The organism is Pseudomonas sp. B23(2017), from assembly GCF_002113725.1.
GTDB lineage: Bacteria > Pseudomonadota > Gammaproteobacteria > Pseudomonadales > Pseudomonadaceae > Aquipseudomonas > Aquipseudomonas putida_Z.
The window spans coordinates 57,672-113,791 of record NZ_NEJM01000002.1 but is presented as its reverse complement, the minus strand read 5'-3'; the positions used below and the strand labels follow the sequence as shown (position 1 = coordinate 113,791).

Genomic DNA, 56,120 nt, shown 5'->3' with positions numbered 1-56,120 from the left:
TCGTTGGCCGGCAGCGTGGTCAGCCCGGTGGTACCGGTGCTGCGTGCCAATTCGATCAACGCAGGCAAATCGCTGCTGCGTACAGGACGAACGATCATGCTATCTCCTTTTGCGGCGGCGGCGGCCGGCGCGAAACTCTTCTAACGCATCAATCCCGAAACGTCTGTTGCCAGACCTCAGACCGCAACCAGACGCACGCTGGCACCCTCGCCCACCCCCAGCGCCTCGGCGGCGGCCGGGCTCAGGCTGACCGGTTTGCCCGGCACCCAGTCCAGGTCCAGCAATACCGCGCGGTAGTCCTGCAACTGGCCGTTGCACACCAGGTACGGGCGCCCGCCCTTGACCGGGGTGTCCTCGAGCTTCACCGGCACCACCCGGCTCTGGGCGATCGAGCGGATACCCGAAGTACGCGCATGCAGGGTCGGGCCGCCATCGAAGATGTCGATGTAGTGCTCGGTCTCGAAGCCTTCGCGCATGAGGATGTCGAAGGTAATCTGCGCCCGCGGGTGCACCTGGCCCATGGCTTCCTGCGCCAGGTCAGGCAGCAGCGGCACGTAGATCGGGTAGTGCGGCATCAGTTCGGCGAGGAAGGTGCGGCTCTTCAGGCCGCACAGGCGCTCGGCGTGGGCATAGTTGAGGTCGAAGAAGTTGCGGCCGATGGCATCCCAGAACGGCGATTCACCCTGCTCGTCGCTGTAGCCGACGATCTCGGTCACCACCGAGTCGGCGAACCGCTCCGGGTGAGCGGCCATGAACAGCAGGCGACCACGCGAATTGAGCTCGGCCCAGCCACTGTTCACCAGTTCCGGCAGCACATAGAAGCTGGTCAGCAGGCTGTTGCCGGTCAGATCATGGCACAGCGACAGCACGTGGATCTTGTTATGGATCTTCAGCTCGCGCGAGGCGTGCACGAAGGTCTCGTTACGAAAACTGTAGAACGGCTCGGAGTAGCCGGCCGAAGCGACGATGGCCGAGCAACCGGCCAGCTTGCCGGTTTCGCTGTCCTCGAGCACGAAGAAGTAGCTTTCTTCACCGTTGAAGCTGACCTCGGCGGCGAAGGAAGTCTCGGATGCGGCGATCTTGTCGCCCAGGCGAGCGGTGTCGTCCGGCAGCGAGGTGACACCAATGGGGCTGTCTGCAGCCATGCGCTGCACTTCGTTCAGATCAGCCATTTGCGCGGGGCGCATCACCAGCATGGTGTCACTCCTTTGGAATACGGGCCGCTCACGGCGGCACGGAAAAACGGCAGGTGCACTGGCACCTGCACTGGAATCGGGTATCACCGGCGCGGTGCAGACTCGGGTTGAGCCTGCACCGGGCGCCGGCGAAGGAACCGCAGGCGGATCAGCCCTTGGTCAGGGTGGCCACGGCGCGCTCGAAGCGGTCCAGGCCTTCGTCGATGTCGGCGTCTTCAACTACCAGGCTTGGCGCGAAGCGGACCACGTCCGGGCCCGCCTGCAGCACCATCACGCCTTCTTTCTCGGCGGCGTTGAGCACGTCCTTGGCCTTGCCTTTCCAGGCCTCGGTCAACACACAGCCCAGCAGCAGGCCAACGCCACGCACCTGGCTGAACAGGTTGTACTTCTGGCCGATCTGCTCCAGGCGGACCTTGAAGCGCTCGTGCTTGGCCTTGATGCCGGCCAGGGTTTCCGGGGTGTTGACCACATCCAGCACCGCGCAGGCGACGGCGCAGCCCAGCGGGTTGCCGCCGTAGGTGGTGCCGTGGGTGCCGACGGCCAGGTGCTTGGCCAGCTCGGTGGTGGTCAGCATGGCACCGATCGGGAAACCGCCGCCCAGGCTCTTGGCGCTGGTCAGGATGTCCGGGGTAACGCCGTAGTGCTGGTAGGCATACAGCGAACCGGTACGGCCAACGCCGGTCTGCACTTCGTCGAAGATCAGCAGGGCGTTGTGTTCGTCACACAGTTTGCGCGCGCCTTCCAGGTAGGCCTTGTCGGCCGGCACCACGCCGCTCTCGCCCTGGATCGGCTCGATCACCACGGCGCAGGTCTTGTCGGAAATCTGTGCTTTCAGCGCTTCCAGGTCGTTGTACGGCACATGGCTGATGCCGGTGATCTTCGGGCCGAAGCCATCGGAGTACTTAGGCTGGCCACCGACGCTTACGGTGAACAGGGTACGGCCGTGGAAGCTGTTCACGGTGGCGATGATTTCGTGCTTTTCCGGGCCGAAGCGGTCGTGGGCAACGCGACGGGCCAGCTTGAAGGCGGCCTCGTTGGACTCGGCGCCGGAGTTGCAGAAGAACGCACGGTCGGCAAAGGTGGCGTCCACCAGCTTGTGGGCCAGGCGCAGGGCCGGCTCGTTGGTGAACACATTGGATACGTGCCAGAGGGTGTTGGCCTGCTCGGTCAGGGCCTTGACCAGTGCCGGGTGGCAGTGGCCCAGGGCGTTGACCGCGATGCCACCGGCAAAGTCGATCAATTCGCGACCCGACTGGTCCCAGACGCGGGAACCCTCGCCTCGCACAGGAATGAAGGCCGCCGGAGAATAGTTGGGGACCATGACCTGGTCGAAATCGGCACGTTGCACCGGGGCTTGCTCAACGGACATCTGAGTCTCCTGAAGAGGAACGCTGGCCTGGAAGTGGCGAGCGATGGGGGGATTGTAAGGACTGATCCGCGCCTGTCCTTGCGGCCAAGCGACAACTTGTTACAGCGCAAAACCCAGTTTTGACAAGGCTTTCGGCAATGCGACAAACACTGTCGCAATCGCGCAGTGTACGGGAGAGAGGGGGCTGGGTGAACGGGTGTACACATATAGAAGCGTGGTTGCCTGTACCGGCCGATTTGCGGGCTCGCCCGCTCCCACAAGTGCCCCGTAACCATCAAGGCCTGTGGTGATTCTGTGGGAGCTGGCTTGCCGGCGATAGGGCCAGTACAGACTACAGGGCAATCAGCCTTTTTCGGCAGGCGCCGAGCTCAGTTCGAACGGGCTGCTGCTACGCCGCTGGTTGCGATCCTCCCGCGGCGTTGCGCCAAAGAAGTTGCGGTAGGCACTGGAAAAATGCGGCCCCGACGAGAAGCCGCAGGACAGCCCGATCTGGATGATCGACTTGCTGGTCTGCATCAGCATCTGCCGCGCCTTGTTCAGCCGCAGCTCCAGATAGTACTGGCTCGGCACGCGGTTCAGGTACTGCTTGAAGATACGCTCCAGCTGCCGGCGCGAAACGCACACGTGCTGGGCAATTTCGTCGGTGGTCAGCGGCTCTTCGATGTTGGCCTCCATCAGCAGCACCGCCTGGGTCAGCTTGGGGTGGCTGGAGCCCAGGCGGTTCTGCAGCGGAATGCGCTGGCGCTCGCCACCCTCGCGGATGCGCTCGACCACCAGCTCCTCCGACACTGCCCCGGCCAGCTCCGCCCCGTGGTCACGGGCCAGCACCGCCAGCAGCAGGTCGGTCACGGCCATGCCACCACAAGCGGTCAGGCGATCGCGGTCCCAGTCGAACAGGTGGCTGGTGGCGATGACCTTGGGGAAGCGCTCGGCAAAATCATCCTGCCAGCGCCAGTGCACCGCAGCCCGGTAACCGTCGAGCAGGCCCAGCATCGCCAAGGGGTAGACCCCAGCCGACAGGCCGCCGATCATGCAGCCACTGCGCGCCAGTTGCTTGAGCGCCGCCGACAACGCAGCCCCCACCGCCGGCGGCTGCTCGTCAGCCAACAGGAACAGCTTTTGGCAGCCCTCAAGGCGGCCGTTCCACGGCTCGCCCGGCAGGCGCCAGCTGCCCTCTTGCGCCGGCTCCGCCTGCAGGAAGACCAGCTCGTAGGCCACCTCCGGGTGCACCCGTTGCGCCACCTGCAACACTTCCTCGGCCAGCGCCAGGGTCAAGGGCCGGGTGCTGGGCCAGATGAGAAAACCGATTCGCTGGGTGGTCATAGGGTGCGGTCCGAAACCTGAGGTCGTTCGAGTCTGTGCGCCGGGTCAGGCTGCGCTCGCCGCGCAGCATGCCCTATTCTGGTGCAAAATTGCAGTTTTTACTTCAGGCTGCCGGAGAGGAACTGCTTCAGGCGCTCCGACTGCGGGTTGGCCAGCACTTCACGCGGGCAGCCGGTTTCTTCCACCAGGCCCTTGTGCAGGAACACCAGCTGGTTGGACACCTCACGGGCAAAGCCCATTTCGTGGGTCACCACCACCATGGTGCGGCCTTCCTGGGCTAGCGCCTGCATAACCTTGAGCACATCGCCCACCAGTTCCGGGTCCAGCGCCGAGGTCGGCTCGTCGAACAGCATGACCTCCGGCTCCATGGCCAGCGCCCGGGCAATTGCCACACGCTGCTGCTCGCCGCCGGACATGTGCCCCGGGAAGGCGTCCTTGCGATGAGCGACACCCACCTTGGCCAGGTAGTGCTCGGCCTTTTCCAGGGCTTCCTTGCGGTTCACGCCCAGCACGTGCACCGGCGCTTCGATGATGTTTTCCAGCGCGGTCATGTGCGACCACAGGTTGAAGTGCTGGAAAACCATCGACAGGCGCGAGCGCATGCGCTGCAGCTGACGCGGGTCGGCGGCCTTGAGCGCACCGTCCTTGCCCGGTACCAGCTTCAACTCTTCGTTGTTGAGCAGGATCTTGCCGGCGTGCGGCTGCTCCAGCAGGTTGATGCAGCGCAGGAAGGTCGACTTGCCCGAACCGCTGGAGCCGATGATGCTGATGACATCGCCTGCCTTGGCCGACAGGGACACGCCCTTGAGCACTTCATGGCTGCCGTAGCGCTTGTGCAGGTCTTGGACTTCGAGTTTGTACATGCTGTCGATTCTCACAAAGCGGTCAGTGCTTGCGCGGCGCCAGGTAGCCGAGCCAGCGGCGTTCGGCCATCTTGAACAGGCGCACCAGGATGAAGGTCAGGCACAGATAGAACACGCCCGCCGTGATATAGGCCTCGAAAGGCAGGTAGTACTGGGCATTGACCGTGCGCGCAGCGCCAGTGATGTCGATCAGGGTGACGATCGACGCCAGGCTGGTGGTCTGCAGCATCATGATCACTTCGTTGCTGTACTGCGGCAGCGCCCGGCGCAGGGCCGACGGCAGCAGGATGCGCCGGTACATCTTCATGCGCGACATGCCCATGGCCTTGGCCGCCTCGATTTCGCCGTGGGGCGTAGCCTTGAGGCTGCCGGCGATGATTTCGGCGGTGTAGGCACTGGTGTTGATGCCGAACGCCAGGCAGGCGCAGAAGGTAGCGCTGGACAGCAGCGGCCACAGGAAGCTTTCGCGCACCGCCTCGAACTGCGCCAGGCCGTAGTAGATCAGGAACAGCTGCACCAGCATCGGCGTGCCGCGGATCACGTAGGTGTACAGCCACGCCACGAGATTGACCGCTGGCTGCTTGGACACCCGCATCAGGCCCAGCGGAATGGCCGCCAGCAGCCCGAAGAACAGCGAAATCGCCAGCAGCTTGAGGGTGGTCAGCAGGCCGCCGAAGTACATCGGCAGTGCCTCCCAGACGACGTTGTAGTCGAAGATCATAGTTCAGCCACCTTGACGCCAACCGAGTAGCGGCGCTCGAGATACTTCAGGGCCAGCAGCGAGATGCTGGTCAGCACCAGGTACAGGGCCGCCACCGCCAGGAAGAAGGTGAAAGGCTCGCGGGTGGCGTCGGCCGCCTGCTTGGCCTTGAACATCATGTCCTGCAGGCCCACTACCGAAATCAGCGCGGTGGCCTTGGTCAGCACCAGCCAGTTGTTGGTGAAGCCCGGGATCGCCAGGCGAATCATTTGCGGCACCTGGATGCGGAAGAACACCTGGCGGTTGCTCATGCCATACGCCACGCCCGCTTCGGCCTGGCCTTTCGGAATACCGAGGAACGCACCGCGGAAGGTTTCCGACAGGTAGGCACCAAAGATGAAGCCCAGGGTACCGATACCCGCGATCAGCGGATTCAGGTCGATGTAGTCTTCATAACCGAGCAGCGGCGCAACCCGGTTGATGATGTCCTGCCCGCCGTAGAAGATCAGCAGGATCAGGACCAGGTCCGGAATACCACGAATCACCGTGGAATACAGATCGCCCAGCCAGGCCAGCCAGCGCACCGGCGACAAGCGCAGCGCCACACCGATCAGGCCGAGCACGATGGCCAGGGCCATCGACGACAGGGCGAGCTGAAGCGTCAGCCACGCCCCGTCGAGGATGACTGCCCCGTAGCCTTTCAACATGATGAGGTCCTCGACCTAGAGAATGAAAAATGGTGCAAACCTCAGAGCCTCTGCTGTTTGCACCATTGCACAGGTGAAACCCGACGTCTTAGTTCGAGTCTGGACCGTAGATGTCGAAGTTGAAGTACTTCTTCTCGATTTCTTTGTACTTGCCGTTGGCACGAATGGCGTCGATGGCAGCGTTGATGCGGTCGACGTTGGCCTTGTCACCCTTGCGCACGGCAATACCGATGCCGTCACCGAAGTACTTGGCGTCGGTGAAGGACGGGCCTACGAAGGCGAAGCCCTTGCCGGCGTCGGTCTTGAGGAAGCCGTCTTCCAGCAGGGTGGCGTCAGCCACGGTGCCATCGAGGCGGCCAGCTGCCACGTCCAGGTAGATTTCGTTCTGGGTGCCGTAAGGAACCACGGTGGCACCTTTGGCGCCCAGTACTTCCTTGGCGAAGCGGTCGTGGATCGAGCCGCGCTGCACACCAATCTTCTTGCCCTTGAGCTCATCCAGGCTGTCGCTGACGGCGGTACCTTCCTTCATCACCAGGCGCGCCGGGGTCAGGTAGTAGCGCTTGGTGAAGTCGACCGATTTCTTGCGGTCTTCGGTGATCGACATGGACGACAGGATGGCGTCGATCTTGCGCACTTTCAGCGCCGGGATCAGGCCGTCGAACTCCTGCTCGACCCAGGTGCACTTGGCTTTCATCTCTTCGCACAGGGCGTTGCCGATGTCGTAGTCAAAACCGGCAATGCTGCCGTCTGGCTGCTTGAAGGCGAAGGGTGGGTAGGCGGCTTCGATGCCGATTTTCAGCGGTTTTTCATCGGCCTGCGACACCAGGGAAAACACGGACAGCGCCAGGGCGCCAAGCAGTGCGAGCTTCTTCATCAGGTAACTCCATCGGTACGGAGCAATACAAGGCAGGTAACGGCTGCCCGATATGCGAATGGGTACAACGCGAGCCGCGCAGGGTTCGACCAAGGTCGCAGACCACGAGCGAGTGATTGGCATTTTAACGACAGCCCGGTAGTCGATATTTCTTCAAAGCGACAACTACTTACAGAAGCGCTTGAAACGGCAGCGGGCGATGTTGACAGCCATTGCAAAATATGCAAGAGCGCAAGAAATAGAACCTATAGTACTAGCAATTCCCGGGCCTATTATTGGCAAAGCCTTGTATTACGGCAAGTGCAGCGTGCCGTGTCGCAAAAAAGGCTGCGAAAACGCACTGAAACAGGCCGGATTTGTTTCCTGGCGCCCCGATATTGTGCGGCGCCGGTGACAGAACAGTTACCGATGAATGTCGGGTAACAGTAAAGCAAAAAACCCCGCCGGTTGCCCGGACGGGGTTTTTATTGGCTGATCTCACAGGTACAGCACACGCCTTACCCTGTGGGAGCGGCTTCAGCCGCGAACACCGGCAACGCCGGTGCCATCCACCGCGCTGGGTTCTTCGCGGCTAAAGCCGCTCCCACAGGGATCGCATAAAGCCGTCAGCATGCGCCCTGCGTCGCTATCAGGCCGAAGCCAGGCTCATGGCCTTGTGGGTATCGATCAGGTGCTGCACCACACCCGGGTCGGCCAGGGTCGAGATATCGCCCAGGGCATCGTACTCACCCGTGGCAATCTTGCGCAGGATGCGGCGCATGATCTTGCCCGACCGGGTCTTCGGCAGCCCCGGCGCCCACTGGATCACATCCGGCGAGGCGATCGGGCCGATTTCCTTGCGCACCCAGTTCTTCAGCTCCAGGCGCAGCTGCTCGCTGGCCTCGATACCGGCGTTGAGGGTGACATACACATAGATGCCCTGCCCCTTGATGTCGTGCGGCACACCCACCACCGCGGCCTCGGCCACTTTCGCATGCGCCACCATGGCACTTTCGATCTCGGCAGTACCCATGCGGTGACCGGACACGTTCAGCACGTCATCCACGCGGCCGGTGATCCAGTAGTAGCCATCCTCGTCGCGGCGCGCACCGTCACCGGTGAAGTACATGCCACGGAAGGTCTTGAAGTAGGTATCGACGAAACGGTCGTGGTCGCCGTACAGCGAACGCGACTGGCCCGGCCAGGAATCGAGGATCACCAGGTTGCCTTCGGCAGCACCCTCGATCAGGTTGCCCAGGTTGTCCACCAGCGCCGGCACCACGCCGAAGAACGGGCGGGTTGCCGAGCCCGGCTTGAGGCCGGTAGCGCCCGGCAGCGGGCTGATCAGGATGCCGCCGGTCTCGGTCTGCCACCAGGTGTCGACGATCGGGCAACGCTCCTTGCCCACGGTCTTGTAGTACCAGTTCCAGGCTTCGGGGTTGATCGGCTCACCCACCGAGCCCAGCAGGCGCAGGCTGGAGCCATCGGCACCTTCAACAGCAGCCTGCCCTTCGGCCATCATCGCGCGGATGGCGGTTGGCGCGGTGTACAGGATGTTGACCTTGTGCTTGTCGACGATCTTCGACACGCGGGTGATGTCGGGGTAGTTCGGCACGCCTTCGAACAGCAGGGTGGTGGCGCCGTTGGCCAGCGGGCCGTAGACGATGTAGCTGTGGCCGGTGACCCAACCCACGTCGGCGGTGCACCAGTACACCTCGCCCGGGCGATAGTCGAACACGCGCTCATGGGTCAGCGCGGCGTATACCAGGTAGCCGCCAGTGGTGTGCAGCACGCCCTTCGGCTTGCCGGTGGAGCCGGAGGTATAAAGGATGAACAGCGCTTCCTCGGCACCCATCTCTTTTGGCGCGCAGTGGCTGGAGGCGACTTTCATCAGGTCTTCGTACCAGATGTCGCGGTGCTGGTGCCAGGCAATGTCGCCACCGGTGCGCTTGCACACGATGATCTTCTGCACGCTGTTGGTTTCAGGGTTGGTCAGCGCCAGGTCGACGTTGGCCTTGAGCGGGGTACGCCGGCCACCGCGCACGCCTTCGTCGGCGGTAATCACGACCTTGGACTTGCAGTCGATGATACGGCCGGCCAGCGCCTCCGGCGAGAAGCCGCCGAACACCACCGAATGGATCGCACCGATACGGGCACAGGCCAGCATGGCGACCACGGCCTCGGGGATCATCGGCATATAGATGGTGACCACGTCACCCCGGTGCACATCCTGGCCACGCAGGGCGTTGGCGAACTTGCAGACCTGCTCGTGCAGTTCGCGGTAGGTGATGTTGCGGTGTTCGGAAGGGTCGTCGCCTTCCCAGATGATGGCCAGCTGGTCGCCGCGCTCTTCGAGGTGGCGGTCCAGGCAGTTGGAGGAAACGTTCAGAGTGCCGTCGGCGAACCATTTGATATCGACGTGGTGGTCGTCGAAGGAGGTCTGCTTGACCTTGGTGAACGGCTTGATCCAGTCGATGCGCTGGGCCTGCTCGCGCCAGAAGCCGTCCGGGTTGATCACCGACTGCTGGTACATGGCCTTGTAGGTGGCCTCGTCGGTCAGGGTGGTGGCCGCAACCTCGGGACGAACGGGATACAGTGGAGCCGCACTCATCTGTGTTACCTCGGTGTAATAGTTGTTTTTGTATGGAACCGTTTGTAACTGTACCAGAGCGACAAAAGCCATTCGACGTTGGTAGTAATTTGGTACGCCCGTCCCGACAAAGCGCTCTGGCACGCACCTTACAGCCCTGGTGAGGAAAAAATGGGGCCGTTTAACAGCGGATTGTTACAGATTCTGTCAAAACACTTTATCAAAAGACCCACTGTTTCGGCCTTGGCCCCAGCCATAAAATTCACCTCGCCAGCAACGGCAAGGCGATTAACAACTGGTAACAGCCCCCACGAAGGCAAACGTTAATCCCCATCCAAACCCGATAGTTAAAACTAGCAATACTCGCGGCGCCATAAGCGCCGCGTGCCCCCTCACGACCTTAGACAGGTAAATTGAAAATGAAAGCTTTACTGGTATTGGTACTTGGCAGTCTTTGCGGCGCGGCGATGGCCGGCGAAGCCAAAGATGCCGAGCAGATTCCGGTTGAACAGTACAGTTACTCGCAGCACCTGGACATTGCCCGCGTCATTTCCATGAGCGAAGTGCCCAATGTGTGCGAAGTCGTGCCAGCCCGCATGACCTACGAGGACTCCAAGGGCCAGAAGCACATTCTCGAATACCGCGTGATGGGGAACGGCTGCTCGAACGGCTGATACCTTGTGAATTGGGGGCCCTGCGGGCCCCTTTCGCGACACAAGGCCGCTCCTGCATTGATAGGCGTACGCAGGCCTTTGTAGGAGCGGCCTTGTGTCGCGAAAGGACTGCGCAGCAGTCCCGCCTCTTATAAATCCTGATTAATCTGCAGACTTGCCAAGTGAATAATCCCTCAACTTGTTGGCAATAGTCGTATGCGAAACACCCAGTCGTTTACCTAAAGCCCGACTACTCGGGAATTCCCCCATCAAACTTTCCAGCACCGCTTTTTCAAAGCGCCCGACAATCTGCGAAAGATCCCCGTCCAGCGAAAACTCACCCAGCGGTTGGCGCACGCCGTAATCCGGCAAACGTATATGTTCACTTTTGACCACGCCGCCTTCGCATAACGAAACCGCCTGGAACAACACGTTTTCCAACTGCCTTACATTACCCGGCCAATGATACTGGCCAAGTTTGTCCATCGCCGCCGGCGCCAGGCGCGGCATGGCGCAGCCAATCTGTCGGCTGGCCTGGTCGAGAAAGTGCTGAACCAGCCCTTCCAGGCCATCCATGCATTCGCGCAATGGCGGAATGTGCAGCGACAACACATTGAGCCGGTGATACAGGTCCTGACGAAACTCGCCACGGGCACACAATTCGGACAAATCCACCTGGGTCGCGCAGATCACCCGCACATCCAGGTACACCTCTTCATCGCTGCCGACACGACGGAAACAGCCATCCTGCAGAAAACGCAGCAGCTTCACTTGCAGGCGCGGGCTCATCTCCCCTACCCCGTCAAGGAACAGCGTGCCACCGGCGGTCAGCTCCAGCAGCCCCAGCTTGCCCTCGGCCCGCGCCCCTTCGAATGCCCCGGGCCCGTAACCGAACAGCTCGGTCTCGGCCATCGACTCGGGCAACCCGGCGCAGTTGAGCGCCATCAGCGGTGACTGGCCGCGCGGGCTAGCCAAGTGGCAGGCACGCGCCAGCAACTCCTTGCCGGTGCCGGTTTCGCCCTCGATCAGCAATGGTGCGTCCAGCGGCGCCATGCGCCGCGCCTCGCGTACCACCGCAGCCATCACCCGCGAGCTCTGGAAGATACTGTCGAAACCGCGCAGTTCCTGCTTGCGCACGTTGTAGATGCGCTCACCGATACGGTCGGCGCGGTGCAGGGTCAACACCGCGCCAGCCAGCGCCTCGCTGTCGTCGTGCTCGGACTGCAGCGGCGCGATATCGGCCAGGAACACATCGCCCTTGACCTTGATGCGCAGGCCATTGATGCGCGACTTGTTGGCCCGCACCAGCTCTGGCAGGTCGAAATCCTCCACATAGCGCGCCAGCGGCATGCCCGGCACTTCGTCCACCCGTACCCCCAGCAGCTGTGCAGCAGCCCGGTTGGCGGCGACGATGCTGCCACCCATGTCGATCGACAGCACCGGGAAGTCCAGCGCCCCCAGCAGCGCATTCAGCTCCATGTGCCGGCGCTCGCTGGGCATCAGCCCCACGCGCTTGACACCGAATACCCCGGCAATCGCTTCGAACTTCGGCCGCAGCGCCTGGAACTGCAGATTGATCAGGTTCGGGCAATGCAGGTAGATGGCGTTGCCATGGTCACCGCCCACCTCGCCACGCAGCACGTTGATGCCGTACTCCACCAGCAGGTTGAGGATGTCGCGCAGGATGCCAATACGGTTCTGGCAATGCACTTTGATACGCATGAGGGCTCTCGAAGCGCCAATGTTTTTCAACACCGCGCGGAAAAGTCGTAAAGATAAGCTGACAAAAACAGCCGAAGCTTCAGCCAGATGCCTCGGATTTTCCGACACCTGCGTCTTTTTGTAAAATTATCGTTACGAAAACGTCGCCCCAAGCCAACCCGCCCACTGGCCCACCCCGTGCAAAGCGGCCAGCGAAGGGATATTCCTAAGGCATGTCCTGCACATAACAAGAAAAGCCCTCACCAGGAGAGCCACATGAAACAGACGCAATACGTGGCACGCGAGCCCGATGCGCATGGTTTTATCGATTACCCGCAGCAAGAGCATGCGGTATGGAACACCCTGATCACCCGTCAGCTGAAAGTGATCGAAGGCCGCGCGTGCCAGGAATACCTGGACGGCATCGACCAGCTCAAGCTGCCCCATGACCGTATTCCGCAACTGGGCGAGATCAACAAGGTGCTGGGCGCCACCACCGGTTGGCAGGTTGCCCGGGTCCCGGCGCTGATCCCCTTCCAGACCTTCTTCGAACTGCTGGCCAGCAAGCGCTTCCCGGTGGCCACTTTCATCCGCACCCCGGAAGAGCTGGACTACCTGCAAGAGCCCGATATCTTCCACGAGATCTTCGGCCACTGCCCGCTGCTGACCAACCCCTGGTTCGCCGAATTCACCCATACCTACGGCAAGCTCGGCCTGGCCGCGACCAAGGAACAACGCGTCTACCTGGCGCGCCTGTACTGGATGACCATCGAGTTCGGCCTGATGGAAACCGCGCAGGGCCGCAAGATCTATGGCGGCGGCATCCTCTCGTCGCCAAAGGAGACCGTCTACAGTCTGTCTGGCGAGCCCGAGCACCAGGCCTTCGATCCGATCGAGGCCATGCGCACACCGTATCGCATCGACATCCTGCAGCCACTGTATTTCGTGCTGCCGAACATGAAGTGCCTGTTCGACCTGGCCCACGAAGACATCATGGGCATGGTTCACAAAGCCATGCAGCTGGGCCTGCACGCACCGAAGTTTCCACCCAAGGTCGCTGCCTGAGCGACCTTGCCGATAACAACTCGAACCGGAAAACACCACATGAATGCCTTGAACCAAGCCCATTGCGAAGCCTGCCGCGCCGACGCACCAAAGGTCACCGACGAAGAGCTGGCCGAGCTGATTCGCGAAATCCCGGACTGGAACATCGAAGTACGTGACGGCCACATGGAGCTGGAGCGCGTGTTCCTGTTCAAGAACTTCAAGCACGCCCTGGCGTTCACCAATGCCGTGGGCGAGATCGCCGAGGCCGAAGGCCACCACCCGGGCCTGCTGACCGAGTGGGGCAAGGTCACCGTGACCTGGTGGAGCCACTCGATCAAAGGCCTGCACCGCAATGACTTCATCATGTGCGCACGCACCGACAAGGTGGCGGAGACGGCTGAAGGCCGCAAGTAAGCACTGAGAAACTGGGGCCTGTGGGAGCGGGTTCACCCGCGAAGCAGACAACGCGGTGCATGGCACCGGCTTCGCCGGTGTTCGCGGGTAAACCCGCTCCCACAGGGGCCCCAGTTTTTTGCAGGAATAATGTCCGCTGTTCGCCCGCAAAACCGACAAGCGACCGCTAAAAAATCCAAACTGTCATCCAGACTTGTGTATCCTGCCCCAGCTTTGCGAAGCTTCAAACGCGCCTGGCGCAGACTTTTCACTCACACTTGCGAGGAACGACGAGATGCATGAAATCCCGAATCTTCCCTTCCCAAGCCTGAACCCAGAAGAGCCAACCGTGACCGTTCACGCCGAACCGGCAGCTGCCGTCGAGCAGGATGGTGACGATCAATCCAGCGCTGACCAGGAATAACCGCGCATCCCCGACTGTGTGAAAACGGCTGACCTGCGGGCTACCCCCGTCATCACGTTTTCACACCGTCCAGAACCCACGTAGGCCCTCATGCCCCACTCACCGCGCCCCCTTGCGGTCACCCTGCAAGTCGTCTCCATCGTCCTCTTCACCTTCATCGGCTACCTGAACATCGGCATCCCGCTGGCCGTATTGCCCGGCTATGTGCACAACGATCTGGGCTTCAGTGCCGTGGTCGCGGGCCTGGTGATCAGCGTGCAGTACCTGGCCACCCTGCTCAGCCGGCCCACCGCCAGCCGCATCATCGACAACCACGGCAGCAAGAAGGCAGTCATGTATGGCCTGGTCGGCTGCGGGCTCAGCGGGGTGTTCATGCTGGCCTGCGCCTTCCTCACCCACCTGCCCTGGCTGAGCCTGGCCTGCCTGCTGGTCGGCCGCCTGGTGCTCGGCAGTGCGGAAAGCCTGGTGGGCTCCGGTGCGATTGGCTGGGGCATCGGCCGCGTAGGTGCCGAAAACACGGCCAAGGTCATTTCCTGGAACGGCATCGCCAGCTATGGCGCGCTGGCCATCGGCGCTCCGCTGGGCGTGCTGATGGTCAAGAGCCTGGGCCTGTGGAGCATGGGCGTGAGCATCATCCTGCTGTGTGCGCTCGGGTTGCTGCTGGCCTGGCCCAAACAGGCCGCACCGATCGTCAGTGGCGTGCGCCTGCCGTTCCTGCGGGTGCTGGGCAAGGTGTTCCCGCACGGCTCGGGGCTTGCCTTGGGCTCGATCGGCTTTGGCACCATCGCCACCTTCATCACCTTGTATTACGCCAGCCGTGGCTGGGCCAATGCGGCACTGACGCTGAGCCTGTTCGGCGCCAGCTTCATCAGTGCGCGACTGCTGTTCGGCAACCTGATCAACCGGCTTGGCGGGTTCCGGGTGGCGATCGCCTGCCTGTCAGTGGAAACGCTCGGGCTGCTGATGCTGTGGCTGGCGCCCAGCGCCGAACTGGCGTTGGCGGGGGCCGCGCTGAGCGGGTTCGGCTTCTCACTGGTGTTCCCGGCACTGGGGGTGGAGGCGGTGAACCAGGTGTCGGCGGCCAACCGCGGGGCGGCGGTGGGGGCTTATTCGCTGTTCATCGATTTGTCGCTGGGGGTGACCGGGCCGCTGGTTGGCGCGGTGGCGGCAGGGTTCGGGTTTGCTTCGATGTTTCTGTTTGCGGCAGCGGCGGCGGCTTGCGGGCTGGTGTTGAGCCTGTATCTGTACAGGCAGGTGCGGCGTCAGCGGGGTCTTTAAAAACAGGGGGGGGCGCGTTGCGCCCCTTTCGCGACACAAGGCCGCTCCTACAAGAAAAACGCGATCTCTTGTAGGAGCGGCCTTGTGTCGCGATGGGCTGCAAGGCAGCCCCCGGGGCCGTGAAGGTCAGCGCTGAGCGTACTGCAGCACCACTTCCAGCGGGTGGCGCATCTGCCGCTCGGTCATGCGCTTGACCTGGCTGCGGCACGAGTAACCGGTCGCCAGCGGCTCGCCTTCCTTGTCCAGCTTGGTCGCCCACGACTGCTCGAAGATGGTCCGCGAAGTGTCCTGGTTACGCGCCTCGTGCCCATAGGTACCGGACATACCGCAGCAGCCAGTCGCCTCGGTCACCAGCTTCAGGCCAAGGCGGGCGAACACCTGCTCCCACTGCCTGGTGCTGGCCGGCACGTTGGTCTTCTCGGTGCAGTGCGCCATCAGGCGGAAATTGCCCGGCGCGGTCGGTGCCTGCTCCGGCAGCACATCCATCAACCACTCCTGCGGCAACAGCACCTGCGGGCAGCCATCCAGGCCCGGCACCTTCTGGTATTCCTGGCGATACACCAGGGTCATCGCCGGGTCCAGGCCCACCAGCGGCACGCCGCACTCGGCCAGGGCCTTGAGCTGGGTGGCATTGCGGATCGCCGCCTTGGCGAACGCACCAAGGAAGCCCTGAACGTGCAGTGGCTTGCCGTTGGCACTGTACGGCGCCAGGAACACCCGGTGGCCCAGGCGGTGCGCCAGATCGATGAAGGCCGACAGCAGCGGCGTCTCGAAGTAACGGGTAAAGGCATCCTGCACCAGCACGATGCTGCGCTCGCGCTGGGCCGGGGTCAGTTCACGCAGGGCCGGCACGCTGGCCACGCCGACGCGGCAGCGGGTCAGGGTGGCCTGGAAGTTGAAGCGACTGATCAGCGGGCTGTCGACCATGCCGACCTTGTCGGCCAGCAGCTTGCTCACCCACTTCGAGCCCATCACCGCGTTGTACAGCCCTGGCGCGTGAGCCAGGTACGGGATGGTGAACTCGAGCGAACCGATCAGGTAGTCACGCAGCGGGCGCTGGTAGCGGCCGTGGTACAGCTCGAGGAAGCGCGAGCGGAAGTCCGGCACATTGACCTTGATCGGGCACTGCCCGGCGCACGACTTGCACGCCAGGCAGCCGGCCATGGCGTCATACACCTCATGGGAGAAGTCCTCCTGGCCCTGGCTGCGCGCACGGTTGTTGCGCAGGCGTGCCGGCAGGCCCTTGAGCCACGACACCTTGTTGCGCGCCGCCGCCAGCACGTCGATGTTGGCCTCGCCCTGCAGGCGCAGCCATTCGCGCATCAGCGAGGCGCGGCCCTTGGGCGAATGCTGGCGTTCACGGGTGGCCTTCCACGACGGGCACATGGCGTCGTTGGGGTCGTAGTTGTAGCAGGCGCCGTTGCCGTTGCAGTGCACGGCGCTAGGGAAGTCCTGCCATACGCGTTCGTCGATGGTGCGGTCGAGGTCGCCGCGCAGGGTCACGCCATCGACCTTGGTCAGGCCCTCGGCGCTGCCTGGCGGGGTGCAGATCTTGCCGGGGTTGAGCTGGTTGTGCGGGTCGAAAGCGCCCTTCAGGCGCTGCAGCGCCGGGTACAGCTCGCCGAAGTACTCCGGCACGTATTCCGAACGCAGGCCCTTGCCGTGCTCGCCCCACAGCAAGCCGCCATAGCTTTTGGTCAGCGCCGCCACGGCGTCGGAAATCGGCTTGACCAGTGCGGCCTGGGCCGGGTCCTTCATGTCCAGTGCCGGGCGCACGTGCAGCACCCCGGCATCGACGTGGCCGAACATGCCGTAGGCCAGGCCGTAGCCATCGAGCAGTGCACGGAAGTCGGCGATGTAGTCGGCCAGTTGCTCCGGCGGTACCGCGGTGTCTTCCACGAACGGTTGCGGGCGTACTTCGCCCTCGACGTTGCCCAGCAGGCCCACCGAACGTTTACGCATGGTGTAAACGCGGGTCACCGCCTCGGCGCCCTCGGCCAGGGTGTGGCCCAGCCGCTCGACGCTGGTGTCGCTCTGCAGGTGCTGGATGAACGCTTGCACCTTGGCATTGACCTCGGCCGGCTCGTCGCCGCAGAACTCCACCAGGTTGATGCCCAGGGTCGGGCGCTCGGGGTCGGCCGGGAAGTATTCGGCAACGCTGTGCCAGACGATGTCCTTCATCGCCAGCATCAGCACCTTGGAGTCGACGGTCTCGATCGACAGCGGCTTGTGCGCCATCAGCGCGTTGGCGTCACGCAGGGCATCCATGAAGCTGGTGTAGCGCACGTTGACCAGCACGGCGTACTTGGGGATCGGCAGCACATTGAGCTTGGCTTCGACCACATAGCCCAGCGAGCCCTCGGCACCGCACAGCACGCTGTTGAGGTTGAAGCGGCCCTGCTCGTCGCGCAGGTGCGCCAGGTCGTAGCCGGTCAGGCAACGGTTGAGCTTGGGGAAGGTGGTTTCGATGAGGTCGGCCTGGGTTTCCTGGATTTCCCGCGCCATGCGGTACACCTCGCCGACCCGGCCGGGCGCGGCACAGGCCTGTTCCAGCGCGGCATCGTCGATCGGCAGGCTGTGCAGGCGCTCGCCACCGAGCAGCACGCTGTGCAGCTCCAGTACGTGGTCGCGGGTCTTGCCATAGGTGCAGCTGCCCTGGCCACTGGCATCAGTGTTGATCATGCCGCCGACAGTGGCGCGGTTGGAGGTGGATAGCTCGGGGGCGAAGAACAGCCCGTGCGGCTTGAGCGCGGCGTTGAGCTGGTCCTTGACGGTACCGGCCTGCACCCGCACCCAGCGTTCCTCGACGTTGATTTCGAGGATCTTGTTCATGTGCCGCGACAGGTCGACGACGATACCGTCGGTCAGCGACTGCCCGTTGGTGCCGGTACCACCGCCGCGCGGGGTCAGCTTGACCTGCTGGAAGCGCTCCTCGGCCATCAGCGTGGCGACCCGCGCCACATCGTCGGCGTCCAGCGGGAACACCGCCGCCTGTGGCAAGCGCTGGTAGATCGAGTTGTCGGTGGCCAGCACCGTGCGGGTACCGTAGTCGGCACTGATCTGGCCACGGAAGCCGCTGTTGCGCAGGGCTTCGAGGAATTCGGGGTAGTTGGCGCTCGGGGCAACGGTCGACAGCTGGGCGATCATCGAAGGATGGCCTCTTGATATTGGCTAATTCACGGGATTCCTGTCGTTCCGGCATGGGTGATGGCATGCGGAGGTGACGTGCAGGCCAATGTTCCTGTAGTTTCGCTTTCGGGGCAAACGGATAATCCTGCCGCTATTAATGACTTTCATGAATGAATTACCGCCATCTGACCCCATCCATGTCGCTGCTACTGGCTTTCGAGGCTGCCGCCCGGCATGAAAGCTACACCCGCGCCGCCGCCGAGCTGTCGCTGACCCAGAGCGCGGTCAGCCGCCAGGTGCAGGCGCTGGAGCAGCAACTGGGCCTGACCCTGTTCCGCCGCGAGGGGCGCCAGGTGCAGCTGACCGATGTCGGCCGCCTGTACCAGCGCGAGCTCAGCGAGGCACTGGGGCGCATCCGCAGCGCCACCTTGCAGGCACTGGCCTACCAGTCGGGGGTGGGCACCTTGCGCCTGGCCACCTTGCCCACCTTCGGCTCGAAATGGCTGCTACCACGGCTGCACGCCTTCTACAGCGCCCACCCGGGCATGCTGGTGCACATACATTCACGCATCGAAGCCATCAACTTCGACACCAGCGAGATCGATGCCGCCATCGGCGTGGCCAGCCACGACCTGCCGGGGTTGATCTGCCATCGCCTGCATGCCGAGGAACTGGTGGTGATATTGCCGCCGGAGGCTGGCGCGGACAGCCAGGGCTGGAGCCCGGCCCGCATCAGTGAAGAGGTGCTGCTGAATGTGGCCAACAACCCGCATGCCTGGGGCGAGTGGTTTTCGCACCATGGCCTGGCGCACCGGGCGATGCGCCTGGGGCCGAGCTTCGAGCTGACCTCGCACCTGATCCAGGCGGTACGCGCCGGGATCGGCATCGGCCTGGTGCCGCGCATACTGGTGGAGGAAGAACTGGCCAAGGGTGAGCTATACAGCCCCGGGGTGGCATTTGCCAGTCAGCGCAGTTATTACCTGATCTACCCACCGCGCAATGAGGCGTTGCCGTCGCTGCGGGCGTTTCGCAGCTGGTTGCTGGAGCAGATCTGATTTTTGCCTGTACCGGCCTCTTCGCGGGTAAACCCGCTCCCACAGGTATAGCGCTGCTTTCAGGTCAGGTGATGTCCCTGTGGGAGCGGGTTTACCCGCGAAAAGGCCGGTACAGGCAATAAAAAACCCGAAGCCAGTTCCTGACTTCGGGTTATTTGTACGCTACCTGCAGCGCCTTACTTGGCCACGCTACCAGCAGCCCCAAGGGCCTGCGCCCTGCGACGCGGCTTGACCATGTAGACCACGAACATGGCGAACAGCCACACCGGGATCGCATACACGGAAACCTGGATACCCGGGATCATCGCCATGATGCCCAGAATCAGCACCACGAACGCCAGGCAGATGTAGTTGCCATAGGGGTACCACAGCGCCTTGAACAGCGGCTTCTGGCCAGTGCGGTCCAGGTGCTGGCGGAACTTCAGGTGCGAGTAGCTGATCATCGCCCAGTTGATCACCAGGGTGGCCACCACCAGCGACATCAGCAGCTCCAGCGCGTTTTGCGGCATCAGGTAGTTGAGCAGCACCGCGATCAGCGTCACGCCTGCCGACACCAAGATCGAGCGCACCGGTACACCGCGGCTGTCGACCTTGGCCAGCGACGCCGGGGCGTCACCTTGTTCGGCCATGCCCAGCAGCATGCGGGCGTTGCAGTAGGTGCCGCTGTTGTACACCGACAGCGCTGCAGTCAGGACCACGAAGTTCAGCAGGTGCGCAGCCACGTCACTGCCCAGCAGCGAGAACACCTGCACGAACGGGCTGCTGCCATAGCTGCCGCCGGACGCATCGATGCTGGCGACCAGGTTGTCCCATGGGGTCAGCGACAGCAGCACCACCAGGGCACCGACATAGAAGATCAGGATACGGTAGATGACCTGGTTGATCGCCTTGGGGATCACGGTCTTCGGCTTGTCGGCCTCGGCAGCGGTGAAGCCGAGCATTTCCAGGCCACCGAAGGAGAACATGATGAAGGCCAGGGCCATCACCAGCCCGCTGACACCGTTCGGGAAGAAGCCGCCGTGCGACCACAGGTTGGCCACGGTGGCTTCAGGGCCGCCGCTGCCGCTGGTCAGCAGGTAGGCACCCAGGCCGATCATGCTGACGATGGCCACCACCTTGATGATGGCAAACCAGAATTCTGCCTCACCGAAGAACTTCACGTTCATCAGGTTGATGGCGTTGATCAGCACGAAGAACGCTGCCGCCGTGACCCAAGTGGGGATCTCCGGCCACCAGTAGTGGACATACTTGCCGACCGCCGAAAGCTCCGACATGCCCACCAGGATGTACAGCACCCAGCAGTTCCAGCCCGACAGGAAGCCGGCGAAACCACCCCAGTAGGTGTGGGCGAAATGGCTGAACGAGCCGGCCACCGGCTCTTCGACGATCATTTCGCCGAGCTGGCGCATGATCATGAAGGCGATGAAGCCGCAGATGGCGTAGCCAAGGATCATCGACGGGCCAGCGGATTTCATCACGCCTGCCGAGCCGAGGAACAGGCCGGTACCAATCGCACCGCCGAGGGCGATCAACTGGATATGGCGGTTCTTCAGGCCCCGCTTGAGCTCGCCTGAATGCATGTTTTGTCCACTCATGAACGAAGTCACCTGCATTGTTTTTATCTGTGACGGAATCGGACCCACCGCGCTCGTGGCGCAGCGGAATGGGCAAGGTGGTTACCTTGGGTTTCCTGACCTCAGGTGCCGCCGGGGCGGGTCAACCAGGCGTGATCAAGAGTGCGCGGTACGCAAGGGAGTCACAGGTAAAACGCGGCGCACTGTATACCCCTGCAAACGCGCAGGCGTCAACGCGTTGCATCGTTTCCTCGGGAAAAAACGCAGCGATCCTGTGGTGTGGGCCTTGAAAGGCGAAGTGATCGGCGTACATGGCGCCTCCATTTGTTGTTTTGTCAGCCTGGCTCTGTGGACAGGCTTTTGCACACGGCAATGGCGGCTATAACACCGTGGGGCGGGGCTTGGCTGGCTGTTTTGACGGGGAGTCGGCGGCAAGGTTTGTTTACACGATTCGACCTAATCTGAAATCCGGGCTGAAACCGTCCACATTCGTACAGTTTTCTTTACAGGGTGGTTCGGGAACTTGCCAGTCGTCCGAAAATTCTTTTTGTTCAATGTCTTGGGGCCGCTTTGCGGCCCATCGCGACACAAGGCCGCTCCTACAGGGACCGCGTCAATTTCAGTAGGAGCGGCCTTGTGTCGCGATGGGCTGCGCAGCAGCCCCAAAATCTCACAGGCATAAAAAACCAGCCCGAAGGCTGGTTCTCTTTCAACGCAAAGGCCAATCAGCCACGCGGTTTGCCGCGGCCACGCCCTGCCGGCTTGTCACCTTCAGGCTTGGCCGGACGCTTGCGCATCTCGCTCGGGCGTTCGGCCACGGTGCTGCCACGGCCGGTCTTGCGCGGGGCCTCTTCACGCGGCTGGCGCGCCGGGCGTTCGCCGGCAGCAGCACCTTCGTGAGCCGGGCGCAGGTTGCGCACGCGCTCGCCACGGCCCAGCGGGCGGGTCGATTTGCGCTGCAGGCGCTCCATCTTGTCCTTGGCCTTGAGCTTCATGGCTGGCAGCGCCACCGGCTGCAGGCCCACTTCAGCAGCGAGGATGTCGATTTCGCCCTGGCTCATTTCACGCCAGCGGCCCATCGGCAGGTCGGAGTTGAGGAACACCGGGCCGAAACGCACGCGCTTCAGGCGGCTGACCACCATGCCCTGAGACTCCCACAGGCGACGCACTTCACGGTTGCGGCCTTCCATCACCACGCAGTGGTACCAGTGGTTGAAGCCTTCGCCACCGGGTGCCTTCTGGATGTCGGTGAACTTGGCCGGGCCATCTTCCAGCATCACGCCGGCCTTCAGGCGCTCGATCATCTCGTCGTCGACCTCACCACGCACACGTACCGCGTATTCACGGTCCATCTCGTAGGACGGGTGCATCAGGCGGTTGGCCAGTTCACCGTCGGTGGTGAACAGCAGCAGGCCGGTGGTGTTGATGTCGAGGCGGCCAATGTTGATCCAGCGGCCTTCTTTCGGCCGTGGCAGGCGGTCGAACACGGTCGGGCGGCCTTCCGGGTCGTCACGGGTGCAGATTTCGCCATCGGGCTTGTTGTACATGATCACCCGGCGGGTGGCCTCGGCGGCCTCTTCGCGCTTGATCAGCTTGCCATCCACGGCAATGGCGTCGTGCAGGTCGACGCGCTGGCCGAGGGTGGCCTCGACGCCGTTGACCTTGATGCGGCCCTGGCTGATCCAGGCCTCGACGTCACGGCGCGAGCCAACGCCAATGCGCGCCAGCACTTTCTGCAGCTTTTCGCCGGATGGAGGGGTGATTTCGGTATCTTGCAGGTCTTGCTCACTCATCTGGGCACCTCCCGGTGTAGGAATGAAATAAGGGTTCTGGCGACGAACGCGCCAAAAGGTCGCGCATCATACGCGGTTCGGCGGGGGAACGCACTGGAGGGTAGAGGGTTTTGTGGGCATTGCGAGGGGTTTCTGCCTAATGGTTATGTATTGGCAGTACCGGCCTCTTCGCGGGTAAACCCGCTCCCACAGGTACCGCATCACTCTCAGGACCTGTGATATCGCTGTGGGAGCGGGTTTACCCGCGAAAGGGCCAGCACAGACAACAGAAGACTCAGGGCTGCAACTTGCCGTCCTCTTCCACAGCAGCCTCAGCCTCTTCCTCGCGCAAATCATCGAAATCGGTCTTCAGCCCCTCTTCCATGGCATCCAGCTCCACCAGCAGGCTACGGAAGCTGGTCTCCTCCTTCGGCTCGGCAACCTCTTCCTCTTCCCCAAGGCTGGCATCCGCCAATGCCTGCAGGTGCGCCGGCACTGGCGCATCATCCGGGTCGAGCAGCGGCTCGGGCTCCATCTCCCGCAGCTCGGCCAAGGCTGGCAGCTCGTCCAGGCTCTTGAGGTTGAAATGGTCGAGAAACGCCTTGGTAGTGGCGAACATCGCCGGCCGCCCGGGCACTTCGCGGTAGCCGACCACGCGGATCCACTCGCGCTCCATCAGGGTCTTGATGATGTTGCTGTTCACCGCCACGCCACGCACATCCTCGATTTCGCCACGGGTGATGGGCTGGCGGTAGGCGATCAGGGCCAGGGTTTCCAGCAGCGCGCGCGAGTAGCGCTGCGGGCGTTCTTCCCACAGGCGCCCGACCCACGGCGCAAAGTCCTCGCGAATCTGCAGGCGGTAACCGCTGGCCACCTCCTTGAGCTCGAAGGCACGGCCATTGCACGACTTGCCCAGCAGCTCCAGAGCCTGCCTGAAGACCTTGGGCTCCGGTCGCTCGGCTTCCTCGAACAGTTCGTACAGGCGCTCCAGGGATTGCGGCTTGCCCGAAGCCAGCAGGAAGGCCTCGATCAGCGACGCCAGGTCGCGGGGTTCATTCAGGTTCATCAGGTTCTTCAACAAGCGCCGGGCGAAGCCGCACGTGGATGGCGGCGAAGGGTTCATTCTGCACCAGTTCGATCAGCGATTCCTTCACCAGCTCGAGAATCGCCATGAACGTCACCACCACACCCAGCTTGCCCTCCTCGGCGGCGAACAGCTCGACGAACGGCACGAAACCGCCGCCCTTCAGGCGTTCCAGCACCTGGCTCATGCGTTCGCGGGTGGACAAGGTCTCGCGGGTGATCTGATGGCTTTCGAACAGGTCGTTGCGGCGCATCACCTCGGCCATCGACACCAGCAGCTCTTCCAGGCTGACCTGGGGCAACAGCTTGCGCACCTTGGCCTGCGGCGCCTCCAGGCGCGGCACCACCACCTCGCGGCCAACCCGTGGAAATTCATCGATACCTTCGGCGGCGGCCTTGAAACGCTCGTACTCTTGCAGCCGGCGGATCAGTTCGGCGCGCGGGTCGCCCTCCTCCTCCTCGACGTCGGCCGAGCGCGGCAGCAACATGCGCGATTTGATCTCGGCGAGCATGGCAGCCATCACCAGGTATTCGGCGGCCAGCTCCAGGCGCACGCTCTTCATCAGCTCCACGTAGCCCATGTACTGGCGGGTGATTTCCGCCACCGGGATGTCGAGGATGTCGATGTTCTGCTTGCGGATCAGGTACAGCAACAGGTCCAGCGGCCCTTCGAAGGCTTCGAGGATGACTTCCAGGGCGTCCGGCGGGATGTACAGGTCCAGCGGCAGCTCGGTCAGGGCTTCGCCATAGACCAGGGCCAATTGCAGTTGGCGAGGCACCTCGGCCTGTTCGGCCGGCGCCTCGGGCGCTTCCACCTGGCTCACGCGTTGACCAGGAACGGCGTGGGGTCGCCGCAGCCTTCACGGACCAGTTCCGGCTCATCACCGGACAGGTCGATGATGGTCGATGCCTTGAGGTCACCGAAACCGCCGTCGATCACAAGGTCGACATGGTGCTCCAGGCGCTCACGGATCTCGTAAGGATCGGTCATTGGCTCGGTGTCGCCCGGCAGGATCAGGCTCACACTCATCAACGGCTCGCCCAGCTCAGCCAGCAAGGCCAGGGTGATGGCATGGGCCGGCACCCGTAGCCCGATGGTGCGGCGTTTATCGTGCAACAGCAGCCGCGGCACTTCGCGCGTGCCATTGAGGATGAACGTGTAAGGCCCCGGCACATGTGCCTTGAGCAGACGGAAGGTGCCGGTATCGACCTTGGCGTACAACCCCAGCTGCGACATGTCGCAGCACATCAGGGTGAAGTTGTGGGTCTTGTCCAGCCCGCGCAGGCGCCGCACCCGTTCGATGGCCGCCTTGTCCCCCATCTGGCAACCCAGCGCGTAGGCCGAATCCGTCGGGTACACCACCACACCGCCCTTGCGGATAATCTCGACGGCCTGCTTGATCAGGCGCTGCTGCGGGTTCTCCGGATGAATCTGGAAAAATTGGCTCACGTAGTCGTCCTGTTCATACCGCCAAAGGCTGTTCATGGTTGAATCGGCGCCACAGAGGTGGCAGGTCCTCGGGCAAAGGCCGGTAGGCACCGATCTCGCCCCAGGTGCCGGGGCCGTGGAAGTCACTGCCAGCGCTTGCCAGCAGGCCGAACTCACGGGTGAGGATGGACATGGTGCCCACCTGCTCGGCAGGCATCATCCCGTTGACCACTTCAAGCGCCTGCCCGCCTGCCTGAATATAGTCGGCAATCAGCCTTCTGCGCTTGCTGCGGGTCAGATCGTAGTGCATGGGATGCGCCAGGCTCACCCAAGCGTTGGACTGGCGCAGGGTGGCGACGGTTTCATCAAGGGTAGGCCAGTGCTGCTTGACGTCCCCCAGCTTGCCGGCGCCCAGCCATTTGCGAAACGCCTCGCCGCGGTCCTTTACGTGCCCGGCACGCACCAGGTACTCGGCAAAATGCGGGCGCGCCGGGGCGTTGCCGCTATCGCCCAGTTCGTGCTGCACGGCGCGTGCGCCGTCGAGGGTACCGGGCATGCCCTTGGCCGCCAGCCGTTTGTCGATTTCTTCGGCGCGCAGCCAGCGGCCACGGTGCAGCGCTTCGATCGCCGCCAGCAGGGGCGGTGCGTCGAGCGGGAAGTCATAGCCCAGCACATGGATGGTCGCGCCACCCCAGGTGCACGACAGCTCCACCCCGCTGACCCAATGCATGCCCTGGTCGCGGCACGCCTGGCGCGCCTCGGGCAGGCCTTCGATGGTGTCATGGTCGGTCAGTGCCAGCGTTTGCACCCCATGCTCATGGGCTCGGGCGACCAGTATCGAGGGCGACAGGGCGCCGTCGGAGGCCGTGCTGTGACAGTGCAGATCAACATTCATGGAGGAGCGCTTTCGCTGGAATCGATGTTTGTTATTATGCCGTCACATCCTGATTCTGGCTGCCATTGTGAAACAATTCATCGATTTCATCCCGCTGCTGCTGTTCTTCATCGTCTACAAGCTCGACCCGCGCCCCATTGAAGTCGCCGGCCACAGCTTCGAATTCGGCGGCATCTACAGCGCCACGGCCATGCTGATCATCAGCTCGCTGGTGGTCTACGGCGCGCTGTTCCTGCGCCAGCGCAAGCTGGAAAAGGGCCAGTGGCTGACCCTGGTGGCCTGCCTGGTGTTCGGCGGCCTGACCCTGACCTTCCACAGCGAAACCTTCCTGAAGTGGAAGGCGCCAGTGGTGAACTGGCTGTTCGCCCTGGGCTTCGCCGGCAGCCACTTCATCGGCGACCGGGTGCTGATCAAGCGCATCATGGGCCACGCCCTGAGCCTGCCCGATGCCATCTGGACCCGCCTGAACCTGGCCTGGATCGGCTTCTTCTTGTTCTGCGGCGCGGCCAACCTGTTCGTCGCCTTCACCTTCCAGGACTTCTGGGTCGACTTCAAGGTGTTCGGCAGCCTGGGCATGACCGTGATGTTCCTGGTAGCGCAGGGCGTGTACCTGTCGCGCCACCTGCACGACGACCCTTCCACCTCCAAACCCAAGGATTGACATGCTCTACGCCATCATCGCCAGCGACGTCGCAAACTCCCTGGAAAAGCGCCTGGCCGCCCGCCCGGCGCACATCGAACGCCTGCAGCAGCTGAAGGCCGAGGGCCGCGTGGTACTGGCCGGCCCGCACCCGGCCATCGACAGCAACGACCCGGGCGAAGCGGGTTTCAGCGGTAGCCTGATCGTTGCCGAGTTCGACTCCCTGTCTGCGGCGCAGGCCTGGGCCGATGCCGACCCTTACATTGCCGCGGGCGTGTACGACAAGGTGGTGGTCAAGCCGTTCAAGCAAGTGCTGCCTTGATCTGAGACCGCGTGGGCTTCTTCGCGGGCTTGCCCGCTCCCACAGGGACACCACAGGTCCTGAGGTTTGTGGGTTACCTGTGGGAGCGGGCAAGCCCGCGAAGAAGCCCACGCGGTACCGGCAGTTATACTGTTGCCATCAGTCTGCGGTATCTTTGCCACTGGCGGACCGAATAGCCGCCGTCAATGGTTGAATTGAGTGAGTCATGAGCGAGCTGTTACTGATAGATGATGACCAGGAGCTGTGCGAGCTGCTCGGCAGCTGGCTGACCCAGGAAGGGTTTACCGTGCGCGCCTGCCACGATGGCCAGAGTGCACGCCAGGCCCTGGCCACGCATGCCCCGGCGGCCGTGGTGCTGGACGTGATGCTGCCCGACGGCAGTGGCCTGGAACTGCTCAAGCAGTTGCGCAGCGAGCATGCCGAACTGCCGGTGCTGATGCTCTCGGCCCGCGGCGAGCCGCTGGACCGCATCCTCGGCCTGGAACTGGGCGCCGACGACTATCTGGCCAAACCCTGCGACCCGCGTGAACTCACCGCTCGCCTGCGTGCCGTGCTGCGCCGCAGCCACCCCACCGCCACCACCAGCCAGGTGGAACTGGGCGACCTGGTCTACAGCCCTGCCCGTGGCGTGGCCAGCATCGATGGCCGCGAAATGACCCTGACCCTGTCCGAAAGCCGCATTCTCGAAGCCCTGCTGCGCCAACCCGGCGAGCCGCTGGACAAGCAGGAACTGGCGCAGATCGGTCTGGGCCGCAAGCTGACCCTGTACGACCGCAGCCTGGACATGCACGTCAGCAACCTGCGCAAGAAGATCGGCCCCCACGCCGATGGCCGGCCGCGCATCGTCGCCCTGCGCAGCCGTGGTTATTACTACTGCCTCTGAACTTCTTTACCGAGCCTTTACCATCCACTGACCGCGCTTGACGGTGATCTCCCTAGACTGTGCTCATCCGGTAACCACCGGCCCATGAAAGGAGAGACACCATGCGCAAGACCCTTATCGCCCTGATGTTCGCCGCCGCCCTGCCGACCGTGGCCATGGCCATGCCTGAAGGCGGCCCGCGCCACGACGGCCCACATCATCGCGGTGATGCGCCTTTCCACCAACTGGACCTGAGCCGTGACCAGCGCCAGCAGATCGGCAAACTGATGGGCGAGCAGATGAAACAGCGCCGCGACATCACCGAGCGCTACCTGTCCAAACTGCCGGCCGCCGACCAGAAGGCGATGAAGGACGAACTGCAGGCCAACCGCGACAAGACCGACAGCGCGGTCCGTGCCCTGCTCAAGCCTGAGCAGCAGAAGAAGTTCGATGAACTGCAGAAGGAACGCGCCGCGCAGAAAGCCGAGTGGCAGGAGTTCCAGGCCTGGAAAGCTGAAAAAGGCAACAAGGCCCAGTAAGCTGTCCGCCCGATGCCCGGCCCGCCTATGTGCGAGCCGGGCTTTTCTTGTTTGCAGGAGGTGCACTTGCGTTCACTGTTCTGGCGCATCCTGGCCAGTTTCTGGCTGGCCATCACCCTGGTCGCGGGCCTGTCGATCCTGCTGGGCCATATGCTCAACCAGGACGCCTGGATCCTCAGCCGCCACCCGGGCCTGAATACCCTGGCCAGCAAGTGGGCCAAGCATTACGAACAGGAAGGCCTGGCTTCGGCACAGCACTTCCTGGAACGGCGCAAGGACCGCTACAAGATCGACGTGCAGGTGCTCGACGACAGTGGCGAAGCCGTGGTGCCCGGCACCTTCCCGCGCCGTGCGGCGGCCTTCGAGGCACGCCAGCACAATGACCAGCGGCGCCTGCCGTGGCGCCGGTTGACCGAGGAATACACCAGCCCCGACACCGGCGAGACGTACCTGCTGATCTACCGCATCCCCCACCCGGCGCTGGATGCCTGGCACCGCGAAAGCCTGTTGTGGCCGCTCAGTGCGCTGGGCATTGCCCTGGTGGTGCTGACCCTGTTCAGCCTGCTGGTGACCCTGTCCATCACCCGCCCGCTCAGCCGCCTGCGCAGCGCCGTGCATGACCTGGGCCAGACCACCTACCAGCAGAACAGCCTGGCGCAGCTGGCGGCGCGGCGTGACGAGTTCGGCGTGCTGGCCAAGGACTTCAACAAGATGGGCGCGCGCCTGCAAAGCACCATCGGCAGCCAGCGCCAGTTGCTGCGCGATGTGTCCCATGAACTGCGCTCACCGCTGGCCAGGCTGCGTATCGCCCTGGCCTTGGCCGAGCGCGCCGAGCCGGAGCAGCGCGAGGCGCTGTGGCCACGCCTGACCCGCGAATGCGACCGCCTGGAAGACCTGATCAGCGAAATTCTCGCCCTGGCGCGGGTCGATGCCGAACAGGCCCATGCCGAGCCGGTCGACCTTAACGCCCTGCTCGGCAGCGTGCGCAAGGACGCCCAGCTCAGCGCACCAGAGCAGGACGTGCGCCTGGAGGCACAGCCGGGGTTGACCTTGCAGGGTTGGCCAACGCTGATCGAGCGTGCCGTGGACAACCTGCTGCGCAACGCCCTGCGCTTCAACCCGCAGGGCCAGCCGATCGAAGTCAGCGCCGTGCGCGAGCAAGACCGTATCGTGATCAGCGTGCGTGACCATGGGCCGGGAGCGGCGGCGGAACACCTGGCGCAGCTGGGGGAACCGTTCTTCCGTGCGCCGGGGCAGGAAACGCCGGGGCATGGGCTGGGGCTGGCGATTGCACGCAAGGCGGCGGAGCGGCATGGTGGCAGCCTGGTGCTGGAGAACCATCCACAGGGGGGCTTTGTGGCGCGGCTGGAGTTGCCTGTGACTGAAGCGACAGGCAGTTGATTTGATGTAAATGCTCCCGGCCTCTTCGCGGGTAAACCCGCTCCCACAGGTACTGTGCAAGGCCTGAAGTTTGCGCCACACCTGTGGGAGCGGCGGGCGGTTGATGTGCTGTAAAGGCACCCGCCCTCCTCCACAGGTACTGTGCAAGGCCTGAAATTTGCGCAACACCTGTGGGAGCGGGTTTACCCGCGAAAGGGCCGGATGCCTTGATACTGCAATCAGCCCAAGACTACGTTACTCGCCCCAGGCACTGACGAAATCTGCAGTTTCCAGAATCGGCGCGGTGCGCGGCTCGGTCAACGGCGTACCCACATACAGATACCCGATCAGCTCCTCGTTCGCGGCCAGCCCCAGGCCCTTGTGCACATGGGCATCGAAAGCCATGTCCCCGGTGCGCCACACCGCACCGATACCTTGCGCATGCGCCGCAATCAGGATGCCGTGCGCGGCACAGCCTGCCGCCAGCCGCTGCTCGGACTTGGGCACCTTGAAGTGGTCCTGCAGCCTAGCAACCACCACGATCAGCAACGGCGCCCGCAGGGGCATGGCGCGGGCCTTGTCCAGGGCAGCCTGGCTGGCATCCCCCTTGTGCTGCAGCGCTTCGGCGAACAGCTCACCCAGCTTCTCGCGGCCCTGGCCTTCGATGGTGAGAAAGCGCCACGGCCGCAGCTGGCCGTGGTCCGGGGCGCGCAGGGCGGCCTGGAACAGCGCCTCGCGCTGGGCGGCATTGGGCGCCGGGTCGGTCAGGCGTGGCACGGAAACACGGTTGAGCAATGCGTCGAGAGCCTCCATCGGCTACCCTCCTGGCAGGTAAATGTGCCGCCATTCTAGCGTTTACATCACCAGACCCATAGGTAGAATGGCGCCCTTCCGTTTCGAGTCAGAGCAGATCACATGGCGTTGCCGACCTTAAGGATCATTGGTTTCATCATCGGCATCTTCCTGATTACCCTCGCCGTCAGCATGGCCGTGCCCATGGCGACCCTGGTGATCTTCGAACGCACCCGTGACATGCCGTCGTTCCTCTGGTCGAGCCTGATCACCTTCATCGCCGGCCTGGCCCTGGTGCTCCAGGGCCGCCCCGAGCATGTGCACCTGCGCCCGCGCGACATGTACCTGCTGACCGTCAGCAGCTGGCTGGTGGTGTGCGTGTTCGCCGCCCTGCCGTTCCTGCTGACCCAGCACATCAGCTATACCGACGCCTTCTTCGAAAGCATGTCGGGCATCACCGCCACCGGCGCCACGGTGCTCAGCGGGCTGGACAACATGTCACCGGGCATCCTGATGTGGCGCTCGATGCTGCACTGGCTCGGCGGCATCGGCTTCATCGGCATGGCGGTAGCGATCCTGCCGCTGCTGCGCATCGGTGGCATGCGCCTGTTCCAGACCGAATCGTCCGACCGCTCGGAGAAGGTCATGCCGCGCTCGCACATGGTCGCCAAGTCGATCGTGGGGGTATACGTCGGCTTCTCGATCCTGGGCGCGCTGGGCTTCTGGTGGGCCGGCATGAGCCCGTTCGATGCGATCAACCACGCCATGTCGGCGATTTCCACTGGCGGGTTTTCCACCTCCGACCAGTCGCTGGCCAAGTGGGATATCCCGGCCGTGCACTGGGTCGCGGTGGTGGTGATGATCCTCGGCAGCCTGCCCTTCACCCTTTACGTGGCGACCCTGCGCGGCAACCGCAAGGCACTGATCCGCGACCAGCAGGTGCAGGGTTTGCTGGGCATGCTGCTGGTCACCTGGCTGGTGCTTGGCACCTGGTACTGGGCCACCACCAACCTGCACTGGCTCGACGCCCTGCGCCACGTGGCGCTGAACGTGACTTCGGTGGTCACCACCACCGGCTTCGCCCTGGGTGACTATAGCCTGTGGGGCAACTTCTCGCTGATGCTGTTCTTCTACCTGGGCTTCGTCGGCGGCTGCTCCGGCTCGACGGCGGGTGGCATCAAGATCTTCCGCTTCCAGGTCGCCTACATCCTGCTCAAGGCCAGCCTCAACCAGCTGATCCACCCACGCGCGGTGATCAAGCAGAAGTACAACGGCCACCGCCTTGACGAAGAAATCGTGCGTTCGATCCTGACCTTCTCGTTCTTCTTCGCCATCACCATCTGCGTCATGGCGCTGCTGCTGTCGTTGCTTGGCGTGGACTGGATGACCGCCCTGACCGGCGCTGCCGGCACGGTCTCGGGTGTGGGCCCGGGCCTGGGGGAAGTGATCGGCCCGTCGGGCAACTACGCCACGCTGCCGGACGCTGCCAAGTGGATTCTCGCCAGCGGCATGCTGCTCGGCCGATTGGAAATCATCACCGTGCTAGTGTTGTGCATGCCGGCGTTCTGGCGTCACTGACCACCTCGGGCTCGGCGCCCAGGCGGGCGCGGTACTCACTGGGCGTGGCATGGAACCAGCGGCGGAACGCCCGGTAGAAGTTGCTGGGGTCGGCAAAACCCAGCAGATAGGCGGTTTCCAGCAGGGTCATGCCTGGCTGCGCCAGGTACTGTTCGGCCAGTTCGCGGCGGGTATCGTCGAGCAGGGTCTGGAAGCTGGTACCTTCTTCCTGCAGCCGCCGCTGCAAGGTGCGCTGCGACAGGTGCAGGGCCTGGGCCAGGGTTTCGCGCTTGGGCTCGCCCTGCGGCAGGATGCGGCACAGTACCTGGCGCACGCGGTGGGTGACCCGGCTTTCCGAGAAACGCGCCAGGTATTCGCCGGCAAAGCGGTCATGCAGGATGGCCATGGCTTCGTTGGCGGTGGGCAGCGGCGCCTCCATGTCGGCGCGCTCGAACACCAGCGCATCGTGCGGTGCCCCGAACACCAGCGGCGAATGGAACGCCACCTTGTACGGTTCGATATTCTTTGGCTGCGGCCCCTGCACCAGCACCCGGCGCGGTTGCACCGGCCGACCGCTGAGCCAGCTGCACAGCGCCAGCGCGCAGGCCAGCGATGCCTCGGCACTGTGCCGGGTCGGTGGCAGGTGGTCGCCGTGTACGGTCAGGATCAACGAATAGCCCTCGGGGCCGAGGACGAAGCTGAGGTCGGAGCTTTCGGCGATGATGCGCTGGTAACGCACCAGGCGCTCGAAGCCTTCGGCCAGGGTGCGGCTGGACATCAACGCATAGCCCACCACATGGAACGACGCCGGGCGCACCACCCGCGCCATGTTCAGGCCTATGGCCTCGTTGCCCGACAGTTCCACCGCCAGTTGCCACAGCCGGGTCATGGAGTCCTGGGGGAAGCGCGCGTCGGGGTCGTCGAGGGCAGCGAAATCCAGCCCCAGCTGCTTGAACATGGCCCGGCAGTCCAGCCCTTCCAGTTCGAGTGCCTTCACGATCCCTGATGCCCAGCTGGCTGACGTGGTTCTTTCGCTCATGAAAGGCATTTATGCTGACCGCTCCTGCGGTGAACCCCAAGGATATTCAATTGGCGCCTATTGTCACTGATAGGCTTCGCCAGTCACTCTAGACTCGATTCAGGCTCCACGCCGTGCATCTTGTCCAGAAGTATTAATCCCGGAGCACTGTCATGAACCGCACAGCGCAGTTTCGCAGTTTTGCCGAGTTCTACCCTTACTACCTGGGGGAGCACAGCAACCCCACCTGCCGCCGCCTGCACTTCGTCGGCACCAGCCTGGTGATAGCCCTGCTGGCCTATATCATCGGCAGTGGCAAATGGTTGTTGCTGCTGGCCTTGCCCGTGTTCGGCTACGGCTTTGCCTGGGTCGGGCATTTCTTTTTCGAAAAGAACCGGCCTGCGACCTTTACCCATCCGCTGTATAGCCTGATCGGGGATTTCGTGATGTTCAGGGATATCCTGCTGGGCAAGATCAGCCTGTAGATTTTTTGGGGCCGCTTTGCGGCCCATCGCGACACAAGGCCGCTCCTACAAGGTCCGCGTAAATTCCGAGCTTACGCGGTCGTTGTAGGAGCGGCCTTGTGTCGCGATGGGCTGCAAAGCAGCCCCCTTGGCCCTCAACCCCTACGCCGGTTCGCGCACCGCCGCCGCTGCCTGCGCTTCACGCGTCTGCGCCTCCGCCAGCCGATACAGCTCGATCGTGCCATCCCAATGCTCGATCAGCGCCGTGCACGACTCCACCCAATCCCCGCAATTGAGGTACTCCACCTCCCCCACCTGGCGAATCTCGGCATGGTGGATATGCCCACACACCACCCCATGAAAACCGCGGCGGGTGCACTCGTGGGCAATGGCATCCTCGAAGTCGCTGATGAAGTTCACCGCGCCTTTGACCTTGTGCTTCAGGTACGCCGAGAGTGACCAATAGCCGTATCCATAGCGGGCACGCCAGTGGTTGAGCCAGCGGTTGAGCACCAGGGTGAACTCGTAGGCACGGTCACCGAGGAACGCCAGCCAGCGGTGGTAACGGGTAATCACGTCGAACTGGTCGCCATGGATCACCAGCAGGCGGCGGCCATCGGCAGTCAGATGCTCGGCCTCGTCCACCAGCTGGATGTTGCCGAGCATCAGCTTGGAGTAACGGCGCAGGAATTCGTCATGGTTGCCGGTGACGTAGATCACCTCGGTGCCGCGCTTGCTCATGGTCAGCAGGCGGCGGATCACGTTGGTGTGGGCTTGAGGCCAGTAGATTCCGCCGCGCAGCTTCCAGCCATCGATGATATCGCCCACCAGGTAGATGCGGTCGACCTGGTAGCCCTTGAGGAACTGCGACAGGTGTTCGGCCTGGCAGTCGCGGGTGCCCAGATGCACATCGGAGATCCACAGGGTACGCACGCGTTGCTTGCGCGAGGGACGGGACAGTTCGGCATGGGTCATGGGCAGGCTCCGGCGCAGTTTGCTGGAGACTGGCAGGCGCGGATGACAGCGCAGTGGCAAAACCGTTACGAGTGATGGACTGCAGGGAATGAGGCACAATGCGGTTCTGCCCTGCGAGGACGACTCTCCCCATGACCGCCGGCCCGATCCTCTCGCTGCGCCATTACCGCGACAGCCTGATCGCCCACAGCCACGAACACCCGCAACTGGTGTTCGGCCTGCGCGGTCGCCTGGAGTTCGAGGTGCAGGGGCATGGCGCCGGGATCGATCGACAGGGGCTGATCGTGGTACCGGCGGGCGCCCATCACACCTGCACCAGCGATGGCGGCAGCGATTGCCTGGTGCTGGATGTACCAGGGGACCACTGGTTGCGCGAGCAACTGGGCGAACATGCCGATGCCAGCCGCCGCCTGCTCGACCGCCCCGCCGCCCTGGGCCTGGACGAGCGCCAGCAGCAATTGGTGGACTGGCTGGCGACCAGCCCCATGCACGACCCGCTGATTGCCCGGCAAGGGGCAGCGCTGCTGCTGGCCAGCCTCAACCCCACGGCAGCAGCCAGCGTCGCAGCCAGCCAGCGCCTGCCCTATGGCGCCTTCGATGCGCATATCGAGCGGCATGCCGCCTACCCGCTGCAAGTGGCTGACCTGGCGCGCATCGCCGGGTTGTCCAGTGCCCGCCTGCATGCGCGCTTTACCGCGGAATGCGGGATGACGCCGATGGACTACATTCGCCAGCGGCGCTTGCTCAAGGCGCGGCGGCTGGTGATGCAGACCTTGCTACCGATGGGGGAGATTGCGGCGCAGGTGGGGTACAGCTCGCAGAGTGCGTTTTCGGCGGCGATGTTGCGGGCGTTCGGGTGTACGCCGTTGGCTTTGCGGCGAGAGTCTGGCGACAATTGACGCCAGTCTTGCGACAGACCGCCTTTGCCTGTGCCTATACACTTTGCCTGTGCCGGCCCTTTCGCGGGTAAACCCGCTCCCACAGGTACTGCGCAGGCTTCAAAAGCGGTGCAGTAACTGTGGGAGCGGGTTTACCCGCGAAGAGGCCGGCACAGCCAGTAGAGATCTTGAGCAAGGACCACCCATGAACCACCGCACCGCCCTCGGCGCCCTGCACATCGGCGCGCTGTTCTTCGGCCTCACCGGCGTTTTCGGCAAACTGGCCGCCAGCGCCAGCCCGGCGATCATCGTCTTCGGCCGCGCCGCCTTCGCCGTGCTCGCCCTGGCCCTGTTCGCCAGCCTGGCCGGGCCGGGCTGGCAACGCCTGAGCGGCCAGGACGCCCGTCGCCTGCTGCTCGGCGGCGTGCTGCTGGCCGGGCACTGGGTCAGTTTCTTCATCGCGGTAAAGGTCGCCGGCGTGGCCATCGCCACCCTCGGCTTCGCCAGCTTCCCGGCCTTTACCGTGATCCTCGAAGGCCTGCTGTTCCGCGAACGCATCCGCCGCAACGAGGCTTTGCTGGTGTTGCTGGTCAGCATCGGCCTGGTACTGGTCACACCGGCATTCGACCTGGCCAGTGAAGCCACCGGCGGCCTGCTCTGGTCATTGCTGTCGGGGCTGCTGTTCTCCTTGCTGTCACTCACCAACCGCGCCGGCTCCGGCCGCCTGCCTGCAGTGCAGGCGGCGCTGTGGCAGAACCTGGTGGTGGGCTTGTGCCTGCTGCCGTTCGCGGCACCGGACCTGGCCGGCGTAGCCACCATGGACTGGCTGTGGATCGCCCTGCTCGGCATCTTCTGCACAGGCGTGGCGCACAGCCTGTTCGTCGCCAGCCTGTCGGTGATCAAGGCGCGCACCGCCGCCGTGGTATTCGGCATGGAACCGGTCTACGGCATTGCCGTGGCCTGGGTGGTGTTCGCCGAAACCCCGACCCTGCGCATGCTGCTGGGCGGCGCGCTGATCATCTTCGCCATCGTGCTGTCCAGCCGCCTGGCCGCCGAGCAACCGCCCAGGCAGCGGCCGCTGGCCGAGGGCGCCTGATTCAGCGGTCGTTGTGGCCCAGGTCGCGCTGCGGGTCGATCTGGTCGCGCACCCGCTGCTTCAGCACCTTGGCTTCGGGGAAGCCACCGTCGGCCTTGCGCTCCCAGATCTGCACGCCATTGCAGGTGATGCGGAAGATACCGCCGGTGCCAGGCTCCAGGGCCACCCGGCCAAGGTCGTCGGTGAAGGTGCTGAGCAGTTCCTGGGCCAGCCAGGCGGCACGCAGCAGCCATTGGCACTGGGTGCAATACGTGATGACGATTTCCGGTTTGCTGTCGGCCATGGTGAGGCATCTCCAGGTGAGGGGCCGCTTATACTAGCGGTCTTTAGCCCACGGTTTGAGACTCACGATGCGCCGTTTGCTGTTCTGTTTCCTGCTCACCCTCACCTCCCTCACGGTATTTGCCGCCGAACCGGCCAGGCCCAAGGTTGGCCTGGTGCTGTCGGGGGGCGCGGCCCGTGGCCTGGCCCACATCGGTGTGCTCAAGGCCCTGGAGGAACAGGGCGTGCGCATCGACGCCATCGCCGGCACCAGCATGGGCGCGGTGGTCGGCGGCTTGTATGCCTCGGGCTACAGTGTCGAAGAGCTGGAAAAACTTGCCACCACCCTCGACTGGCAACAGGCGCTGTCCGATGCCCCGCCGCGCAAGGATGTGCCGTTCCGGCGCAAGCAGGATGACCGCGACTTCCTGGTCAAGCAGAAGCTCAGCTTTCGCGACGACGGCAGCCTGGGCCTGCCGCTGGGGGTGATCCAGGGCCAGAACCTGGCGCTGCTGCTGGAAAGCAAGCTGGCGCATACCGCCGACACCCGTGACTTCGACAAGCTGCCCATTCCCTTCCGCGCAGTGGCCACCGACATCGCCAGTGGCGAAAAGGTGGTGTTCCGCCGCGGCCACCTGCCCCAGGTGATCCGCGCCAGCATGTCGATCCCGGCGGTGTTCGCCCCAGTCGAGCTGGACGGCCGGCTGCTGGTGGACGGCGGCATGGTCGACAACATCCCGGTGGACGTCGCCCGCGAAATGGGTGTGGACCTGGCCATCGTGGTCGACATCGGCACCCCGCTGCGTGACCGCAAGCAGCTGGCCACGGTGGTCGATGTGCTCAACCAGTCGATCACCCTGATGACCCGGCGCAACTCGGAAGAACAACTGGCCAGCCTGCACCGCGACGACATCCTCATCCAGCCACCGCTGACCGCCTTTGGCGTCACCGATTTTGGCCGCGCCCGGGAAATGATCGAGGCCGGCTACCGCGCCACCCGCCTGCTCGACCCGCGCCTTGCCGCCCTGCGCCAGCCCGAAGGTGACAGCAGCCTGGCCGTGGCCCGCTCGCCGCGCCAACGCACGCCGACGATCACCGCGATCAGGATCGAAAACGACTCCAAGGTCAGCGACGAGGTCATCCGCTCGTACATCCGCCAACCGATCGATGCGCCGCTGGAGCTAGGCCGCCTGCAGACCGACATGGGCACGCTGTACGGCCTGGACTACTTCGACCGGGTGCAGTACCGCGTGGTGCACAAGGGCGACGACAACACCCTGGTGATCAACGCCCGCGGCCGACGCGGTGGCACCGACTACCTGCGCCTGGGCCTGAACCTGTCGGACGACCTGCGCGGCGACAGCGCCTTCAACCTGGGCGCCAGCTACCGGGTCAACGGCATCAACAGCCTCGGCGCCGAATGGTTGACCCGTGGCCAGATCGGCGACCAGCAGGAGTTGTACAGCGAGTTCTATCAGCCGCTGGACGTGGGCTCGCGCTATTTCATCGCGCCGTACCTGGACTTCAGCTCGCAGAACATCGAAGCCACCCTGGACAACGACCCGGTGGCCGAGTACCGCCTGGAGCGTTACGGCTTTGGCCTTAACGTGGGGCGGCAGATCGGCACCAACGGCGAAGTGCGCCTGGGCGTGGGCAAGGCCTGGGGCGAGGCCGAGGTACGCATCGGCGACCAGGACCTGCCCAAGGTCAGTTTCAACGAAGGTTTCTACGAGCTGAAGTACTCGTTCGACACCCTCGACAACCTGTACTTCCCGCACAGCGGCGAGGATATCGGCCTGACCTTGCGCAAGTATGACCAGTCGCTGGATTCCGACCAGGATTACCGGCAGTGGATGTTCAACCTGGACAAGGCCCTCAGCAGCGGGCCGAACACCTTCGTGCTGGGCGGGCGCTACGGGCGCACGCTGGATGATACCGAAGTGGTGACCTCGAGCTTCGTGCTGGGTGGCGCGCGGGAGCTGTCAGGCTTCCGCCAGGACTCGGTGTCGGGGCAGAACGTGAGCCTGATGCGCATGGTCTACTACCGCCGCCTGACACCACGGGCGTACGTGCCGCTGGACTTCCCGCTGTACATCGGCGGGTCGCTGGAGCGAGGGCGGGCGTGGAACAACGACAACGATTTCGACAGTGGCTACATCAATGCGGCGAGCATCTTCCTGGGGCTGGAGACGCCGCTGGGGCCGTTGAACCTGAGCTACGGGGCCAACAGTGCGCATGAGCAGGCGGTGTACCTGAACCTTGGGCATACCTTCTAGGGCTTCATCACTTTCAGGGCCGGTGAGATCCCTGTGGGAGCGGGTTCACCCGCGAAGCAGGCGACGCGGTGCATGGCACCGGCTGCGCCGGTGTTCGCGGCTAAAGCCGCTCCCACAGGGACAGCGCCAACTTGAAGGCCGCAAAGCGGCCCCAGGCCCCTCAGGATTTCTCCAGGTTGGCCAGGATCTTGGCATGCACCCGCATGCACACCTGCAGCTCCGCCTCGTCCACCCCGGTGAACAGCTCTACCCGCAATTGATTGGCAATGGTCTCGATCTGGTCGATCAGTGGCTTGGCCGGCGGGCACAGCACAATCTTCTTCGCCCGCCGGTCTTCCAGCACCGCCTGCCGGCGTACCAGCCCCTGCGCCTCCAGGCTGTCGAGCAGGCGCGCCAAGGTCGGGCCTTCGACACCCACGCTCTGGGCCAGCTCACGCTGGGTCGGGGCCTCTTCGAAACGGGCCAGGTGCAGCAACACCAGCCAACGCGCCTGGGACAGGTTGAGCCCGGCCAGGCGGCGGTCCAGCTCGGCACGCCAACCCCGGGACATCTGGGCCAGCTGCATGCCGAAGCGGTGTTGGTTGTCGGTCAGGGGCATAAGCAACTCATTGAACAGATCTAATTATTAGGCAGCTAACCATGGCCCGTCCCACGAGGCAAGGCTCGGGCACCCTGGAATGTTCGATAATCGTCAAAAAACATGACAAAGGTCAGCAGATGGCAGTTCTGCCTTCGATCCTGTCGTCACTTACAGCTCGAACTCGGCCGCCAGCGCAGCCCGCACGCAGTACAGCACGCCCTCCGGCACCCGCGCCCCGAACAGCGGCGCAATCGCCGATACCGGTGGCAGCTCGCCCTCGCCATCGAGGAAGGCATCCTGCACTTCCATCAACAGGTCTTCCGGCAGGTCCAGGGCCTGTTCCAGGCTCAGTTCCTGGCGGCCCAGCGCCTCGGCCAGCAGGCTGTAGACGTTCTTCTCGCTGCAGTTGAGCTGCCCGGCGATCTGCGCCGGGGTCATGCCGGCACGGGCCAGGCTGACCAGTTCGTGGCGCAGGTCGAGTACCACTTTCGGCGCTTCGTCGGTGCCACCGCTGTTGTTCAGCACCTCGAGGAAGGCCTGGCCATAACGCTCCAGCTTGCGCGCGCCCACGCCGCTGACCTGGGCCATGTCGCTGAGGCTGACCGGCTGGCTGCGCAGCATCTCCAGCAGCGTCGAGTCGGGGAAGATGACGTAGGGCGGCACGCTGTGCTCCTCGGCCAGCTTGCGCCGCAGGGTACGCAGTGCTTCCCACAGTTCGCGCTCTTCGGCACGCACCAGCTGGCTGGCCGGGCTGCCGCCACTGGACGACGAAGTTCTGGCGGTGGTCTGCGGCTTGAGGTCACGGCGCAGCTGCAAGGTCACTTCGCCACGCAGCAGCGGCCGGCAGCTGTCGGACAGGCGCAGGCCGCCGTAGCCTTCCAGATCGATGTCGACCAGGCCGCGCGCCACCAGCTGACGGAACAGCGAACGCCACTCGACTTCGGCCAGCCCCTTGCCGACGCCAAACACCGAGAGCTTCTCGTGGCCGAAATTGCGCACCTTCTCGGTGTCCTTGCCCAGCAGCACATCGACCAGGTGACCGACGCCATAGCGCTGGCCGGTGCGGAACACCGCCGACAGCGCCTGGCGGGCCGGCTCGGTGGCGTCCCAGGTCTGCACCTGGTCGACACAGTTGTCACAGTGCCCGCACGGTTGCTCGAGGGTTTCGTCGAAATAGGCCAGCAGCGACTGGCGGCGGCAGCGGGTTTCTTCGCACAGGGCCAGCATGGCGTCGAGCTTGTGCTGCTCGATGCGCTTGTGGCGCTCGTCACCTTCGGAGTTCTGCAGCATCTGCTTGAGCATCACCATGTCCTGCAGCCCGTAGGCCATCCAGGCATCGGACGGCAGCCCGTCACGGCCGGCACGGCCGGTCTCCTGGTAGTACGCCTCGAGCGACTTGGGCAGGTCAAGGTGGGCGACAAAGCGCACGTTGGGCTTGTCGATACCCATGCCGAAGGCGATGGTGGCGACCATGATAAGGCCTTCCTCGTTGAGGAAGCGGTGCTGGTTGGCTGCACGCGTCTCGGCAGCCAGGCCGGCGTGATACGGCAGCGCGGGGAAGCCCTGGTCACAGAGGAATGCGGCGGTTTCGTCGACTTTCTTGCGCGACAGGCAATAGACGATACCGGCGTTGCCGCGGCGCTCGCCGAGGAACGCCATCAGCTGCTTGCGCGGCGCCTCCTTGGGCACGATGCGGTAGAAGATGTTGGGCCGGTCGAAACTCGACAGGAAGCGCTCGGCGCCTTGCAGGTGCAGGCGCTGGACGATCTCCTCGCGGGTGCGCATGTCGGCGGTGGCGGTCAGCGCGATGCGCGGCACATGCGGGAACAGCTCGGCCAGCTGGCCCAGTTGCAGGTATTCGGGGCGGAAATCGTGGCCCCATTGCGACACGCAGTGGGCCTCGTCGATGGCGAACAGCGAGATATCCAGGTCGCGCAGGAAGTCGAGCATGCGCGGCTGCACCAGGCGCTCGGGCGCCAGGTACAGCATCTTCACTTCGCCACGGCGCAGGCGCCCGGCCAGGTCACGCTGCTGCTCCGGGGTCAGCGTGGAGTTCAGCGCAGCGGCCGGCACACCCAGTTCATCGAGCGTGGCGACCTGGTCGTCCATCAGCGCGATCAGAGGCGAGACCACCACCGTCAGGCCCGGGCGCAGCAGCCCCGGCACCTGGAAACACAACGACTTGCCGCCGCCGGTGGGCATCAGCACCAGGGCATCGCCGCCATTGGCCACGCAGTCGATGATCGCTGCCTGGCGCCCGCGGAAACTGTCGTAGCCGAAGACGTCCTTGAGAACGCGCTGAGCCTGTTCGAGCATGTGCAACTCCACAAATCGCCGTACCATCCCGGATACAGGCTGGACGAAAAACCCGCCCCGCACACGCCAAATGCGTAAGCGGTTTTTGCCAGGTAGCCGGCAAACCCTGCCCCTGGATGAAAAATCGCGGAGTATACCGCAGCACCGCCCCGCGCAGGGCACCACGGCGATAGACGTTCCCTTTACCCCGCCGCCGTCGCAAGGTGCTAGAATTCGTTATCGTTTATTCCCCAAGGTAGCCCTGTAATGTCCTTCGCCGAGCAACTGACCCGCCTGCAAGCCTTCCTCGACGCCGACGAGCTGCACGAGGAAGCGCTGGACTATGTCGCCGCCCACGGCTACCTCACCGCCCTCTCGATCAATGCCGAGGAAGTGCCCGAGCGCGAGTGGATCGACGCTCTGTTCGCTGAAGAGCCGCACTACGCCAGCGATGCTCAGCGCACCGAGATCGAGGCCACCCTGGTGGCACTGAAAGCGCACATCGCCCGCCAGCTGGCCAGCGACGACGAGTTCGAGCTGCCATGCGACCTCGACCTGACCGACGAGCCGGACGATTCCGACCTGCGCGGCTGGTGCATCGGCTTCATGGAAGGCGTATTCCTGCGTGAAGAGGCCTGGTTCGAGAACGCCGAGGAAGAAGTCAGCGAGATGCTGCTGCCGATCATGGTCGGCTCGGGCCTGTTCGACGAGCAGCCGGAGTTCGCCGACATCGCCAGCAACGCCAACCTGCAGGACGACATGATCGTACAGATCCCCGAAGCGCTGACGGCGCTGTTCCTGCTGCTGCATGCCCCAGACGAAAAACCGGCGCTGCTCAAGCCACGCCACCACTAAGTCGCCTGTGCGCTACCTGCTGCTGGCCACCGGCTGGCTCAGCGTCGCGTTGGGGGTGTTGGGGATATTCCTGCCGGTATTGCCCACCACCCCGTTCCTGCTATTGGCGGCCGCCTGCTTTGCCCGCAGCTCGCCGCGCTTTCACCACTGGCTGGTCCATCACCCCAAGCTCGGGCCATGGATCCGTGACTACCTCAGTGGTGAAGGCATCCCCCTCAAGGGCAAGGTCTACGCCATCGGCCTGATGTGGGCCAGCATCGGCCTGTCGTGCTATCTGGTGCCCCTGTTCTGGGCGCGCACCTTCATGTTGACCAGCGCCGTACTGGTAAGCCTGTACATCCTCAGCCAGAAAACTTTGCACAAGCCAAAGTGACAATATTCTGTCGCCAAATATCAATTTCGCCTAACGATTATTCTCCTTATCCGAAATGATTCTGGAACTCTGCTAAACCCCCGTATTAATTGGCTTTCATGGACTTTTCCGCTGCCATTCCCTGGGTCCTTCTGCGAGCCTATTAGACAATTTATATATTATATGGCAATTTGATATGAAGAAATCTTCTTATCTATCGCGTTGAATGTACTTAGCTGTGTTATTAAAAACCTGCAACACTATATGCATTAACTTTATCGTCATTTTTTTGGCGAGCAGCAGGATAAATTCCAGAATCAGGGAGATGTAGCATGCGCGTTTTGAACCCCATCACCAGTGCATTACTGTTGGCCCTGGCGAGTGCCAACGTACAGGCGATGTCGATCACCGAGGCTGTCCAGAGCGCCGTGGACTACCACCCGCAGGTCAGCTCCAACCGCAACAGCAAGCTGTCGGCCGATGAAGATGTGAAGTTCGCGCGTGGTGGCTACTACCCTTCCGTGGATCTGGTCGCCGGCTATGGCCGCCAGCGTTCGGACAACACCACGACGCGTGCCGAGGGCAACCACAACAAGGAAACCCTCAACTACACCCAGTCCGAACTGCGCCTGCGGCAGATGATCTTCGACGGCTTCAACACCTCGAATGAAGTGGGCCGCACCGAAGCAGTCTCCACCTCCCGCGCCTACTACACCCAGGCCGTTGCCCAGGATGTCGCCCTGCGTGCAGTCGAGGTGTACCTGGAAGTGCTCAAGCGCCGTGAACTGGTGACCCTGGCCAGGAACAACCTGCAAGCCCACCTGCGAGTCAACGACCAGATCGGCCTGCGCAACGAGCGCGGCGTCGGCAGCACCGCCGACCTTGACCAGTCCCGCGCACGTCGCGCCCTGGCGGAAAACAACCTGGATACCGCCGAAGTCGACCTGGCCGATGCCGAGGCCAACTTCTTCAGCGTCGTCGGCCGCATGCCGGACGAGCTGGAAAGCCCGCAGACCATCAAGGGCGAGGTGCCTGGCACCCTCGACGAAGCCCGCGACGGCATGCGCCAGAACAACCCGTACATCAAGTCTGCCCAGGCTGACGTGAATGCTGCCGAGCAGCAATACGAAGTGGCCAAGTCGACCTTCTACCCTCGCTTCGACGCCATTCTGGCTACCGGTGCCAACAACAACACCGGCGGCGAGAAAGGCCACAACAACAACGACTGGCAAGCTGGCGTGGAGATGAACTACAACCTGTTCCGCGGTGGCAGCGACAAGGCTCGCCTGCAGTCCGACGCGCACAAGATCAACCAGGCCCTGGACATCCGCAACAACGCCCTGCGTGAGCTGACCGAAAACCTGAGCCTGGCGTGGAACGCCATGAACAACGCCAGCAAGCAGCTGCCGACCGCGCGTGAATACGCCGAGACCACCAAGCGCGTACGTGCTGCCTACCAGGACCAGTTCGGCCTGGGCCAACGTACCCTGCTCGACGTGCTCGACAGTGAAAACGAGCTGTACAACGCCGACCGCCGCTACACCGAGGTGCGCTATACCGAGGAGTTCTCGCGCTACCGCGTGCTGGCGACCATGGGCGAGCTGCTGAGCAAGCAGCGTATTTCGCTGCCGCCGGAAGCGCTGGCTACCACTGAAGTACGCACCGAGGCGCGTTTGCCTGATATGCGTTGATCGGGTTCGAGATAGCCGGGGCCGCTTTGCGGCCCATTCGCAGCACAAGGCTGCTCCTACAGGAAAGCGCGCAACATCTGTAGGAGCAGCCTTGTGCTGCGAATGGGCTGCAAAGCAGCCCCCTGCCCTCACTCGCTACCATGGTTACGCTGGAACGTCTCCAAACCCATGGCCCTGATCTGCCCCTCGATCAACGCCTCGAACGGTGCCAGCAGCGCATCGAAACAGGCAGGCTGCTCCAACGCGTTCAGCGCTCCCACCACCGCCTCGATAGTCGATAACGCCCCCGCCTCCGGCGCCTTGCGCAAGCGGTAGCGTGAAGGCGCGACAGCGCCCAGCGTCACCCGCGGCAACGCTTCCAGCAACGGGTTCAGGTACAACAGCTTGCGCGCCTTGCGCCAGGTGCCGTCGGGCACGATCAACAGCAAGGGTTGGTCGTCCGTCTCGCCATAGGCCACCAATTCCTGGGCGTCGTCACCCGGGAACAGCAGGGCTGGCCGGTAACCGGGGGTCGCCAGCAATTCATTCAGGTCATCGAATACCTCGCCTACCCGCAACTCGGCATTGTTCAGGCCAAGGGCGGCCAGGCGTGCGGTATTCAGGGCATGGGTGGTTTCACTGGGGTGCTGCAGCAGGATGACGCGGGTGCGGCTGTCGAGTGCGGGGATCAGTGGGCAGAGGCAATGGTCGAGCGGGCGCTGGCAGCGCTCGCAGCGGGGTCTGGGCATGGGGTTCTCCTTGGCGGAAACAGTTTGCCACAGAACCGGGGCCCGCTTTGCGGGCCATTCGCCGGCAAGCCAGCTCCCACAGGTATTGCACAAGGCCCAGGCCTGTGGTGATCCTGTGGGAGCTGGCTTGCCGGCGAAAGGGCCGCAAGGCGGCCCCGGCAATCTCAACGATTGAACCGCTCCGCCAGGCTATGCAGGTACTCCGCCATGCGCTCCAGGTCCTGGCTGATTTCCGCGCCCTGCCTGGCCTGCCCGGCACTCTGGTCGCACAGGTGGGCTATGCGCACGATCTGCTGGTTGATGTCCTCGGCCACATGGCTCTGCTGCTCCGACGCCGTCGCCATCTGCTGGCTCATGCCGGTGATGCGGCTGACCGCCTGGGCAATCCCGCTCAACGCTGCCTGCACCGCCTCGACACTGTGCACGCTGTCCCGCGAGATCTGTTCGCCGCGGCTGGCGGTGCTCACCGCGCGCTCTGCCCCGGCGCGCAACGAGGCGATGATCTGGTGGATCTCCTCGGTCGAGGCACGGGTGCGCTGGGCCAGCGATCGCACCTCATCCGCCACCACGGCAAACCCGCGCCCCTGTTCGCCGGCGCGCGCCGCCTCGATGGCCGCGTTGAGCGCCAGCAGGTTGGTCTGTTCGGCGATCGAAGTAATCACATCGACCACGCTGCCGATCGACTGGGTCTGCTCGGCCAGGGCATTGACGGCCTGGCCGATGTCGTTGACCGCATTGCTCATGCTGCCCATGGCTTGCAGGCTCTGCATCGCAAGCTCGCTGCCCTGCTGCGCCAGCTGGTCGGCATCGCCCGCTGCGTGCGCCGTGCTCTGCACGTTATGGGTAACCTGCTGAATGGTCGCCGCCATCTGCGCGATGGCGGCGGCGGACTGGTCGGTCTCGCTGCGCTGGCGGTCGAGCATCTGTGCCTGGGCATCGGACAAGTCGGACGACTGCGCCGCCCGCGACTTCACCCCGACCCCGGCATCCACCAGGCGGGTCAAGGCCGTTTGCAGGCGTGCTTCCTCGCTGATGATGGCAAGATCCAGCTGGCCTTGCAGGCCTGGGTTGTCACTGTAGGTCAGTGCCACCAGCGGGCTGGTGAAGGCCTTGGGGTGCTCGGCCAGCGTGCGGCGGATGGCCTGGTTCTGCCGGTGCTCGACCAGATACCAGGCCAGAAGCAGGCTGGCCATCAGCACCCCGAGCGCCGCGTAGGGCGGTAGCCACAGGTAGCCCGCCGCCGACAGCAGGCCCGCACCGATCAATGGCCAACCGTGACCCAGGCCATACCCCAGACGGGCCGCCCACGGCACCGGCGCGCGGCCAGCCCGCAAGCGCGCGTACAACGCCTCGGCGCGGCGGATCTGCTCACGGGTGGGCACCGAGCGCACCGACTCGTAGCCACTGATGCGGCCCTGCTCGTAGACGGCCGTGACATAGGCGCTGACCCAGTAGTAATCACCGTTCTTCGCCCGGTTCTTGACTACGCCCATCCACGGTTTGCCTTGTTTGATGGTTTCCCACATGTGGCCGAACACGGCCGGAGGCATGTCCGGATGGCGCACCAGGTTGTGGGGTTGGCCGACCAGCTCGTCGTAGGTGAACCCGCTGATCGCCACGAAAGCGTCGTTGCAGTAGGTGATGCGGCTGTTGAGGTCAGTGGTGGAAATCAGGCGCTGATCGTTGGGAAAGGTTCTTTCGTGCTCAGTGACGGGCAAATTCATGCGCATCTTGGGCAATCCTTGCAGGATTAAAGGGAGGAAGTCAGCAGCACACACTGATTTGATATATAGCAGGGCGCCATTATGTTGTCGGTCAGCGGCACCAACAATTTAACGGGGGCCGACGAAATACAGCATGTGCCGGACTTCAACCCACGTTGAGCTGGCTTTTCAGCAGGTCGCGGAAAGTCTGGATCAACGGTTCGCGGCTGCGCCCGCGGCGAATGATCAGCGAGAACGGTGCCTGGTAGCCAAAGGTGGACGGCGACAGCACGCGCAAGTCGCCCTTGTCGACCCAGGCCTGGGCATAGTGCTCGGGCAGGTAGCCGATATAGGCCCCGGAGAGAATCAGGATCAACTGCGCCTCCATGCTCTCCACCGTCGCCGCGCTGTGCTTGAAGCCATGCCGGGCCAGTTCGGCCTGGCTCCAGTAGCCACGCCCGACCATGCGCTGCTGGGTCACCACCTGCTCGGGGATACGCCGTTCGGCATACAATGGGTGGCGGCTGCTGCAGTACAGCCAGTGCTGCTCACGGTACAGCGGCTGGTAGAGCAGCCCGCTCATGCGCGAGGAAAACGCCCCGATCGCCAGGTCCAGGCGGTTGTCCTGCACGCCCAGTTGCAGCTCGTAAGGGCTGGACACCGACAGGTGCAGGTGCACCGCCGGGTGTTCCTGGCTGTAGGCGCCGATGGCTTCGGCCAGCGGCAAGGCCTGGTCACCGACCGTGGAGTCGATCACCCCCAGGTTGAGGGTGCCGCGCAACTCACCCTTGAGGGCGGCGGCGTACTGTTCGAAACCGTCCAGCTCGGCCAGCAGGCGCAGGGTTTCCTGGTGAAACAGCTCGCCCTTGCTGGTCAGGCTGAAGCCGCCACGGCCGCGGTGGCACAGTACGATCCCCAGGGCACCTTCCAGCTGGCTCATGTAGGTGCTGATGGCCGAAGTCGACAGGTTCAGCTCGCGCTGGGCATTGGCAAAGCCCTGGTGGCGCACCACGCTGACGAAGATGCGCAGCAGTTTCAGGTCGGGCAAGGTCGAGGCCATGGTGCAACGGTTCCGCAAGGGTGTTTGCGCGCAGTCTAACCGCTCTGCCGGCCTTTAGTTCAGAAATTCCTGAACTAAGTATTTGCCGGTAGCGATTTTTCCCCGGCACTACCTTCAGCAGACTTGGCCGAAATGTCCCTGCCCGCCGGCAAGACCACACCTGGAAGGCGCGCGGCGGCACAGGTTCGAACAAACAGAACAATCGACCGACTGATGAGGCCCACCGTGGACAAGATCCTCCACCAACCACTGGGCGGCAACGAAATGCCGCGTTTCGGCGGCATCGCCACCATGCTCCGTCTCCCCCACCTGCAAAGTGCCCAAGGCCTGGACGCCGCCTTCATCGGCGTGCCACTGGACATCGGTACCTCGCTGCGCTCCGGCACCCGCTTCGGCCCGCGGCAGATCCGCGCCGAATCGGTGATGATCCGCCCGTACAACATGGCCACCGGGGCTGCACCGTTCGACTCGCTGTCGGTGGCCGACATCGGTGACGTGGCGATCAACACCTTCAACCTGCTGGACGCCGTGCGCATCATCGAAGAAGCGTATGACGAGGTCCTCGAGCACAACATCATTCCGCTGACCCTGGGTGGCGACCACACCATCACCCTGCCGATCCTGCGGGCGCTGCACAAGAAGCACGGCAAGATCGGCCTGGTGCACATCGATGCCCATGCCGACGTCAACGACCACATGTTCGGCGAGAAGATCGCCCACGGCACCACCTTCCGCCGCGCCGTGGAAGAAGGCCTGCTCGATTGCGAGCGCGTGGTGCAGATCGGCCTGCGCGCCCAGGGCTACACCGCCGATGACTTCAACTGGAGCCGCCGTCAGGGCTTCCGTGTGGTCCAGGCCGAAGAGTGCTGGCACAAGTCGCTGGAACCGCTGATGGCCGAGGTGCGCGAAAAGGTCGGCGGTGGCCCGGTGTACCTGTCGTTCGACATCGATGGCATCGACCCGGCCTGGGCGCCTGGTACCGGCACCCCGGAAATCGGCGGCTTGACCACCATCCAGGCGATGGAGATCATTCGCGGCTGCCACGGCCTGGACCTGATCGGCTGTGACCTTGTCGAAGTCTCCCCGCCTTACGACACCACCGGCAACACCTCGCTGCTCGGTGCCAACCTGCTGTTCGAGATGCTCTGCGTGCTACCGGGCGTTGTCCGCCGGTAAACGACGGCCCTTTGTAGGAGCGGCCTTGTGTCGCGACCGGGCCGCAAGGCGGCCCCCGGACTGTGGCGGTGTCGCATAGCCTGCCGGGGCCGCTCTGCGGCCCGATCGCGACACAAGGCCGCTCCTACAGAAAGCGCCCGCAGTACTTGCTACACCCCGGCAGGAGCCATATGGGAGGGCCATTGAGGCCCGCCAACAACACGACAAGACCGCCGGGCGCCGTGAACCCGCCCGCGTGGTCGATCTCGCCATAATAAAGATAATCGGGAGACCCCCAATGGCCTTGGACATCATTGTTGTAATGATCTACACCGCCGGCATGCTCGGGCTTGGCTGGTATGGCATGCGGCGCGCGAAAACCCACGAGGACTACCTGGTGGCCGGGCGCAACCTCGGCCCGGTCCTGTACATGGGTACCATGGCCACCACCGTGCTCGGTGGCGCTTCCACCGTCGGCACCGTGCGCCTGGGCTACGTCCACGGCATCTCCGGCTTCTGGCTGTGCGCAGCCCTGGGCCTGGGCATCATCGCCCTCAACCTGTTCCTCGCCAAACCCTTGCTGCGCCTGCGCATCTTCACCGTGACCCAGGTGCTGGAGCAGCGCTACAACCCGGCCGCACGCCAGGCCAGCGCCGTGATCATGCTGGCCTACGCACTGATGATCGGCGTCACCTCGACCCTGGCCATGGCCACCGTATTGCAGGTGCTGCTCGACCTGCCGTTCTGGGCCTCGCTGCTGCTGGGCGGTGGTGTGGTGGTGCTGTACTCGACCATCGGCGGCATGTGGTCGCTCACCCTGACCGACATCGTCCAGTTCGTGATCAAGACCGTCGGCCTGATGTTCATCCTGCTGCCAGTGTGCCTGTACAAGGCCGGTGGCTGGGACACCCTGGTGGCCAAGCTGCCGGCGGCCAGCTTCCAGCTGACCACCATTGGCTGGGACACCATCATCACCTACTTCCTGATCTACTTCTTCGGCATCCTCATCGGCCAGGATATCTGGCAGCGGGTGTTCACTGCCCGTGACGAGAAGGTCTGCCAGCGCGCCGGCACCACCGCCGGTGTGTACTGCGTACTGTACGGCCTGGCCTGCGCCGCGATCGGCATGGCCGCGCATGTGCTGATGCCCGACCTGGCCAACCCGAACAATGCCTTTGCCGAGATGATCAAGACCACCCTGCCCGATGGCATCCGTGGCCTGCTGATGGCAGCGGCGCTGGCCGCCATGATGTCCACCGCCAGCGCCGGCCTGCTGGCTGCATCGACCACCCTGACCGAAGACCTGCTGCCCAAGCTGCGTGGCGGCAAGGCGTCGAGCCTGGGCGTCAGCCGCCTGTTCACCCTGCTCACCGGCCTGGTGGTGCTGGGCATCGCCCTGGTGGTGAACGATGTGATCAATGCCCTGACCCTGGCCTACAACCTGCTGGTCGGCGGCATGCTGATCCCGCTGATCGGCGCGATCTTCTGGAAGCGCGCTACCACCGCCGGGGCTATCGCCAGCATGTCGCTGGGCTTTGCCACCGCGCTGCTGTTCATGTTCAAGGATGGGCTGGAGGCCAATACGCCGATCTACTACAGCCTGGCGGTTGGTCTGGTGAGCTTTGTGGTGGTCAGCCTGATGTCGCGTAAATCGGTGGCGGCGGTGAAGCTGGCCTGATAGATCGCGGCTGCCTGTACAGGCCCTTTCGCGGGTAAACCCGCTCCCACAGGAATATCACAGGTCTCGAGTGCTGTGGGGTACCTGTGGGAGCGGGTTTACCCGCGAAGAGGCCGGTACAGGCAACACACAACTGGCAGACACAAAAAGGCCGCTGCACCCACCCAGGTGCAGCGGCCTTTGTCTGTATCAGCGACGACGCGGTTGGCGTTTGCGCTGCTCTTCATCAGTCGGGATCGGCACCGGCTGCAAGGGTGGTGGAATCAGCCCCAAGGCGACAGCCAGGTCGTGGAGCCAGTTGGACAGTGGTTTATTCATAATGCCCCCTTGACGGGTCAGCCTCACGGCAATTCAATCCTGCGATGTTTCATACAGATCATAGCCCTATGTCCTGTATTACGCATGCCTCTAAACCTACAGATACGGGCCATTTTGATACGGATCAAGCCGTAACGGCGCATTCCGACGACTGGTTAATCGTTTCGCTTTGTTGCAGGTCGATCCAGGCCTGCAAATTTGCCCCGCGCATGCCCTGGCGCCACATCAACCAGGTGACCGCCTGATCGAACGGCGCCTGCAGTTGGTGCACCCGCACCCGGTCGCGCCCGGGCAGGCTGTCGAGCATCGACCTGGCCATCATCGCCACACCCGCGCCGGCGATCACGCAGGCCAGCATGCTCTGGTACGACTCGATTTCCATCACCCGGCCCATTGGCGTATGGGCATGGGCATACCAGGCCTCCAGGCGCATGCGGTACGAGCAGCCCTGGCGGAAGGTGAACACCGCCTTGCCCGCCACATCCTTGGCAGTGTGTACCGCAGGGTGCTCGGGGCTGGTGATCAGCACCAGCTGCTCATCGCAAAGCGGCACGCCATCGAGCCCGGCAAGGCTTGGTGGCCCGTCCACCAGGGCCGCGTCCAAGGTGTGGTTGAGCAGGCCTTCCAGCAGCTCGCCACTGGGCGCCGCACGCACCTGCAGGTTAACCGCCGGGTAGGCCTGGTGATAACGCGCCAGCAACCCCGGCAAATGGGTCGCCGCCGTGCTGTACATGGTCCCCAGCACGAAGTCCCCGGCCGGTTGGCCGCCACGCACGGCGGCCAGCGCCTCGTCGCGCAAGGCTGACATGCGGTTGGCGTAGTCCAGCAGCACCTTGCCCGCCGGCGACAGCTGCAGGCGCTGGCGTTCGCGCAGGAACAGCTCGACACCCAGTTGCTCCTCGAGCTGGCGCAAGCGTGTCGACAGGTTCGATGGCACCCGATGCAGGCGCTCTGCGGCACGGGTGACCGAACCTTCCTCGGCCACGGCCTGGAAGATACGTAGTTGGCTGAATTCCACGGCATTCTCCAAAACAGAACAACTTGATCATCATTATTCAATTTTATTGAAAAATAAACCGCCCTAACCTGCCAGCCATCGCTTACATCCGTGCAGGAGACTCGTCATGTCGCCACTCATTCAACTGCTGGCCAGCGCCGTGGCGCTGATGATGGCCATGGGCATCGGCCGTTTCGCCCTGACCCCGCAGCTGCCGCAACTGATCGCCGAAGGCCAGTTCGACCTGACGGTCGCCGGGCTGGTGGCCGCGGCCAACTACCTGGGTTACTTCATCGGCGCGGTCGATGCCATGTTCGCTCGCTCGCCGGGCCAGGTGCGCCTGCGCCTGCACGGTGGGCTGTGGCTGTGCGTGCTGCTGACCCTGGCCTCATGGGCCGCAGACGGGTTCTGGAGCCACCTGCTGCTGCGCTTCGGCACCGGCGTGGCCAGCGCCTGGGTGCTGGTGATGATCACCAGCCTCAGCCAACAGGTGGCCAATGCAAACAACCGCCAGCGCCTGGGTGCCCTGGTGTTCGCGGGGCCTGGGCTGGGCATTGCGCTGACGGGTTTGCTGGCGCTGGTGGCGCATTTGTGGGGGCTGGGCTCGGCAGCACTGTGGCTGATCTATGCCGTGGCCGCGCTGGTGATGCTGCTGGCGGTCCGGCCTTGGCTGCCAAGGGCGCTGCAAGCGGCGCCGGTGCCGTCGGCTGCACGCCAGGGCCCGACGCGCAGTGTCGGCATCGGCCGCCTGGGGCTGGTGTATGCGCTGTATGGCGTGGGTTACATCCTGCCGGCCACCTTCCTGTCGCAAATGGCCAACCAGCAGTTCCACGGGCAGTGGCTGGCCGACCTGTTCTGGCCGGCGTTTGGCCTGGCGGCGGCGCTGGGGGTGCTGCTGGTGAGCCTGCGGCGTGGCGGCCGCACCTCGGCCTGGCTCACGGCCACCCTGTGGCTGCAGGGGCTGGGTGTACTGGCCTGCCTGATGGGCGGGGGTGTCGGGCTGGCGTTGGGCGTGGTGCTGTGTGGCGGGCCGTTCCTGGCCTGCATGCAGCTGGTGATGCAACGTTCGCGGGAGCTGGCGCCGCATGCCACGCAGCGCAATGCCGGGCTGCTGACAGCCTGTTTTGCCTTGGGGCAATTGAGTGGGCCGCTGCTGGCGGCGGTCAGCAGCCATTACAGCGGCGGGCTGCAGCCGGCGCTGATGGTGGCTGCGGGTGGGTTGGTGGTGGCTGGGGGGCTGGTGCTGTTTGGCAGCTCTGCACAGCAGGGCAGCGCCTGTCAGGCCAAGGCAGCATCCTGAATCGTGGCTGCCCGTGCCGGCCTCTTCGCGGGTAAACCCGCTCCCACAGGGACTGCACAGGCCTTGAAGATTGTGCGGCCCCTGTGGGAGCGGGTTTACCCGCGAAGAGGCCGTAACAGGCTAAAACTCACCCCACAAACTTACGCAACTGCTGCTTCACCCAAGGCTCGGCACTCACCAGGACCACCCCCAGCAGCACCATCAACGCGCCAACCACAAAGTTCAGGCTCAGCGGCTCATCCAGCAACAACACGCCGAAGGTCACCCCGAACAGCGGGGTGATGAACGAGAACACTGCCAGGTTCGACGCCAGGTATTTGCGCAGCAACCAGAACCAGGTCAGGTAGCTGATGAACGACACCACAATCCCCTGGAACAGCACGCTGCCCATCGCCAGCGGCGTCAGCGTGACCGCGCCGATCTGGCCGCTGAGCAAGGCAATCAGCAGCAACCCGGCAAAGCCCACCGCCAGCTGATAGAACAGGGTCAGGGTCGCCGGTGCTTCCGACAGCCGCGAGCAACGCACCACCACCGTGGTCGCCCCCCAGGCCAGCCCGGCGATCACGCCAAAGGCATCCCCCAGCAGGGTGCGGCCATCCATGTGCTCGAACGACATGCCGCCCGCAAACGCCATGGCAATGCCGCCGAAGGCCAGCAGGATCCCCAGCCATTGCAGCAGCCGCAGGCGTTCGCTGGGCAACCTGAAATGCAGGCCTAACGCGGTAAACACCGGCGCGGTATAGAGGAACACCGACATGTGCGCCGCAGAGGTCAGCTTCAGCCCCTCGGCAATGAACAGGAACTCCAGGCCGAACAGCCCGCCCGCCACCACCCCGGCACGCCAGGTGCTGCCGACCTGCTCCCAGCCCCCGCGCCAGCACAGCATCAGGCCCACCAGCACGGCGGCGATGCCGTTGCGCAGGGCCGCCTGCATCACCGGCGCAATATCGATGGCGGCAGTCTTGATCAACACCTGCTGGCAGCCCCAGATCAGGCACAGCCCCAGCATCACCTGGAAGGCAAAGGCGTCGGGGTTCTTGCGGACCGCGCTCATAGGCGGGCCTCTGCGGTGGTCATTGGCATGGGCAAGGGCTCGGCAGTGTTCAGGAACTACCGATTATCGGGTTTCCATGGCCGCCCTTGCCAGCCTCAAAACGACCTCAGGCGATCTGTGCCTTCGCCGACACCTGCTCGAAGGTGGTTTCGTCCAGCGCATCCTCCTGCTCGTCCAGCACCTGGCGCGGGTGCTCGAAGCCGGGAATGCTGCTGTCGATCAGGCTCATCAGCCGCGAACCGCGCTCGGTCAGCACGAAGTTCTCGCCATTGCCGCCATCCTCTTCGGGCCGGGTTTCGATGAATCCACGCTCGAACAACAACCTTTCGTATTCGCAGGCACGGGTTTTCAGGTGGTCCAGGTCGCCCACCGGCTCCCCCTTGGCAGCCAGTGCCGCAGCGTGCTGCTCGGCATAGGGGCGTGGCGTGAAGCTGTGACCGGCGCCGTTCTGCACCTCGTGCAGCAAACGCTCGATCAGGTCCCAGTCGTAGGCGATGCTCATGGCTACGGGCTCCTGCTGTGGACGGAAGGGGTACACAGGTTGGGACCTGTCGAGGTTGCCCAGCGTTCCGAAATATCTCAGCGCTGGCGTTGTTGGGGACAGGCTGACCATGAAGTGCCACCGGTCGAAGGCGCTGAACTAACGGCCAGGCGCATGCCTCCACCGGGCATCACCACCGCCGGAGGTAGGAAGGATGAAACTGCTGCTGCCCATTGCCTGCGCCACTGCCCTGTTCTGCGCCCTGCCCGCCTGGGCCTGCACACCGGAAGAAGCAACGCAGAAACGCGAAGAGCTGGCCGGGTTGGTCACCCAGTTGACCGAGCAGAACCCGCAGAAGGCCAAGGAGATCAATGACGAGCTGCAAGGGATGGAGCTTGGGACGGCGAGCAAGGATTTGCCCGACAAGTGTCAGCTGATCGACAAGCGGATCAAGGAGTTGAAAGAGGCGGAGAAAAAGGCTGAATAGTGGCCGCCTGTGCTGGCCTTTTCGCGGGTAAACCCGCTCCCACAGGGATCGCACAGGCCTGGAAGCCTGTAGGGTCGCTGTGGGAGCGGGTTCACCCGCGAAGAAGCTAACACCGTTACCGAGCGTTACTCAGCCGCAGGCTTGCGCTTCTTCAGCGGCGCCAGGCCGTCGGCGCTGGCCAGCGGTGCATTGGCCTTCGGCTTGGCGGTTGGCTTGCGCTTGGCGGCCGCCTTCTTGTCACCGGTCTTCTTCTCGACTTTTTTCTTCTTGCTGCCAGCCGCCTTGCCCGAGG

54 protein-coding genes (2 of these 54 cut by a window edge) are annotated in these 56,120 nt (G+C 63.9%); 23 read left to right on the top strand and 31 right to left on the bottom strand.

What is annotated here, in order from left to right:
* From astA to acs, 9 genes are all read right to left on the bottom strand, one after another.
* Positions 1-98: the 5' end (the start) of an arginine N-succinyltransferase gene (gene astA, locus CAG46_RS03830; RefSeq protein WP_085614563.1), read on the bottom strand. It extends 931 nt beyond the left edge of the window; the window shows 98 of its 1,029 coding nt (coding positions 1-98); its start codon is at positions 96-98; its stop codon lies off the left edge, out of view.
* A 78-nt stretch (positions 99-176) separates the two neighbouring features.
* The gene (gene aruF, locus CAG46_RS03825) at positions 177-1,196 is read right to left on the bottom strand and encodes an arginine/ornithine succinyltransferase subunit alpha (RefSeq protein WP_075045963.1); all 1,020 of its coding nucleotides are present in this window, start codon (positions 1,194-1,196) and stop codon (positions 177-179) included.
* Positions 1,197-1,344: 148 nt separating this feature from the next.
* A complete protein-coding gene (locus CAG46_RS03820) occupies positions 1,345-2,565 on the bottom strand; it encodes an aspartate aminotransferase family protein (protein ID WP_013973653.1) in 1,221 nt (406 codons plus the stop codon).
* A 342-nt stretch (positions 2,566-2,907) separates the two neighbouring features.
* Positions 2,908-3,888 (bottom strand): transcriptional regulator ArgR, encoded by a 981-nt coding sequence (argR, locus tag CAG46_RS03815; protein ID WP_075045964.1) that lies wholly within the window; start codon positions 3,886-3,888, stop codon positions 2,908-2,910.
* 98 nt (positions 3,889-3,986) lie between these two features.
* On the bottom strand, positions 3,987-4,751 hold the full coding sequence (locus CAG46_RS03810) for an ABC transporter ATP-binding protein (RefSeq protein ID WP_025340127.1): 765 nt from the start codon (positions 4,749-4,751) through the stop codon (positions 3,987-3,989).
* Between the two features lie 22 nt (positions 4,752-4,773).
* Positions 4,774-5,472 (bottom strand): ABC transporter permease, encoded by a 699-nt coding sequence (locus tag CAG46_RS03805; protein WP_003260115.1) that lies wholly within the window; start codon positions 5,470-5,472, stop codon positions 4,774-4,776.
* A complete protein-coding gene (locus CAG46_RS03800) occupies positions 5,469-6,158 on the bottom strand; it encodes an ABC transporter permease (RefSeq protein ID WP_003260113.1) in 690 nt (229 codons plus the stop codon). The genes CAG46_RS03805 and CAG46_RS03800 overlap by 4 nt, the downstream gene beginning before the upstream one ends.
* An 88-nt stretch (positions 6,159-6,246) precedes the next feature.
* Positions 6,247-7,032: an ABC transporter substrate-binding protein gene (locus CAG46_RS03795; RefSeq protein ID WP_075045965.1), complete on the bottom strand. Its 786-nt coding sequence runs from the start codon at positions 7,030-7,032 to the stop codon at positions 6,247-6,249.
* A gap of 628 nt (positions 7,033-7,660) precedes the next feature.
* Positions 7,661-9,622: an acetate--CoA ligase gene (gene acs / locus CAG46_RS03785; RefSeq protein ID WP_015271271.1), complete on the bottom strand. Its 1,962-nt coding sequence runs from the start codon at positions 9,620-9,622 to the stop codon at positions 7,661-7,663.
* Positions 9,623-10,020: 398 nt separating this feature from the next.
* Between acs and CAG46_RS03780 the strand changes: the two genes are divergently transcribed.
* A complete protein-coding gene (locus CAG46_RS03780; protein ID WP_003260110.1) occupies positions 10,021-10,275 on the top strand; it encodes a DUF2790 domain-containing protein in 255 nt (84 codons plus the stop codon).
* Positions 10,276-10,416: 141 nt separating this feature from the next.
* On the opposite strand, the gene CAG46_RS03775 is transcribed toward CAG46_RS03780, so the two are convergent.
* Entirely contained in the window at positions 10,417-11,976 is a 1,560-nt protein-coding gene (locus CAG46_RS03775) for a sigma-54-dependent phenylalanine hydroxylase transcriptional regulator PhhR (RefSeq protein WP_025340129.1), read from the bottom strand.
* Positions 11,977-12,231: 255 nt separating this feature from the next.
* Between CAG46_RS03775 and phhA the strand changes: the two genes are divergently transcribed.
* The 4 genes from phhA (at position 12,232) to CAG46_RS03750 (ending at position 15,097) form a co-directional block, all read left to right on the top strand.
* The gene (phhA, locus tag CAG46_RS03765; RefSeq protein WP_025340130.1) at positions 12,232-13,020 is read left to right on the top strand and encodes a phenylalanine 4-monooxygenase; all 789 of its coding nucleotides are present in this window, start codon (positions 12,232-12,234) and stop codon (positions 13,018-13,020) included.
* 39 nt (positions 13,021-13,059) lie between these two features.
* Complete coding sequence (locus CAG46_RS03760; RefSeq protein WP_003254532.1) at positions 13,060-13,416, top strand: 4a-hydroxytetrahydrobiopterin dehydratase; 357 nt, start codon at positions 13,060-13,062, stop codon at positions 13,414-13,416.
* 274 nt (positions 13,417-13,690) lie between these two features.
* Positions 13,691-13,819 carry a hypothetical protein gene (locus tag CAG46_RS29025; RefSeq protein WP_015271274.1) on the top strand — a complete coding sequence of 43 codons (129 nt, stop codon included), beginning with the start codon at positions 13,691-13,693 and terminating at the stop codon, positions 13,817-13,819.
* Positions 13,820-13,909: 90 nt separating this feature from the next.
* Entirely contained in the window at positions 13,910-15,097 is a 1,188-nt protein-coding gene (locus CAG46_RS03750; protein WP_025340131.1) for an MFS transporter, read from the top strand.
* 126 nt (positions 15,098-15,223) lie between these two features.
* Here the strand turns inward: CAG46_RS03750 and CAG46_RS03745 are convergent, their stop codons facing one another.
* A complete protein-coding gene (locus CAG46_RS03745; protein WP_085614564.1) occupies positions 15,224-18,244 on the bottom strand; it encodes an FAD-binding and (Fe-S)-binding domain-containing protein in 3,021 nt (1,006 codons plus the stop codon).
* 152 nt (positions 18,245-18,396) lie between these two features.
* On the opposite strand from CAG46_RS03745, the gene CAG46_RS03740 reads away from it, so the two are divergent.
* Positions 18,397-19,281, top strand: a complete 885-nt coding sequence (locus CAG46_RS03740; protein WP_013973663.1) for a LysR substrate-binding domain-containing protein — start codon at positions 18,397-18,399, stop codon at positions 19,279-19,281.
* 176 nt (positions 19,282-19,457) lie between these two features.
* Here CAG46_RS03740 and CAG46_RS03735 read toward each other — a convergent pair whose 3' ends face one another.
* From CAG46_RS03735 to CAG46_RS03710, 6 genes are all read right to left on the bottom strand, one after another.
* Positions 19,458-20,876: an amino acid permease gene (locus tag CAG46_RS03735; protein WP_075047028.1), complete on the bottom strand. Its 1,419-nt coding sequence runs from the start codon at positions 20,874-20,876 to the stop codon at positions 19,458-19,460.
* Between the two features lie 704 nt (positions 20,877-21,580).
* A complete protein-coding gene (gene rluB / locus CAG46_RS03730) occupies positions 21,581-22,648 on the bottom strand; it encodes a 23S rRNA pseudouridine(2605) synthase RluB (protein WP_075045968.1) in 1,068 nt (355 codons plus the stop codon).
* Between the two features lie 274 nt (positions 22,649-22,922).
* On the bottom strand, positions 22,923-23,693 hold the full coding sequence (gene scpB / locus CAG46_RS03725; RefSeq protein ID WP_085618582.1) for an SMC-Scp complex subunit ScpB: 771 nt from the start codon (positions 23,691-23,693) through the stop codon (positions 22,923-22,925).
* Entirely contained in the window at positions 23,680-24,405 is a 726-nt protein-coding gene (locus tag CAG46_RS03720; protein ID WP_178080681.1) for a ScpA family protein, read from the bottom strand. The genes scpB and CAG46_RS03720 overlap by 14 nt, the downstream gene beginning before the upstream one ends.
* 125 nt (positions 24,406-24,530) lie before the next feature.
* On the bottom strand, positions 24,531-25,160 hold the full coding sequence (locus CAG46_RS03715) for an L-threonylcarbamoyladenylate synthase (RefSeq protein ID WP_038408376.1): 630 nt from the start codon (positions 25,158-25,160) through the stop codon (positions 24,531-24,533).
* 13 nt (positions 25,161-25,173) lie between these two features.
* Positions 25,174-26,034, bottom strand: coding sequence for a PHP domain-containing protein (locus tag CAG46_RS03710; protein ID WP_085618586.1), 861 nt, complete (start codon positions 26,032-26,034; stop codon positions 25,174-25,176).
* Positions 26,035-26,101: 67 nt separating this feature from the next.
* Between CAG46_RS03710 and CAG46_RS03705 the strand changes: the two genes are divergently transcribed.
* From CAG46_RS03705 to CAG46_RS03685, 5 genes are all read left to right on the top strand, one after another.
* Complete coding sequence (locus CAG46_RS03705; protein WP_085618588.1) at positions 26,102-26,695, top strand: septation protein A; 594 nt, start codon at positions 26,102-26,104, stop codon at positions 26,693-26,695.
* A gap of 1 nt (position 26,696) precedes the next feature.
* The gene (locus CAG46_RS03700) at positions 26,697-26,996 is read left to right on the top strand and encodes a YciI family protein (protein WP_085618590.1); all 300 of its coding nucleotides are present in this window, start codon (positions 26,697-26,699) and stop codon (positions 26,994-26,996) included.
* Positions 26,997-27,201: 205 nt separating this feature from the next.
* Positions 27,202-27,879 carry a response regulator transcription factor gene (locus CAG46_RS03695; protein ID WP_025340136.1) on the top strand — a complete coding sequence of 226 codons (678 nt, stop codon included), beginning with the start codon at positions 27,202-27,204 and terminating at the stop codon, positions 27,877-27,879.
* A 101-nt stretch (positions 27,880-27,980) separates the two neighbouring features.
* Positions 27,981-28,397: a Spy/CpxP family protein refolding chaperone gene (locus tag CAG46_RS03690; RefSeq protein ID WP_025340137.1), complete on the top strand. Its 417-nt coding sequence runs from the start codon at positions 27,981-27,983 to the stop codon at positions 28,395-28,397.
* 60 nt (positions 28,398-28,457) lie between these two features.
* The gene (locus tag CAG46_RS03685) at positions 28,458-29,798 is read left to right on the top strand and encodes a cell wall metabolism sensor histidine kinase WalK (protein WP_085618592.1); all 1,341 of its coding nucleotides are present in this window, start codon (positions 28,458-28,460) and stop codon (positions 29,796-29,798) included.
* 234 nt (positions 29,799-30,032) lie between these two features.
* Here the strand turns inward: CAG46_RS03685 and CAG46_RS03680 are convergent, their stop codons facing one another.
* Positions 30,033-30,590, bottom strand: coding sequence for a nitroreductase family protein (locus CAG46_RS03680; protein ID WP_085618594.1), 558 nt, complete (start codon positions 30,588-30,590; stop codon positions 30,033-30,035).
* Positions 30,591-30,692: 102 nt separating this feature from the next.
* Here CAG46_RS03680 and CAG46_RS03675 point away from each other — a divergent pair, with 102 nt between their 5' ends.
* Positions 30,693-32,147: a TrkH family potassium uptake protein gene (locus CAG46_RS03675; RefSeq protein ID WP_085618596.1), complete on the top strand. Its 1,455-nt coding sequence runs from the start codon at positions 30,693-30,695 to the stop codon at positions 32,145-32,147.
* Here CAG46_RS03675 and CAG46_RS03670 read toward each other — a convergent pair.
* A complete protein-coding gene (locus CAG46_RS03670) occupies positions 32,104-33,165 on the bottom strand; it encodes an AraC family transcriptional regulator (protein ID WP_025340140.1) in 1,062 nt (353 codons plus the stop codon). The genes CAG46_RS03675 and CAG46_RS03670 overlap by 44 nt on opposite strands.
* A 152-nt stretch (positions 33,166-33,317) precedes the next feature.
* On the opposite strand from CAG46_RS03670, the gene CAG46_RS03665 reads away from it, so the two are divergent.
* The gene (locus CAG46_RS03665; RefSeq protein ID WP_025340141.1) at positions 33,318-33,629 is read left to right on the top strand and encodes a DUF962 domain-containing protein; all 312 of its coding nucleotides are present in this window, start codon (positions 33,318-33,320) and stop codon (positions 33,627-33,629) included.
* Between the two features lie 141 nt (positions 33,630-33,770).
* Here the strand turns inward: CAG46_RS03665 and CAG46_RS03660 are convergent, their stop codons facing one another.
* Positions 33,771-34,583 (bottom strand): UDP-2,3-diacylglucosamine diphosphatase, encoded by an 813-nt coding sequence (locus CAG46_RS03660; protein ID WP_085618598.1) that lies wholly within the window; start codon positions 34,581-34,583, stop codon positions 33,771-33,773.
* A 131-nt stretch (positions 34,584-34,714) separates the two neighbouring features.
* On the opposite strand from CAG46_RS03660, the gene CAG46_RS03655 reads away from it, so the two are divergent.
* Together CAG46_RS03655 and CAG46_RS03650 are read left to right on the top strand one after the other, a co-directional pair.
* The gene (locus tag CAG46_RS03655) at positions 34,715-35,482 is read left to right on the top strand and encodes an AraC family transcriptional regulator (RefSeq protein WP_085618601.1); all 768 of its coding nucleotides are present in this window, start codon (positions 34,715-34,717) and stop codon (positions 35,480-35,482) included.
* A gap of 184 nt (positions 35,483-35,666) precedes the next feature.
* Complete coding sequence (locus CAG46_RS03650) at positions 35,667-36,557, top strand: DMT family transporter (protein WP_025340144.1); 891 nt, start codon at positions 35,667-35,669, stop codon at positions 36,555-36,557.
* A 1-nt stretch (position 36,558) separates the two neighbouring features.
* On the opposite strand, the gene CAG46_RS03645 is transcribed toward CAG46_RS03650, so the two are convergent.
* A complete protein-coding gene (locus CAG46_RS03645; protein ID WP_025340145.1) occupies positions 36,559-36,840 on the bottom strand; it encodes a SelT/SelW/SelH family protein in 282 nt (93 codons plus the stop codon).
* 67 nt (positions 36,841-36,907) lie between these two features.
* On the opposite strand from CAG46_RS03645, the gene CAG46_RS03640 reads away from it, so the two are divergent.
* A complete protein-coding gene (locus tag CAG46_RS03640) occupies positions 36,908-39,094 on the top strand; it encodes a patatin-like phospholipase family protein (RefSeq protein ID WP_085589119.1) in 2,187 nt (728 codons plus the stop codon).
* A 160-nt stretch (positions 39,095-39,254) separates the two neighbouring features.
* On the opposite strand, the gene CAG46_RS03635 is transcribed toward CAG46_RS03640, so the two are convergent.
* Both CAG46_RS03635 and recQ read right to left on the bottom strand, forming a co-directional pair.
* Positions 39,255-39,692 carry a MarR family transcriptional regulator gene (locus tag CAG46_RS03635; protein WP_013973685.1) on the bottom strand — a complete coding sequence of 146 codons (438 nt, stop codon included), beginning with the start codon at positions 39,690-39,692 and terminating at the stop codon, positions 39,255-39,257.
* A 150-nt stretch (positions 39,693-39,842) separates the two neighbouring features.
* Positions 39,843-41,990: a DNA helicase RecQ gene (gene recQ, locus CAG46_RS03630; RefSeq protein ID WP_085589121.1), complete on the bottom strand. Its 2,148-nt coding sequence runs from the start codon at positions 41,988-41,990 to the stop codon at positions 39,843-39,845.
* Positions 41,991-42,236: 246 nt separating this feature from the next.
* Here recQ and CAG46_RS03620 point away from each other — a divergent pair, with 246 nt between their 5' ends.
* The 3 genes from CAG46_RS03620 (at position 42,237) to CAG46_RS03610 (ending at position 44,867) form a co-directional block, all read left to right on the top strand.
* Positions 42,237-42,824 (top strand): YecA family protein, encoded by a 588-nt coding sequence (locus CAG46_RS03620; RefSeq protein WP_025340148.1) that lies wholly within the window; start codon positions 42,237-42,239, stop codon positions 42,822-42,824.
* Between the two features lie 7 nt (positions 42,825-42,831).
* Entirely contained in the window at positions 42,832-43,197 is a 366-nt protein-coding gene (locus CAG46_RS03615) for a YbaN family protein (RefSeq protein WP_025340149.1), read from the top strand.
* 311 nt (positions 43,198-43,508) lie between these two features.
* On the top strand, positions 43,509-44,867 hold the full coding sequence (locus tag CAG46_RS03610; protein ID WP_085618603.1) for a TolC family outer membrane protein: 1,359 nt from the start codon (positions 43,509-43,511) through the stop codon (positions 44,865-44,867).
* 128 nt (positions 44,868-44,995) lie between these two features.
* Here the strand turns inward: CAG46_RS03610 and CAG46_RS03605 are convergent, their stop codons facing one another.
* The 3 genes from CAG46_RS03605 to CAG46_RS03595 all read right to left on the bottom strand — a co-directional run bounded on the left by CAG46_RS03605 (position 44,996) and on the right by CAG46_RS03595 (position 48,358).
* A complete protein-coding gene (locus CAG46_RS03605; RefSeq protein ID WP_085618605.1) occupies positions 44,996-45,595 on the bottom strand; it encodes a tRNA-uridine aminocarboxypropyltransferase in 600 nt (199 codons plus the stop codon).
* 164 nt (positions 45,596-45,759) lie between these two features.
* The gene (locus CAG46_RS03600; RefSeq protein WP_025340152.1) at positions 45,760-47,325 is read right to left on the bottom strand and encodes a PAS domain-containing methyl-accepting chemotaxis protein; all 1,566 of its coding nucleotides are present in this window, start codon (positions 47,323-47,325) and stop codon (positions 45,760-45,762) included.
* A gap of 139 nt (positions 47,326-47,464) precedes the next feature.
* On the bottom strand, positions 47,465-48,358 hold the full coding sequence (locus CAG46_RS03595; RefSeq protein WP_025340153.1) for a LysR family transcriptional regulator: 894 nt from the start codon (positions 48,356-48,358) through the stop codon (positions 47,465-47,467).
* A gap of 225 nt (positions 48,359-48,583) precedes the next feature.
* Between CAG46_RS03595 and speB the strand changes: the two genes are divergently transcribed.
* Together speB and CAG46_RS03585 are read left to right on the top strand one after the other, a co-directional pair.
* Positions 48,584-49,534, top strand: a complete 951-nt coding sequence (speB, locus tag CAG46_RS03590) for an agmatinase (RefSeq protein WP_025340154.1) — start codon at positions 48,584-48,586, stop codon at positions 49,532-49,534.
* 277 nt (positions 49,535-49,811) lie between these two features.
* Positions 49,812-51,191: a sodium:solute symporter gene (locus CAG46_RS03585; protein WP_025340155.1), complete on the top strand. Its 1,380-nt coding sequence runs from the start codon at positions 49,812-49,814 to the stop codon at positions 51,189-51,191.
* A 189-nt stretch (positions 51,192-51,380) separates the two neighbouring features.
* Here the strand turns inward: CAG46_RS03585 and CAG46_RS29020 are convergent, their stop codons facing one another.
* Together CAG46_RS29020 and CAG46_RS03580 are read right to left on the bottom strand one after the other, a co-directional pair.
* A complete protein-coding gene (locus tag CAG46_RS29020) occupies positions 51,381-51,509 on the bottom strand; it encodes a PA1414 family protein (protein ID WP_009683677.1) in 129 nt (42 codons plus the stop codon).
* Between the two features lie 124 nt (positions 51,510-51,633).
* Entirely contained in the window at positions 51,634-52,527 is an 894-nt protein-coding gene (locus CAG46_RS03580; protein WP_015271294.1) for a LysR family transcriptional regulator, read from the bottom strand.
* 106 nt (positions 52,528-52,633) lie between these two features.
* On the opposite strand from CAG46_RS03580, the gene CAG46_RS03575 reads away from it, so the two are divergent.
* The gene (locus CAG46_RS03575) at positions 52,634-53,806 is read left to right on the top strand and encodes an MFS transporter (protein WP_025340157.1); all 1,173 of its coding nucleotides are present in this window, start codon (positions 52,634-52,636) and stop codon (positions 53,804-53,806) included.
* 127 nt (positions 53,807-53,933) lie between these two features.
* Here CAG46_RS03575 and CAG46_RS03570 read toward each other — a convergent pair whose 3' ends face one another.
* On the bottom strand, positions 53,934-54,860 hold the full coding sequence (locus CAG46_RS03570) for a DMT family transporter (protein WP_075045983.1): 927 nt from the start codon (positions 54,858-54,860) through the stop codon (positions 53,934-53,936).
* 106 nt (positions 54,861-54,966) lie between these two features.
* Positions 54,967-55,362: a hypothetical protein gene (locus CAG46_RS03565; RefSeq protein ID WP_013973698.1), complete on the bottom strand. Its 396-nt coding sequence runs from the start codon at positions 55,360-55,362 to the stop codon at positions 54,967-54,969.
* Positions 55,363-55,555: 193 nt separating this feature from the next.
* Between CAG46_RS03565 and CAG46_RS03560 the strand changes: the two genes are divergently transcribed.
* The gene (locus CAG46_RS03560; protein WP_025340165.1) at positions 55,556-55,828 is read left to right on the top strand and encodes a hypothetical protein; all 273 of its coding nucleotides are present in this window, start codon (positions 55,556-55,558) and stop codon (positions 55,826-55,828) included.
* Between the two features lie 125 nt (positions 55,829-55,953).
* Here CAG46_RS03560 and CAG46_RS03555 read toward each other — a convergent pair whose 3' ends face one another.
* Positions 55,954-56,120, bottom strand: the final stretch of a protein-coding gene (locus tag CAG46_RS03555; RefSeq protein WP_039612590.1) for a DEAD/DEAH box helicase. 1,195 nt of this gene lie beyond the right edge of the window; 167 of the gene's 1,362 nt are visible here — the last part of the coding sequence; its start codon lies off the right edge, out of view; it ends in the stop codon at positions 55,954-55,956.

What these genes read in the sequence shown, in the direction of transcription:
- CAG46_RS03655 (WP_085618601.1), top strand. Translation starts at nt 34,715, where the DNA reads ATGACCGCCGGCCCGATCCTCTCGCTGCGCCATTACCGCGACAGCCTG.
- rluB (WP_075045968.1), bottom strand. Translation starts at nt 22,648, where the DNA reads ATGAGTGAGCAAGACCTGCAAGATACCGAAATCACCCCTCCATCCGGC.
- CAG46_RS03795 (WP_075045965.1), bottom strand. Translation starts at nt 7,032, where the DNA reads ATGAAGAAGCTCGCACTGCTTGGCGCCCTGGCGCTGTCCGTGTTTTCC.
- CAG46_RS03640 (WP_085589119.1), top strand. Translation starts at nt 36,908, where the DNA reads ATGCGCCGTTTGCTGTTCTGTTTCCTGCTCACCCTCACCTCCCTCACG.
- CAG46_RS03750 (WP_025340131.1), top strand. Translation starts at nt 13,910, where the DNA reads ATGCCCCACTCACCGCGCCCCCTTGCGGTCACCCTGCAAGTCGTCTCC.
- CAG46_RS03560 (WP_025340165.1), top strand. Translation starts at nt 55,556, where the DNA reads ATGAAACTGCTGCTGCCCATTGCCTGCGCCACTGCCCTGTTCTGCGCC.
- CAG46_RS03665 (WP_025340141.1), top strand. Translation starts at nt 33,318, where the DNA reads ATGAACCGCACAGCGCAGTTTCGCAGTTTTGCCGAGTTCTACCCTTAC.
- argR (WP_075045964.1), bottom strand. Translation starts at nt 3,888, where the DNA reads ATGACCACCCAGCGAATCGGTTTTCTCATCTGGCCCAGCACCCGGCCC.
- acs (WP_015271271.1), bottom strand. Translation starts at nt 9,622, where the DNA reads ATGAGTGCGGCTCCACTGTATCCCGTTCGTCCCGAGGTTGCGGCCACC.
- CAG46_RS03635 (WP_013973685.1), bottom strand. Translation starts at nt 39,692, where the DNA reads ATGCCCCTGACCGACAACCAACACCGCTTCGGCATGCAGCTGGCCCAG.
- CAG46_RS03710 (WP_085618586.1), bottom strand. Translation starts at nt 26,034, where the DNA reads ATGAATGTTGATCTGCACTGTCACAGCACGGCCTCCGACGGCGCCCTG.
- CAG46_RS03595 (WP_025340153.1), bottom strand. Translation starts at nt 48,358, where the DNA reads ATGGCCTCGACCTTGCCCGACCTGAAACTGCTGCGCATCTTCGTCAGC.
- CAG46_RS03670 (WP_025340140.1), bottom strand. Translation starts at nt 33,165, where the DNA reads ATGAGCGAAAGAACCACGTCAGCCAGCTGGGCATCAGGGATCGTGAAG.
- CAG46_RS03570 (WP_075045983.1), bottom strand. Translation starts at nt 54,860, where the DNA reads ATGAGCGCGGTCCGCAAGAACCCCGACGCCTTTGCCTTCCAGGTGATG.
- CAG46_RS03775 (WP_025340129.1), bottom strand. Translation starts at nt 11,976, where the DNA reads ATGCGTATCAAAGTGCATTGCCAGAACCGTATTGGCATCCTGCGCGAC.
- CAG46_RS03650 (WP_025340144.1), top strand. Translation starts at nt 35,667, where the DNA reads ATGAACCACCGCACCGCCCTCGGCGCCCTGCACATCGGCGCGCTGTTC.
- recQ (WP_085589121.1), bottom strand. Translation starts at nt 41,990, where the DNA reads ATGCTCGAACAGGCTCAGCGCGTTCTCAAGGACGTCTTCGGCTACGAC.
- CAG46_RS03800 (WP_003260113.1), bottom strand. Translation starts at nt 6,158, where the DNA reads ATGTTGAAAGGCTACGGGGCAGTCATCCTCGACGGGGCGTGGCTGACG.
- CAG46_RS03565 (WP_013973698.1), bottom strand. Translation starts at nt 55,362, where the DNA reads ATGAGCATCGCCTACGACTGGGACCTGATCGAGCGTTTGCTGCACGAG.
- CAG46_RS03805 (WP_003260115.1), bottom strand. Translation starts at nt 5,472, where the DNA reads ATGATCTTCGACTACAACGTCGTCTGGGAGGCACTGCCGATGTACTTC.
- CAG46_RS03680 (WP_085618594.1), bottom strand. Translation starts at nt 30,590, where the DNA reads ATGGAGGCTCTCGACGCATTGCTCAACCGTGTTTCCGTGCCACGCCTG.
- CAG46_RS03675 (WP_085618596.1), top strand. Translation starts at nt 30,693, where the DNA reads ATGGCGTTGCCGACCTTAAGGATCATTGGTTTCATCATCGGCATCTTC.
- CAG46_RS29020 (WP_009683677.1), bottom strand. Translation starts at nt 51,509, where the DNA reads ATGAATAAACCACTGTCCAACTGGCTCCACGACCTGGCTGTCGCCTTG.
- CAG46_RS03735 (WP_075047028.1), bottom strand. Translation starts at nt 20,876, where the DNA reads ATGAGTGGACAAAACATGCATTCAGGCGAGCTCAAGCGGGGCCTGAAG.
- CAG46_RS03620 (WP_025340148.1), top strand. Translation starts at nt 42,237, where the DNA reads ATGTCCTTCGCCGAGCAACTGACCCGCCTGCAAGCCTTCCTCGACGCC.
- CAG46_RS03820 (WP_013973653.1), bottom strand. Translation starts at nt 2,565, where the DNA reads ATGTCCGTTGAGCAAGCCCCGGTGCAACGTGCCGATTTCGACCAGGTC.
- CAG46_RS03660 (WP_085618598.1), bottom strand. Translation starts at nt 34,583, where the DNA reads ATGACCCATGCCGAACTGTCCCGTCCCTCGCGCAAGCAACGCGTGCGT.
- CAG46_RS03605 (WP_085618605.1), bottom strand. Translation starts at nt 45,595, where the DNA reads ATGCCCAGACCCCGCTGCGAGCGCTGCCAGCGCCCGCTCGACCATTGC.
- CAG46_RS03810 (WP_025340127.1), bottom strand. Translation starts at nt 4,751, where the DNA reads ATGTACAAACTCGAAGTCCAAGACCTGCACAAGCGCTACGGCAGCCAT.
- phhA (WP_025340130.1), top strand. Translation starts at nt 12,232, where the DNA reads ATGAAACAGACGCAATACGTGGCACGCGAGCCCGATGCGCATGGTTTT.
- CAG46_RS03760 (WP_003254532.1), top strand. Translation starts at nt 13,060, where the DNA reads ATGAATGCCTTGAACCAAGCCCATTGCGAAGCCTGCCGCGCCGACGCA.
- CAG46_RS03575 (WP_025340157.1), top strand. Translation starts at nt 52,634, where the DNA reads ATGTCGCCACTCATTCAACTGCTGGCCAGCGCCGTGGCGCTGATGATG.
- aruF (WP_075045963.1), bottom strand. Translation starts at nt 1,196, where the DNA reads ATGCTGGTGATGCGCCCCGCGCAAATGGCTGATCTGAACGAAGTGCAG.
- CAG46_RS03780 (WP_003260110.1), top strand. Translation starts at nt 10,021, where the DNA reads ATGAAAGCTTTACTGGTATTGGTACTTGGCAGTCTTTGCGGCGCGGCG.
- CAG46_RS03585 (WP_025340155.1), top strand. Translation starts at nt 49,812, where the DNA reads ATGGCCTTGGACATCATTGTTGTAATGATCTACACCGCCGGCATGCTC.
- CAG46_RS29025 (WP_015271274.1), top strand. Translation starts at nt 13,691, where the DNA reads ATGCATGAAATCCCGAATCTTCCCTTCCCAAGCCTGAACCCAGAAGAG.
- CAG46_RS03690 (WP_025340137.1), top strand. Translation starts at nt 27,981, where the DNA reads ATGCGCAAGACCCTTATCGCCCTGATGTTCGCCGCCGCCCTGCCGACC.
- CAG46_RS03700 (WP_085618590.1), top strand. Translation starts at nt 26,697, where the DNA reads ATGCTCTACGCCATCATCGCCAGCGACGTCGCAAACTCCCTGGAAAAG.
- scpB (WP_085618582.1), bottom strand. Translation starts at nt 23,693, where the DNA reads ATGAACCTGAATGAACCCCGCGACCTGGCGTCGCTGATCGAGGCCTTC.
- CAG46_RS03645 (WP_025340145.1), bottom strand. Translation starts at nt 36,840, where the DNA reads ATGGCCGACAGCAAACCGGAAATCGTCATCACGTATTGCACCCAGTGC.
- CAG46_RS03740 (WP_013973663.1), top strand. Translation starts at nt 18,397, where the DNA reads ATGAATTACCGCCATCTGACCCCATCCATGTCGCTGCTACTGGCTTTC.
- CAG46_RS03600 (WP_025340152.1), bottom strand. Translation starts at nt 47,325, where the DNA reads ATGCGCATGAATTTGCCCGTCACTGAGCACGAAAGAACCTTTCCCAAC.
- CAG46_RS03695 (WP_025340136.1), top strand. Translation starts at nt 27,202, where the DNA reads ATGAGCGAGCTGTTACTGATAGATGATGACCAGGAGCTGTGCGAGCTG.
- CAG46_RS03745 (WP_085614564.1), bottom strand. Translation starts at nt 18,244, where the DNA reads ATGATCGCCCAGCTGTCGACCGTTGCCCCGAGCGCCAACTACCCCGAA.
- CAG46_RS03610 (WP_085618603.1), top strand. Translation starts at nt 43,509, where the DNA reads ATGCGCGTTTTGAACCCCATCACCAGTGCATTACTGTTGGCCCTGGCG.